Here is a 49227-nt window from a genome sequence, read left to right as displayed (position 1 = left end):
GCAGCGCCGCTACCGACAACCCGACGCCGGCGAGGTTGGTGCGCTCGTAGGTGAGCAGGTATTTGGCAATCGTCCAGCCTTGGTTTTCTGCTCCGACCAGTCGGTCGATCGCCACCCGCACATGGGTCAGGAACACCTCGTTGACTTCGTGCTCGCCATCCAGCGTGATGATGGGCCGCACCTCCACACCAGGGCTGTCCAAATCGATGAGCAAAAAGCTAATGCCTCCCTGGGGCTTGGCCTCGGGGTCGGTACGCACCAGCGCGAACATCCGGTTCGCGTAGTGGCCCAGCGTGGTCCAGGTCTTCTGGCCGTTGACGAGGTAGTGGTCACCGTCGCGCACCGCACGGGTCGTGAGCGACGCCAGGTCCGACCCTGCCCCAGGCTCCGAGTAGCCCTGACACCACCAGTCACTGCCGTCGAGAATGCGTGGCAAACCAGCGGCGCTTTTGCGCCTCGGTGCCAAAGCGAATCAGCACCGGGCCCAGCATATTGACACCGAACGGCACGATGCGCGGCGCGCCGGCCAGCGCGCATTCGTTCTCGAAGATGAACCGCTGCACCGGCCCCCAGCCCGGACCGCCCCACTCGCGCGGCCAGTGCGTGGCCAGCCAGCCGCGCTCGGCCAACGTCGCGTGCCAGCCCGCCATGTCCTCACGCGTCAGGCGCAACCCTTCGCGCACCTTGTGCGCCAGCGCGGGCGACAACCGTTCGCGCAAGAAGGCACGCACCTCATCCTGGAAGGCGGTTTCCTGGGGTGTCAGTCGCAAGTCCATCAGCATCCCCTCATCGTGAGCGCGATTGTGCGCAAGCCGCCGCCCGCGCGCCAGCGCGGCGTGTCGGGTCGGTGCCCCCGGACCCCGGAGCGCCCCGCACCACCCCGATGACGGCCACGTTGCAAGCCCTGCTCCCGCCAGTGTCACCCTTGGCCTGACAAGCCCCCGAGCCGTGGACCCTTCCATCCGGGTCAACAGAGGACCTTTTGATATGGGGTCGACACCCGGCAGCAAGGGGGCCGCCACCGGTATAATGTGCAAATTATGTTCCCCGATAGCTCAGTCGGTAGAGCGCCGGACTGTTAATCCGTAGGTCCCTGGTTCGAGCCCAGGTCGGGGAGCCAAATCAACAGATAGCCCGCCTCAGCGCGGGCTACACCTGTGTGATTTCAATAGGACGCACCATAAGCCCGAAAGGCCCGCCCGGCGACAACGACTGTCAGTCGATGCCCGCAGCCAATATCTGGTCGGCGCTCGGTAGGCCGATGGGCGTGGTTGGTTCGTACTGTTTCCGCTGTGTGCCTGTCGACTCCCGACCAGCGGCGCTTGCGCGAAGCGCCGAAAGCGGTTACGCTCGTAGGCATGAACGTTGGCTTATCTCTGAACTCGTCGCTGATTTCCCAGGCCGCCACTTCGGTGGCGGACTCGCCTGGCGCCGCCCAGATTCTGGCGCTGCGCAAGGCCCTGCAGTTGCAGCAGCACGGTGCGATGGCGTTGCTGCAGGCGCTGCCACAACCCGCGCCAACCCGCACGTCGACGGGCGAGCTGCCACTGGCCGGCGAAGGGCCGCTGGGCACTCGGCTCAACGTCATCGCGTAAACCCCGTCGCGGGCGCGTACCCACGCATCGACACACGTGTGCAAATCTTAACGGCACATCGCTTCGTGCGGTTCCGCACGTGCCGGCGGGCAGTTCACGCCAGATACTGGAATAGGGATAACCGCTGTACTTGCGCGTACGATGACAGCCCGGCTTGGTAGCCCAGTTGCAGGGTCTGAAAACGCGAGATGGCTTCCAGCATATCCAGATCCGTGAGCCGCGACTGCTGCTCAACGTGGTAGTTCTCCCGCTCGCGAAACGCCGCCTCCATCTGGTCGGCGCGGTTGAGCCAGTCGCCCAGCTGGCCGCGCGCGCGCAGCAACGCATCCATCCGTTCGCCTAGGTAGTCATGGGCGGTGCCCAGTTCAACGGCCAGGGCAGCGGGCGATGAGACGCCTCCCCTGAGCGCAATAATGGCGCGATCCAGGGTTTCCCAGATGCTTTCGTTGGCCTGGATACCGCTCGGTCCAAAGATCGCCTCGCCATCAAACACCATCGGCAGGCGCGTCTCGGTGGGTGCCACATGCCCCGATTGACCGAGCCAGTTGACGATTCTGCCGTCCGGACCGTAGGTCTGGGGTGGTGAGCTGTCGGGCTGTTCCACGAAGGGTTTGACTGCGGACGCGTTGAGGTTTAGTCCCATGAACAAGGGGCGGCCCGATGTGTCGGGCGTATTGGCCAGCGCCAGGATTCGCTCCCGGATGCCCTCCAACTCTTCGGCGATGGTGCGGCGATCGCTGTCGTTGAGCGCACCGTTGCCACCCTGCACCAGCAGTTCCTTGGCGCGGTGGTAGAGATCGTTGATGTTGGCCAGCGTGCTCTCTGCGAGCTCCAGATTGCGGCGCGCCGCTTCGAGTGCGCGCTGGTCGCTTTGCACGCGCTGCATGCGGGCCTGCTCGCGCTCGGCCAGCGCCGCAGCGGCCGGGTCGTCGCTGACTCGGCGCACGCGCTTGCCCGAGGACAGCTTGTCCTGCTGCTCGGCCAGTTCGGCCTGGCGCTGCTGCAGCCGGTCGATGGTGCGGTCGTAGCTGTAGGCGGTGGCGACGCGAAAGGTGCTCATAGCCGCTCCTCAGACTCAGCGGAAGGTCGCAATCAGGGTGTCGAAGATCGACTGCACGGTCTGCAGGTACTTTGCCGACGCCTGATACGCCTGCTGGAACTGCAGCAGCCGCGCCGCCTCCTCGTCCAGGTTGACGCCCGCCAGGTTCGCCCGGCGCTGCTCGGCGTCGTCGGCCTGTGCCTTGCTAAAGGTAGCGCGGGTCTGCGCCTCGTTGACACGCGAGGCCAGGTTCGAAAACACCGCCACGTACCCTTCGGACAGGCGGACGTTGCCGTCGAAAAGCATCTCGTCCCGCAACGCAAGCATGGCTTGCGCATTGCCCGCATCGAATCTCGGGTTGCTGGTGCCGGCGGCGGCTGCAGCCAACTGCCGCGGCTGTGTGATCACGACATCGAGACTGGCGGCGGCGTCGGCCGCCGTGCGGATCCAGAATTGGTCACCGACGGCGGCAGCGCCGCCGAGGGTGAGATTGATCCCCCCGAGCGTGGAGGGCAGTGCCCCCGCCGGCGTTTGCGACGGTCCCCAGGCCGAGCCGTTGTAGTAGTACCCATCGCTGGTTCGACGGATGAGAAATCCGGACGCAACGACTGTGATCTGGTAGTCGGTCGCCACTAGCTGGCCCAGAGTCGCGCTGCTGACTGACGCCGCCAACGTCGCAGTAGAGCTGTTGGTGAGGACTGCCGGCGGATCGAAGGCGAACAGCGCAACACCGGGGTTGCCGTCGAGATCGCGCCCGGCGACATGCTGCGCATTGACGCGGCTGCCGATCACGAGCGCCATCCGCCCCAGTTCGGCCTGGGTCTGGATCACGTCGCGGTTGACGAAATCGAACAGGCCCTTGAGCTTGCCTGCCCCCAGAAAATCGGTGGGCACGTCGTAGGCGCTGGAACCCTGCAGGAACTGCAGCTTGATCTGCCGGTCGCCGTCGATGTCGGCGCGCTCCACACGCAGCTCGGCAGCCATGTTGCCCAGCACCAGCGGCAGGCTGCCGGCTACGAATACCGTCAGCGTGCCGTCGTCCGCGCGCTGGGTCGTGACCTGCACTTGTTCGTTCAGGCGCGCCAGCAGCCGGTCACGCTGGTCGAGCAGATCGTTCGGGCTGGCTCCGGTCCCTTGGGTACGGGCAATTGCATCGTTGACCTGTGCGATGGCGCTGGCCAGACGGTTGATCTCCTTGGCCACTTCGCTGGCCTGCAGTCGGGCACCGACGGCGATATCGGTGATGCGCTGGCTGGTGTCGCGCAGGCGGGCGGCCAGCGCATCGAAGCGGTCGAGCACGACCTGCCGCGCGGCGCTATCACCCGGACTGTTGGCCACGTCTACCCAGCTGTTGAGCGCATCGTTGAGCAGGCGCCCGAGGCTGCCTTCGTCCAGCGGAAACAGCGATTCGACGCTTTTCAGATACCGCAGCCGTACCTCGTCGGCAGCGGCCATGGCCCGGCTGGCGTTGGCCTCGCGCGTCAGAAAGGCGTCGTAACCCACCCGGGCCACCGTCTCGATCTGCACCCCCTTGCCAAAGTAGGCGCTGCCCAGTTGCTGCCCCGGCACCGACTGCAGCTCGACGCGCTGGCGCGTGTAGCCCTCGGTGTTGGCGTTGGCGATGTTGTGGCCGATGACCTGCAGCGCCGCCTGGTTGGTGGTCAGCGCGCGGGTGGCGATATTGAGGGCACTCACGACACACCTCCCCTTACGCCAGCGCGCGCTGCAGCTGCAGCGTGGTGTTGATGACGCGGCTGAGCTTGGCCGCGTACTGCGGATCGGTGGCGTAGCCGGCTTGCTGCAGTTGCGCCGCAAATGCCTGTGGCGAATGCAGACTGCGCAGCACCGCCTGATAGCGCGGGCTGTTGGTGATGAGCCGCGCGTAGTCGCGAAACGCCTCGGCGTAGCTGTCGTAGGCGCGAAAGCGCTGCACCAGCTTGCGCGGCTGGCCGTCCACATATTCGGTGGTCACGGTTTCGGCCACCTTGCCCGTCCATCCCGGCCCCGCCTTAATGCCAAACAGGTTGTGCGCGTTGCGGCCATCGGCCAAGCGGATTTCGCTGCGGCCCCAGCCGGTCTCGTGCGCCGCCTGCCCGATGAGGTAGGCTGCCGGAATCCCGGTTTCGGCCGCCACCTGCTCGGCGGCGGCGCGGTGGCGCTCGATGAAGGCAATTTGCTGGGCCGTCGGACGCCCCGCAGCGGTGGTTGCCGGAACAGAAGCTGCCGCTGCAGTACCAGCGGCTGGCCCGATACCCGCCGGCACGCCTGTGGGCGCACCTGCGCGGTTCATCGACTGCTGCAGCTGCCGTTCGATCATCTCCGCCAGTCCCCCGGGCAGGCCGGTGAGCTTCATCGCCCATTGCTCATCCAGCAGGTCGTCACCCAGCGCCGTGCCCTCATTGTCCAGCATTCCACTTTTCATCGTCGCTTCGCGCATGGACTTGAGCAGCTCGCGCATGAACAGCGCCTCGAACTGACGAGCGGTTTCCTTCAGCGCCGCTTTCGGATCGCGTCCAGCCAGTGCGTTGAGCCCGTCGAGCGCTTTGACGTCCGCAGCCAACCCGCGCTGGGCAGCGGGTGGCAGCGCCGCAGCAGACAGAGCGGTGGCGGCACTCATCTCACAGCACCTCGATTTCGGCTTTCAGGGCGCCGGCCGCCTTCAACGCCTGCAGGATGGCCAGCAAGTCCTGCGGGGTAGCCCCCAGCTTGTTGAGGGCACGCACCACGTCCGCCAGCAGCGCCGACGATTCCACCTCGATGAGCCGCCCCCCCTCCTGCTGCACCTGGATGTCGGCCTTCTCGGTCACGACGGTCTGTGCGCCTGAGGGTGCCAGCGGCGGCGGCTGGCTAACCTGTGGCGTGGCAGTGATGCTGATCGACAGATTGCCGTGCGCGATCGCCGCCGGGCCCAGCCGCACCGCCTGGTTGAGCACAATCGAGCCGGTACGCGCGTTCAGAATCACCTTGGCCGCGGGCTGCGGCAGCTCCAGCGGCAGCTCTTCGATGCTGGCCAGGAACGCCACCCGCTCGTTCGGATCAACCGGCGCGCGCACGCGCACCAGCCGGCCGTCGAGCGCCTGCGCGGTGCCATCCCCCAGTGCCCGGTTGATGGTTTGCGCCACGCGCGTTGCGGTCTGAAAGTCCTGGCTGCGCAGCGCCAGCTCCACCGCGTCGCCCAGCAGCAGCGGGGTAGGCACGCTGCGCTCCACCAGCGCGCCGTTGGGGATGCGCCCGGCATTGAGGTGGTTGACGGTGACGCTGCTGCCCCCCGCCGAGGCGCCCGCCCCGGCCACCACGATATTGCCCTGTGCCAGCGCGTAGATCTGTCCGTCGGCACCGCGCAGCGGCGTCTGGATGAGGGTGCCACCGCGCAGCGACTTGGCACTGCCCACCGATGACACCGTCACGTCGATCGTCTGCCCCGGACGCGCAAACGGCGGCAGCTCGGCCGTCACCAACACCGCAGCGACATTCTTGGGTTGCACGGTGACGCCCGGCGGCAACGACACGCCCATCTGCTGCATGAAATTAGCCAAACTCTGATTGGTGTAGGCGTTGTTGCCGTCTCCCGTGCCATCCAGCCCCACCACGAGACCGTAGCCGGTGAGCTGGTTGGCCCGCACGCCTTGCACCGCCGCCACATCTTTGATGCGCTGCGACGGCGCCGGCGTCGGCACGGTGGTCGCCACCGCCACGGGTGCACGCGCAGCCGCGGTGGAGGGCGTCGTCACCCGCGTTTGCGCCCACCCGCTGGAAGTGGCCAGCAGCGCGGCCATCAGCCACAGCGCCGTCGTGCCTGTGCAACGGCGGCGGCAAGGGCGGGGTACCAGCGTCTTTCCAAACCATCGGTTCATCGTGCATCACCTCGTGAACCGATTGTGGAAAAACTTTAGAACGGCCAAAGCGACAAAAAGAAGCGCGCCAGCCAGCCAAATGTTTGCGCATCGGCCGGCGCACCGCGCCCGCGCGAGAGCACGCGCACATTGGCCACCTGGGTGGAGGGCACCACATTGCCCGGGCGGATGAAGCGCGGATCGACCGTGCCGCTGAACTGCAGCACGTCCACGGCCTGATTGACACCAAGCTGTTTTTCCCCGATGACCACCAGGTGCCCGTTGGGCAGCACCTCGGTGACGACGGCGGTGATCGAGCCGCTGAAGGCATTCTTGGCCTCGGTCTTGCCGTCCCCCTTGAAGGTATTGCTGCTCGATGTTTCCGCGCCCAGCTTGCCCAATACGCTGGCGCCTAGGAAGGGGAAGGCCGACACGCCCGTCTGCATGTCGCTGGTGCGCGACACATCGGTCTTGGCCATCTGCGACGCCGACAGCTGCTCGGTGATCTGGATGGTGATCACATCGCCCACCATGCGCGCGCGGTAGTCCTCGAATCCCGGGCGGTAGCTGGCCGGGGTGTAGAGCGACCCGGTGGGCACTTGTGGCGCACTGGCGCGCTGCTGCGGATAGACCAGTTCCTCCGGCGGCTTGGCCAGATCGACGTCGGGGATTTGCGACAGCGTGTTGCAGCCCGCCAGCACGGTGGCCGCCAGCACGACGGGCAAACGGTGGAACAACGACATGACACGCTCCTTGGAAACGGTGGCGCAACACCTTCTGCGCAATGCCGCGCCCTGGGGCCGAGGCTGACGGCTGCGCCCGTGGTCGCATCCGCACACGCCCGCGAACACGCCGCCTGCGGCGCACACAAGACGGCCCCCCAGACAGCAGTGGGCCGCGGCGTGCCCGTGAACCCGTTCGGCTCCCATGGGCACCGCTTGCCTCACAACTGCGTCAGCCGCTGCAGCATCTGGTCGGAGGTGGTCACCGCCTTGGAATTTAGCTCATAGGCGCGCTGGGTCTGGATCATGTTGACCAGCTCCTGCACCACGTTGACGTTGGAGCTCTCCAAAAAGCCCTGCAGCGTCTGACCAAACCCTTCCGCGCCCGGATTGCCCTCGTTGGGCGCGCCTGATGCCGCCGACTCCAGAAACAGGTTCTGACCCAACGGCTCCAACCCCGCCGGGTTGATGAAGTTGGCCAGCGTGATCTGCCCAATCACTTGCGGCTGGGCGGCGTTGCCCGTGATGACCGACACCGTGCCGTCTTTGCCAATCGTCAGGCTGCGCGCGTTCTCGGGTACGGTGATACCGTCCACCAGCAGATAACCCTGGTTGGTCACCACCTGCCCCTGCGCGTTGAGCTTGAAGCTGCCGTCGCGCGTGTAGCCAATGGTGCCGTCGGGCAGCTGGATGCGGAAAAAACCGTTGCCGTTGATGGCGATGTCGAGGTTGTTGTCGGTCTGCTGCAGGTTGCCTTGGCTGTAGGTGCGCGCGGTGGCCACGGTGCGCACCCCCAGGCCGATCTGCAACCCCGTCGGCAGCTCGGCGTTGTCGGCGGTGTTGCCGCCCACCTGCCGCAGGTTCTGGTAGATCAGATCCTCGAACAGCGCCGTGCCCCGTTTGAAACCCGCGGTGGCCACGTTGGCCAGGTTGTGCGCGATGACATCCAGCTGCGTTTGCTGGGCCTGCATGCCGGTCTTGGCGATTTGCAGCGAGTTGATCATGGCGTTTCTCCGGTGATAGGGGGTCAGGCGTTGATGCTGAGCAGTTGCGCTGCTGTCTGGTCGTTCTTTTCGGCGTTTTGCACCATGCGCATCTGCAGCTCGTATTGGCGAGTGGCGGCGATCAAATCCACCATCGCGCCGATCGGGTCCACATTGGAGCCTTCTAGCATGCCGTCCACCAAGGTGGCATTGGCATCCTGCGGCAGGGGCTGCCCGTCGGGGCTGCGAAAGAGGCCATCGTCGCCGCGGCGCAGCCGCTCACCCTCGGGCGGGGTCACCAACTTCAGCCGCCCCAACACCTGCGGCGGCTCCTGCCCCACGCGCGCGGTCACGGTGCCGTCGCGGCCAATCTGCACTGCGGCGCCAGCCGGCACCTGGATCGGCGCACCGCCGGCGTTCAGCATCGGCAGGCCGTTGAAGCCCACCAAGTTGCCCTGGGCATTGACCTGCAAGGCCCCCGCACGGGTGTACGCTTCGGTACCATCCAGCGCCTGGATGGCAAAAAATGCCCGCCCCACGGCCGCCACATCCAACGGACGGCCCGTGCTTTGCAGGTTTCCGGGTCGGTCTAGATAACCCGGTGTCGCCTCCAGCGCATGCACGCGCGTCGTTGCGCCCTCGCCCCGCAACGGCACGGCCCGAAACGTTGACAGCTCGGCCCGAAAACCGGTGGTATTGACGTTGGCCAAGTTGTGCGCAATGACCTGATGGCGGTGCATCGCGGCCTGCGCCCCCGTGGCGGCGGTGAAGACGACGCGGTCCATGGCTCAGTCCCTTGGCTTCAGCGCAGATTGACCAGAGTCTGCTGCACCTGATCCTGCGTCTTGATGGTTTGCGCGTTGGCCTGGTAATGCCGCTGCGCCACGATCATGTTGACCAGCTCCTGGGTCAGATCAACGTTGGATTCTTCCAGCGCGCCCGAGCGGATGAGGCCGAAACGTCCCGACAGCGGCTGGCCGATGATAGGATCCCCAGACGCCTGCGTTTTCTGCCAATAGCCCCCATTGATCGGTTGCAACCCCTGTACATTGCGAAAACGCGTCAGCATCACCATGCCATTGGCCTGACTGACGCCATTGGAGTAGCGGGCCGTGATCACACCATCTTCGCCGACCGTGATGGAGGTCAGCTCACCGGGCGGATAGCCATTCTGCGTGACTTCGTAGACCGCGAACTTAGAGCCAAACTGCGTCACGGTCGCCGAGGTGGGATCGAGGGGATCGCCGAAATTCAGTGCGACATTGATGGCTTGCGCCGGCAGACCCGCGGTGGTGTTGACTTCGTTGGCAGGAATATTGATGTTGGCCAGCGTCAACGGCAGAGTTGGCCGACCGGTGGCGGGATTGAAGGTGATTGCGCCCAGATTGGTTTCGTCCGGTGGGTCGCCGGGCGCATTGGTGGGTTGATAACTGGCTACGACATTCCACTGATTGGCGCCCGTCTTAATGAAGTACAGCTGCACCGGAATGCCGTTACCCAAGGTGTCGTACAGGTTGAACGCGGTGCCATACTGCTTGTTCTCCGCCGTCAAGGGCGTGCCCACCGTTTGGGCATCGACGCGCGAGTCGAGATTCAGGGTGAGCTTGAGCTCCGTCGAGGGCCTGGGATCGACGTTCTTGCCAGTCGGCAGGTTCAGCGGCACCGGATCGACGGAGATCGGTTTGCCGCTGGTGTCCGTCGCAAAGCCGAGCAGCTGTGCCCCGTTGTAGGTAACGATGTTGCCGTCCCGATCGAGCTTGAACTCGCCGTTACGGGTGTAGGCTGTCGAGCCGTCGCTGAGCCGAACGGTGAAGAAGCCCTCCCCGTTGATCGCCATGTCCAGGTTGTTGCCCGTCACCTTAATGTTGCCTTGCGTGAACATCTGCGCCACCGCCGCCACGCTCACCCCGATGCCGCCGTTACTGCCACCAGCGGCACCAAGCGAGGCGGCGTACATCTCGGCAAATTCGGCACGGCTGGCCTTCATGCCCGTGGTGTTGGCGTTGGCGATGTTGTGGCCGATGACATCCAGGTTCTTGCTGGCGGCATTCAGTCCCGACAGTCCCGTTCCAAAGCTCATGGTGTTCTCCTGCGTTCAAATGGGTGACTGGGAAAAGGGTGACTGGGGCAAAGGGGGAGTTCAGGGGCAACGACGGCCATACGGCAAGCGAGTGTCGATCGGTAAACCTCGGTGTCGCACTCACAAAAAGGCCAACACCTGCTCGTAGCCCAGCGTGCTGCCGTCGGTGCGCAGGCGCAAGGCGCCATCGACCAGGCCCACGGACTGCACACGCTGCACCGCCAGCGGCTGCGCCGCCACCGCCTGCCCGCCGCTGGTGGCGTTGACACGGATGGTCGCCACACGCACCGGGTCGACGCCGCCCAGCGGCCACTCGAAGGTCTGCAGGCCCGCGGCGCGGCGCCCCAAGCTGACGGTGCCTAGGGTTTCGCCGGCCGTCCCCACGATATCGACAGTGACCGCGTCGGCCGCAGCGGGCAAGCTGAAGGCACCGCGCGCCACCTCCCCGTCCACCACCAGCCCATTGCCCTCGCTGACGATGTCACGGCCCACCAGTGTCGTGCCCTGCAGCGTGCTGACCTGGTTGAACTGAGCGGCCAGCTTCTTCAGCGTCTCGTTGACCTGCTGCAAGCCCACCACCTGGTTGATTTGCGCCATCTGGGAGGTCATTTGCGCGTTGTCCAGCGGATTGAGCGGATCCTGGTTATTGAGCTGAGCCACGAACAGTTTGAGGAAGCGCTCCTGCGCGGCCTTGGGGTCGGCAGCATCGGCCTGGGCACCACCGCGCGCGTTGTAGGCCTCGATTTGGCTGGCGCTCAAGGGGGTCATAAACATCGTTGTTCTCCTGGCATGGGTCGGCGGTCACGCAACGCAGCGGCGGTCACTGCCCCATCTGCAGGGTTTTCAGCAGCAACGTCTTGGCGGTATTCATCACCTCGACATTGTTCTGATACGAACGCGCCGTGGCAATCATGTTGACCATCTCCTCGACCGGGTTGACGTTGGAGTAGGTCACGTAACCCTGTGCATCGGCGTTGGGATGGTGCGGATTGAAGACGCGCCGGTTGGGTGCGTTGCTCTCCACGATCGTGTGCACCTTGACGCCGGCCGAGGCCGGCTCGCCCATCGGCACGGTGCGAAATACCACCTGACGCGCCTTGTACGCCTGCCCGTCGGGACCGGCGACGGCGTCGGCGTTGGCCAGGTTGCTGGCCACGGTGTTGAGGCGCTGAGCTTGGGCGCTCACCGCGCTGCCCGAGACGTCGAAGATGCGCATCATAGACATGGCTCAGACTCCCGTCATTGCCCCTGGATGGCGGCCAGCATCGTCTTGACGTGGCCGTTGATAAAGCGCAGCGTGGATTCGTACTGCACCGCGTTGTCGACAAAGTTGGCGCGCTGCTGATCCAGATCGACACTGTTTTGGTCCAGTGCCGGCTGGGTTTGCACAGTGTAAGCGGGACGTACCCGTTCGGCCACACCGGCCACTGTGGAAACGGTGCGCAGATGGCGCGGATCGGTGCCGGCCAGCCCCTCGGCCGCCGAAGGCACGGTGGCCCGCGCCAACGCCGATTGGCCTGCGGGTGTGACCCCAGCCGTGGAACCACTGCCCGCGCTACCCAGACCCTGCACCCGCGCCAGGGCGCGCTGGAAGTCGAAGTCACGTGCCACATAGCCGGGCGTGTCGGCGTTGGCGATGTTGCTGGCAATGACCTGCTGGCGGTAGGCGCGCAGCTGCAGCACCTGCCCCAGCAGGTCCATGCGTTCGGTCAGGCGGTTCAACATGACGGGCCTCAGTGGACGTGGACGGTGTGCCGAGCGTGGCCGCAGACGAACGGCGGTGGGTGCGGTAACTGGCACGCTGCGGCCTTGCCTGCGACGTATTGTCAAAAAACTTGAGAGCCGACAAAGGGCGAAATAGCGGTCAGCGAGCAGCCGTTCTCGTGCTTTCGATGGGCGGCCTGCGTGCTACAGTGACCGGCGTGAAACGCACCGCCCCTGCCCCCGACCGCTTGCGCGCCCTGCGTGCGTGGGTACTGGTGTGTGCGCTGTTGCCGGGGATGGCGTCGGCACTAAACGGCGGGCCTGACGGCGTCGCCGATGGCCCCCTGGTCGGCTCCCCCGATTGGCAGGCACGTATCGCGGCATGGCTGGCGGGACTGGCCTCCGGGCAACTGGGCGACGCGCTGCCTGCTGCTGCGCCGGCCGTACCGCTGCGTCCCCAGATCACCGTCGGGCGCCTGGACAGCCGACTGCATCTGGCCCCGTGCGCCCGCGTGGAACCGTACCTGCCCAGTGGCACCCGGCTGTGGGGCCAGACCCGCATCGGCCTGCGCTGCACCCAGGGTCCGGTGGCATGGAATGTGTTTTTGCCGGTACACATCCAGGTGTGGGGGCCCGGCTGGGTGCTGAGGCGGCCGGTTGTGGCCGGGCAGACGCTGGAGGCGACGCATGCCGAACTGGCGGAAGTGGACTGGACAGTACACCGCGACGGGGTGCTGGTGCGTCCGCAGGACTGGCGCGGACTGCAGGCTGCGCGCTCCCTAGCGGCTGGGCAAGTTCTGCGCCCCAGTCTGGTGCGCCCCCCACAGGTGTTCGACGCTGGGCAGACGGTTCGTCTGCGCCTGAGCGGGCCCGGATTCGAGGTGACCGCCACCGGCGAGGCCCTGGGTGCCGGCCGCGTTGGTGAGACGGTGCGCGTGCGCCTGCCCAACCGGCGCGTGCTGCTGGGCACGGTGGTCGATGCCCAGACGGTGACGGCGGCGCTGTAGCGCCCAGGCCACCGCCGGTAACGCGGGCACGGCTGGCACACCGAATACCGTCTGTCAGCATAAACCGGAAAAAAGGGGTAAAGTCCGCACTCGACGTGCCGATAACGCTCTCAGACGGCCCCGGCTCGGGGTCTGGAGAGTGCCATGAAAGTCAACAACGCACCTGAATCCAAGCTAGGCCTGACGACTCCGGTGACCAAGCGCACCGCGGAGGGGGCGAGTACGGCTGTCGGTAACAGCACCCGCCTAGCCCCTGCAGAAGGCGCCAGCGTGCGTCTGTCACCCGTCACGCAGGTCATGACCAACGGCGTGGCGCGCTCGGGCACCGACAGCTTCGATGCCGCCAAGGTCCAAGCCATGCGCACGGCCATCCAAAACGGCAGCTTCTCGGTCAACGCCGAGGCTATTGCCGACAAAATGCTGAGCCAGGCGCGGGAATGGCTGGGCGTGGCGGCGGGGCCGCGCCGCTTCGGTTGACCCCACCCCGATGACCGCGTCCGCCGACTGGATCGACCGCCTGCACCAGCTGCGCGCGCGGCTTGACGAGGCGCTGGCCATCGCCACCCAGCATGCGGCCGGCGCAGTTGACGCCCAGGCCTGGTCGCGAACGTGTGCCGCGCTGGCCGAGGCGTTCGCGGCCGCACGTCCGTGCGGCAACCCCCCCGTCAGGGACGCGGTAACCGCGGCCGTGGTCGCCGATATTGGCGTGCGCATTCAGATGCTGATGGACATGAATACACGGCTGCAAGCCGCCAACCGCTTGGCGTTGACGCAGCTGCTGCCGCAGGATGCGCTGCAGACCTATGCACAGCTGGGTCGGCAGGCGCGCGGGCGCATGCCGTACCGCTAAGCCGCCACCTGCCCGCGTCAGTGGGCGCGCAGCTTGGCGCGCAACCGCGCCACGGCTTGCGAGTGCAGCTGGCTGACCCGCGACTCGGTCACCCCCAGCACGGCCGCGATCTCTTTCAGATTCATGTCGTGCTCGTAGTACATGCTCATCACGTACTGCTCGCGCTCGGGCAGCTTACCGATAGCCTCGATCAACGCGGCGCGCATACGCTGGTCGGCCAGCATGCGCTCTGGGTCGCTGGCGTCGTCGGCGGGCAGATGGCGGTCGAGAAAGGCGTCATCGTCGTCGCCGCGACCGCCCAGATCCTCCAGGTACACGAGCTGGATGCCACGCATGCGCGACAGCAGCTCCTGATACTCGGTCAGCGACAGGCCCAGCTCCTGGGCGATTTCGGACTCGCGCGGCGCGCGCTGCAGCCGCTGCTCCAGGCGCTGGATGGCCGCTTCGATGTCCTTGTGCAACTTGCGCTCGCCGCGACTCATCCAGTCGGCCCCGCGCAGCTCGTCGAGCATGGCGCCACGGATGCGCTGGCTGGCAAAGGTCTCGAACTGCACCCCCATCGACGGCTCGTAGCGGGCCAGGGCTTCATTCAGACCGATCATGCCCACCTGGATCAGATCGTCGAGCTCCACGCTGGCGGGCAGCCGCGCAATCATCAGATGTGCCAGACGGTGCACCAGCGGCGCGTACTGGCGCAACAGCGCATCACGATCGAGTGTGCCCTTGGGCGTGTACATCGAAAACTCCGGCGGGCGCAGCGGCCGTGGTCTGGCGGCGGCAGTGGTCAGCATGTCGGCCCTGCGCTCCCCGCCTCGCCGGCGACATCCATCATCCACGCTGCGTCCAGCAGCCGCGCCAGAACGTCATCGGTGCCTGGCTGACCCGCAACGGCCTCATGATACCCCAGCGTCCAGACCGTCGGCACCCAATTCAGGTGCACACGGCAGGTACGCTGCAGCGCCGTGCAGGTGGCCTGCACGGCCCCCTCGGGATATGCCCCCTCGCCACCGGCCAGGGCCACGACGATGGGCTGCAAACCCGCCGCATGCAGGCGCTTGAGGCTGCGGTATCCATCGACAAGGGCGGCGGGCTCAGCACGCAGGGCCACCAGCGGATGGTTGCCCCCACCAGGCCACCAGCGCACCAACGACTCCACCGGGGCATGCCACAGCCACACCTCGGCCGCATCAACGTCGTCCCCCCAGCTCTGTGGCGTGCCCTCGAGCACCCGGCAGTCCAGTCCCCAGTCCCGATACCCCTGGTGCAACCGCCACAGCAACTCCAGCGCCGCGTTCGTGCGCCCGCCGGCCACCACGGCCAGCACGCGCAGCGGAGCGCACAGCTGCCAGGCCAGCAAACCAGCCGCTTGGTCGCGGATCGGCTCAAGCATGAGCGCCCTCCGGCTGCCAGTTCGACACCACCGGATCGGTGAAGAAGAAGGGCAGTTCGGCCCGGCTGGGCTCGAATGCCGACTTGCCGTGTCCACCCATCGACAGGCGCACCAGCGTCGCGGCATCGGCGCGCTGCCAGTCTTCCGGCACGCGTTGCCCGGTGCTCAGTCCACGCACCACCGCCTGGTGGCGGATCAGCGTATCCACCGCGGGACCGAGCTTGGCCGCCTCGTCCACTTTGGACAGGATCACGCCGTGCAGCGGCGTGTCGCGGTAGGCGGCAAAAACGTCGTCGAGCGTGTCGCCGTGGCCGCCGGCATTGACCACCAGCAGCTTCTTGATTTGGGGCGCAGCCAGCTGCGCCAGCATGTCCTGAATGCGGGGATCCTTCTGGCCCAGGCCTGCCGTGTCGATGATGACCATGCGCTTGTTGGCCAGCAGCTGCAGCAGATCCTGCAGGGCGGCGCGGTCATGGGCGAGGTGGGCCACCACCCCCAGCATCCGTCCGTAGGCCCGCAGCTGTTCGAAGCCCGCGACGCGGTAGGTGTCGAGCGTGATCAAGCCGACGCTGTTGGCGCCATAAGCCTTGACGCACTGCGCCGCCAGCTTGGCGGCGGTCGTGGTCTTGCCGACACCGGTGGAGCCGATCAGGGCGAACACCCCCCCCTCATCGCACAGGTTCCCGGGCTCGCGCGCCACACGCAGATTGCGCGTCAGCACCTCCAGCGTCCAGCGCCAGGCGTCGGCCGCGCCCAGGTGTGCCGGCAGTCGCTCCAGCACGGCCCGCGCCACGGTGGGCGAGTAGCCCGCGCGCACAAACTTGTGCATCAGCTGTGACTGGATCGGATTGAGACGCGACTGCCCGAGCCACGCCAGCATCTGGAAACGCTCCTCCATGAGGGCCTTGAGCGTGTCGAGCTGCTGCGCCAGCGCCGCCGCCTCGGCCGCAGTGCCGGCCGGCGCGGCCGCCGCTGCCCGGGTGTCGGCACGCGGCGTGGCGGTGGCCGACTGCGCGGCGGCGGGGCGCGTCGGCCGTGCCGCTGCGCTGCGCGGCGTTGCCTCGGCGGCGAACGGCAGCGCCATGGCGTCGGCGCTTGGTGGCCGCGCCGGGTCGCTGCCGCGTGTCGGGGCCGCCGCTGCCGCGCCCCCCGCGCCCTGCAGCGCTTCACGGCGCTTGCGCAGCATGCGCTCGCGCACATACTCCTGAAACGACAGCGTGCTCATCGCCAGCGTTTCGGTATCCTGCGCCACGCTGCTGTCGGGCGACAGCGGGGGCAGCTGTGCCGCGGCGCGTTGCTGCAAGCCCAGCGTGGCCCGTCCCGACCGCCCTACCGATGCCTCGGGCAGCGCGCTGCGGGCCGCCGCGGCCGGCGCCGCCTGTGCGGCGATGCTCGACAGCTGGTCTTCCGAGGTGGCCACCACCTCGAATCCCTGCTCGGTGGAGCGCGACGACAGGATCACGGCTTGCTCGCCGAAAGCGGCGCGCGCCAGCGCCATGGCCTCGCGCGAATTAGGGGCGACGAATCGTTGCGCGTTCATGCGGGCTCTCCAATGATCGGGCCGATGCGGATGGTGTGGGTGTCAGGGATCTCGCTGTGCGCCAGCACCTGCAGCCGCGGTGCGGCCCGGCGCAGCAGGCGCGCCACGGCCTGGCGAATGGCATCGGGCACCAGCAGCACAGCGGGCACGCCGTGTTCTTCCTGGCGGGTGGCCACTTGCGCGGCCGACTGCGTCAGCATCTCGGCAATGCCGGGGTCGAGTGCCCCGCCACCCTGGCCGCCCAGCGCCTGGGTCAACAGCCGCTCCAGCCCGGGCTCGATGGCAATGACCTCCAACTCCTGCACCGGGCCGTAGATCTGCTGCACGATGGCGGGCGACAGCGCCTGGCGCACGCGGCGCGCCAGCTCCACCGGGTCCGTCGTCTGGCTGGCGTGTTCGGCCAGCGTCTCGACGATGGTGCGGATGTCGCGGATGTGCACGCCTTCCTCCAGCAGCAGTTGCAGCACTTTCTGGAACACGCCAATCGGCACCGGAGTCGGAATCACCTCGTCGATGAGCTTGGGCGCGATCTTGCGCACATGCTCGACGAGCTCCTGCACCTCGGTGCGGCTGAGCAGCCGCGCGGCGTGCACCTGCATCAAGTGTGACAAATGGGTGGCCAGCACGGTCTCGGCATCAACCACGGTATAGCCCGCCATTTGCGCGTTTTCGCGCTGGCGCTCGTCGATCCAGGTGGCCGGCAGGCCAAACGCCGGGTCTTGCGTTGCCTGCCCGATGAGCGGAGTGTGAATGTGCCCCGGGTTGATGGCCAGGTACTGCCCGGGCAGCACCTCGCCCTCGCCGACGACGACGCCACGCAGTGTGATGCGGTAGCTGGTGGGTTTGAGTTCGAGGTTGTCGCGCACATGCACCGGCGGCGGCAGGAACCCCACCTCCTGCGCGAACTTCTTGCGCACGCCTTTGATGCGAGTCAGCAGGTCGCCGCGGCGGGTGCGATCCACCAGCGTAATCAGGCGATAGCCCAGCTCCAGCCCGAGCAGATCGACCGGCTGCAGGTCGTCCCAAGTGGCTTCGGTGTCGGCCGGCGCCTGCGCCGCCTGCTGCGCCGCCAGCGCCTCGGGCGAGGGTTTGGCACGCTCGCGCGCCAGCCAGTAGGCCACCGAGCCGATCAGCGCCGCAAAGGTCAGGAACACCAGGTTCGGCATGCCGGGCATCACGCCCAGCAGCGTCAGCACACCGGCGGTCACCCCCAGCACCTTGGGCGAGTCGAACACTTGGGCCACGATCTGCTGGCCCAGATCCTCTTCCTTGCCCACGCGCGACACCACCATCGCCGCCGCCACCGAGATCAGCAGCCCCGGCACCTGGGCCACCAGCGCATCACCCACCGACAGCGTGATGTAGCTGTGTGCCGCCTGCTCCAGCGTCAGGTCGTGCTGCAGCAGGCCGATGGCAAAGCCGCCAATGATGTTGATCAGCAAAATCAAAATGCCAGCGATGGCGTCGCCACGCACGAACTTCGACGCACCGTCCATGTTGCCGAAGAAGTCCGCCTCCTCCGCGACCTCGGCGCGGCGGCGTTTGGCCTCGGCCTGATCGATCAGCCCGGCGTTGAGGTCGGCGTCGATCGCCATTTGCTTACCAGGCATCGCATCCAGCGTAAATCGCGCACCCACCTCGGCGATGCGCTCAGCGCCCTTGGTGATGACGACGAAGTTGATCACCACCAGAATCAGAAACACGATCAGGCCGACGGCGAAGTTGCCCCCGATGAGGAAGGTGCCAAACGCCTCGATGACCGCGCCGGCCGCGCCCGGGCCGGTGTGCCCCTCCATCAGCACCACGCGCGTGGAGGCGACGTTGAGCGACAGCCGCAGCAGCGTCGTCAGCAGCAGCACCGTCGGGAAGACCGCAAAGTCCAGCGCCCGCCGCATGTAGGCGGCCACCATCATCACCGTCAGCGCGATGGCGATATTGAGCGTGAAAAAGGTGTCGAGCAGCCACGGCGGCAGCGGCAGCACCAGCATGGCCAGCACCAGCATCACCAGCGCAGGGGCGGCCAGCGCCTGGCCGTGCCCGCGCCAGGGCATCAGGCGTTGCTGAAGGGATTGCAGGACGGCGTTCATGGCCGGTTCTTTCCAGTGGACTCAGACGGGGGATGGGTTGCCGCGGCGGCTCGCCCGTGCAGCGGATCGAGCTCGGGCGGCACAGCGGGTTGCGGCGGCGTGGGCATCGGGCCCTGCCCGCGCAGCGCGGCCCGCAGCCGGTACACATAGGCCAGCACCTGGGCGACTGCGGTGTACAGCGCCGCCGGCACTGGCTCATCCAGCTCGGTGTGCGCATACAGGGCGCGCGCCAGCATCGGCGCCTGCAGCACCGGCACCCGCGCGTCGCGCGCCACATCACGCATGCGCAGCGCCAGCAGATCGGTGCCCTTGGCAATCACGTGCGGCGCGGCCATCGTGCGCTCGTCGTAACGCAGCGCCACCGCGTAGTGGGTCGGGTTCATCACCACTACGTCGGCCTCGGGCACGCGCCGGATGCTGTGGCCGTACGCAATCTCGCGCGCACGCTGCCGCCGCTTGCTCTTGATAAGCGGATTGCCTTCGGTTTCCTTGTGCTCGTCTTTGACTTCTTGCAGCGTCATGCGCAGCTGGTGTCGATACAGGTACTGTTGCAGCGGCACATCGACCGCGGCCACCAGCAGCACCACGGCCAGCAGCGACGACACCCCCACAAAAAACCAGTCGCCGGCCTGCGCCAGCGCCGCTTCCAGCGGCCGCAGCAACAGCGTGGCAAACCCCTGCAGATGCGCCGTCACATACAGCCCCCCGATGACCGCCAGCAACGCCGTCAGCGCCAGCAGCTTCAGCACCTCGAACAGCTGCTGGCGCGAAAACAGGCGCTTGAGTCCGCTGAGCAGCCCGATCTTGGACAGCTCCGGGACCAGCGGCTTGGTGCTGAACGCGTACGAGCCGGCGGCCAGCAGCGCAAACACCACCGCGGCCGCCACCGCCAGGCCCAACGGCAGGTAGTAGCCCAACCCCAGCCACAGCCCCTCGCCCAGGCGCTCCAGCATGTGGCGCGGCTCCTGCACCGCCGGGTTGTCGAAGCGCAATCCGGCGCGCATCACGGCGCGCAGGCGCTCGTAAGCCAGCGGCAGCGTCACCCACAGCAGGGTCAGCCCACCACCCAGCACCGCCAGATGCGTCAGGTCGCGCGAGCGTGGCACCTGGCCCTGCTCGCGCGCCTTTTGCAAACGCCGCGGCGTGGCTGGCTGGTTCTTGTCTTGGGTAGATTCCATCGCGGCTGACGCTGTCCTGTCAGCCGCATTGTGGGGCGCCGCCCACCCGTTCTAAAGCGCAAATAGCCGGGGCCCGCCCCCGTTTTACCGCCGCCTCAAAAGCCCAGGCTGGCCAGCAGGTCGTCCACCTGCTGCTGATTAGTGACGACGTCGCTGCGCCCTTCCGGATTGACCACCGGACCGGACAGATCGCGCCCGGCGGCGGGCGACTCGGCCGGCGTTGCCGCCACCGGGGATGCCGCCGCCTCCACCGCATGCCCGCTGTATGGGGCCGTCTCGAGCAGCAGCTGCACCAGCTGCTGCTCCAGGGTACCCGCCAGCGCCACCACCTTCTTGATAACCTGACCGGTCAGATCATGAAAGTCCTGCGCCATCATGATCTCGGTGAGGTGGTGATCGGTGCGCTCGGCCGCCTGCTGGATCTGGCTCGACCACTCCAGCAGCTCCGGCATGGCCCACTTCAGCCCCGGCACGGCGCCGATCGTCTGCACCAGCTGACGGCTGCTGTCGATGACCTTTTGCTGCTCAGCCTTGGCCTCATCGACGCGGTTGAGCACCTTCTCGGCCGCTTCGCCGGTCAGCCGTGCGATGTACTCCAGCCGGCTGCGCGCGTCCGGCAGTTCGCCTACCGCGTCCTTGAGGGCCGGCATATACCCCAGCGCCTTCAGCGCCTCGTGCAGCTCGCGCGTGATCTCGCCCAGACGCTGGTAGATGTCTGCCCGGGGGTCCCCCCCTGCTGCTGGTGTCGCGTGCTCGGACATGCCCCTCCCCTTCGTCGCGCCCGAACGGACGCCTCACGCCCAACCCATCTTGCGAAAGATGTTGGTCAACTTCTCTTCCAGCGTCGCCTTCGTAAAGGGCTTGACGATGTAGCCGGCCGCTCCGCCCTGGGCGGCGGCGATGATGTCTTCCTTGCGCGCCTCGGCCGTGACCATCAGCACCGGAATGTGCTTGAGCTTGTCGTCGGATTTGATCTGGGTCAGCAGCTCGAACCCGTTCATGTTCGGCATGTTGATGTCGGTGATAACCATGTCGAACCTGCCGTTGCGCAGCTTGTGCAGCGCTGCCGCACCATCCTCGGCCTCGTCGGCATCGGCGTGCCCGAGTTCCTTGAGCAGGTTGCGCACGATGCGACGCATCGTGGAGAAATCGTCGACGATCAGAAATCGGATATCGGCCATGGAGTGCTCCAACCGCAATGCCCGTAGTTTACGGGTTCGGGCGCCCACCGGGACGTGCCAAGCCTTCAGCCGACGGCAGAGCAGGCACTGCCGGCGACACTGCAGGCGGAGCCGCCCCCCCACCCGCAGCCTGCGGATCGGCCTCCAGCGACTGCAGCATGCGCTCTTCGGCCTCACGCGTCAGCACCAGGATACTGATGCGGCGGTTGCGCGGGTCGTTCGGACTGTCGGGCAGCAGCAGCCGCTTGTCGGCCATGCCCACCACGCGTGCGAGTTTGCCCTCCGGCAGACCGGCGGCCACCAGCTCGCGCCGGGTCGCATTGGCCCGGTCGGCGGACAACTCCCAATTGCTGTAGGCGCGCTCGCCACTGCCGTAGGGGGAGGCGTCGGTGTGGCCCGCGAGCTCGACACGGTTGTCGACCTCGCGCAACACCTGGGCAATGGCACGCAAAATCTCCCGCATGTGGGGGCGCAGCAGGGCACTGCCGGCGTCGAACATCGGTCGGTTCTGCTCGTCCACGATTTGGATGTACAGACCATCCTGCACCATCTCCATGCGGATCTGGTTCTGCAGATCAGCCAGTTGCGGATTGGCCTTGAGGATACCTTCGAGCTTGTCGCGCAGGGTGGCGATACGCAGTTTGTCCTGGCGGATCATTTCGGCACGCGCCAGCTGCGCCCCGATCTCGCGCACCTTTTGCTCGATGTCGCCGCTGGCCACTTCGCCAACGCTCTTGGTCAGGTCGTCGCCGCCCCCTTGCAAAATGCTGGTCGCCCCCCCCGAGCCCGGCCCGCCAAACAACATCACTTTCAGCGGTTGGTTGAAATACTCGGCAATGCCTTTGCGGTCGCCCTCTGTCGTGGAGCCAAGCAACCACATCAGCAAGAAGAACGCCATCATCGCCGTCACGAAATCGGCGTAGGCAATCTTCCAGGCGCCCCCGTGCGCCCCGTGTCCGCCCTTCTTGACGCGCTTGACGATGATGGGCTGCAGGGACTTGCCGTTGGTGGCCATGGCGCGGTCTCGACGCTCAGACAGGGGCAGTGGGGCCGGTCACGGCGTCACTTCTTCTTGACGTGGGCTTCGAGCTCGTTGAACGCCGGCCGCTCGGTCGAAAACAGCACCTTGCGTCCGAATTCGATGGCGGTCATCGGCGCGTAGCCCTGCATGCTGGCCAGCAACACCGTCTTGATGCACTGCAACTCCTTACTCGCCTCCTCGAGTTTTTGCTCCAGCAAGCTGGCCAACGGTTCGGCAAACCCATAAGCCAGCAAAATACCGAGGAAGGTCCCCACCAGGGCGGAGCCGATCATGCCGCCGAGCACGGCCGGGGGTTGCCCCACCGAGCCCATGGTGTTGACCACCCCCAGCACCGCGGCCACGATGCCGAATGCGGGTAGTGCCCCGGCCAGGCGCTGCAGCGCGGCCACCGCCGCATGCTGCTCAGCGTGGTGCGTCTCCAGCTCGGCGTCCATGATCGATTCGATCTCGTGCGCGTTGAGGTTGCCCGACACCATCAGGCGCAGGTAGTCGGTGATGAACTCCACCGTGTGGTGGTCACTGGCAATGGTCGGGTACTTCTGAAACAGCGGCGACGCCTCGGGGTTCTCGACGTCACCTTCGATCGCCATCAGCCCCTCCTTGCGCGCTTTCTGCAAAATGTCATACAGGAGCGCCAGCAAGTCCATGAAGCGCTCTTTGGTGTACTTCGCCCCCTTGAAGCAGGCGCCCAGTCCACGCCCGACACCTTTGAGCACCTTCATCAAATTGCCTGCAATGAAAGCGCCGATGGCCGCTCCGAAGATGGTGACCATCTCAAACGGCAGCGCTTTCAGGATGACCCCGATATTGCCACCGTGGATGATGAAGACGCCGAAGATGCAGCCGATCGCGACGAGCCAGCCGACGATGACGAACATGGGACGGTCCTGTCAGGAGGAGTACACGGATTGTATCGGTACGCCTTGCCGTCTCATGCCAGCAGTGCGACGCCTCAACGCCCCGCCCCTTGCGCGCGCAGTAGGGCGAGCCAGCGCGCCAACGCCACGCCGTAGCGGCGCCACCAGCGCCAGCCCCGCCAACCCAGCAACGCGGCCGCCCATAGCCGCCGCGGACGCCGCACCAGCAGCCAGCCCGCCACCAGCGCCGGCACCCAGGGATGGGCGCGCACCCAGCGCCACCCGCGCCGGGCGCTGTCGGCCCCTTGCCACAGCGGGCCCAGCGCCTGCCCATGCCGCGCCAAACGCTCCCGCAGCACGGTGGACCGGTGCACCAGCACCGCCTGCCGCTGCCGCAGGCGCTCGCCCAGTGACGGCTGTGGCGCCGCTGCCGTCTCAGGGCTGGCCATGCAGGCGCTCCCGGTCACGCGCCAGTTCGGCCAGACTGGCCTCGAACCAGCGCACCCCGGCAACGATGCGACGCGCCGCCAAGGCGGCCGTCACCCCACCGGCCAGGAATAAAGTGGCCAACACCGCCAGCGCCAGCACGCGGTGGCTGTCCCACAGCACCACGGTCAACAGCGCCGCCAGAAAACCCAGCCCCAGCGCCAGCAGCACTGCGGCTGCCACCGTCCAGGCCAAGCCCCGCGCCACGTCGATTGCATGAGCGGCGGCCTCGACACCGAGCAGCGCCAAGCGCACACGCAGCAGCTCGAGCGCGTCGAGCACACCACCACGCACGCCCTCCCACACCGACTCGGCGCCACCGGGCACCGCCGCGTCTGCAGCGGGCCCGTCACGTGTTTGGCTGAAACGGCCCATGGGGGCGGTGACCACCGCAGTCGCGCCTCAGCGCCGACCGATCAGCAGCCCCACCAGCAGACCGACGCCGGCTGCCACCCCGATCGCCTTCCAGGGGTGTTCATGCACGTAGTCATCGGTGGCCCGCGCCACCTCACGGGTGCGCTCGCGCAGCGCCGCTTCGGCATCGGCTAGGCGGTAGCGTGCGTTGCGCAGGTTCTCCTGCAGACGCTCGCGCAGCTCCGCCACCTTTTCGCCGGTAGATTGGGCGGTGGCGGCCAGCAGTTCCTCGGCGTCGGCCACGACGACCTTCAAGTCGGCCACCAGCTTGTCTTTCGGTTGCAGGGTGTTGTCGGTCATGGCGCTCTCTCCTGTGACGATGCGTGATCTCTACGCGGTCACTATAGCACGGCACCTTACGCGGGTTGCGGATTGCGCAGCCGGATGTGCAGCTCGCGCAACTGCTTTTCGTCCACCGGGCTGGGCGCGTGCGTCAGCAGGCACTGGGCGCGCTGCGTCTTGGGGAACGCAATCACGTCGCGGATCGACTCGGCACCGGTCATCAACGTCACCAGCCGGTCCAGACCGAAGGCCAGCCCGCCGTGCGGCGGCGCACCATACTGCAGCGCATCGAGCAGGAAGCCGAACTTGGCACGCGCCTCCTCGGGGCCAATCTTCAGCGCCGCAAACACCTTGCTCTGCACGTCGGCGCGGTGGATGCGCACCGAGCCGCCGCCCAGCTCCCAACCGTTGAGCACCATGTCGTAGGCCTTGGCCAGACAGGCGCCGGGGTTGGTCTCCATCCAGTCCTCGTGGCCGTCCTTCGGCGCGGTGAAGGGGTGGTGCACCGCCACCCAGCGCTGCTCCTCCTCGTCGTATTCGAACATCGGGAAGTCCACCACCCACAGCGGGGCCCAGCGGTCCTCGAACAGCCCGTGGCTGCGGGCAAACTCGCCGTGCCCGATCTTGACGCGCAGCGCACCCATGGCGTCGTTGACGATCTTGGCTTTGTCGGCACCGAAGAAGATGAGGTCGCCGTTTTGCGCGCCGCTGCGCTGCACGATGGCCTGCAGCGCCGCGTCGTGCAGATTTTTGACGATGGGCGACTGCAAGCCATCGCGCCCGGCGGCCACGTCGTTGACCTTGATCCAGGCCAGGCCCTTGGCGCCGTAGATCTTGACGAATTCGGTGTAAGCGTCGATTTCGCTGCGCGAAAACACCCCGCCGCCCGGGATGCGCAGCGCCACCACGCGGCCGCCCGGCATGTTGGCCGGAGTGCTGAAGACCTTGAAGTCCACGTCCTTCATCACGTCGGTGAGCTCGGTCAACTCGAGCTTGACGCGCAGGTCGGGCTTGTCGGAACCAAAACGCGCCATCGCCTCGGCGTAGGGCATGATGGGGAAGTCGCCCAGATCGACGCCAATGGTGTTGGCAAACACCGTCTTGATCATGTCCTGGAACAGGTCACGGATCTCCTGCTCGGTCAGGAACGAGGTCTCGATGTCGATCTGCGTGAACTCCGGTTGACGGTCGGCGCGCAGGTCTTCGTCGCGGAAGCACTTGGTGATCTGGTAGTAGCGGTCGAAGCCCGCCACCATCAGCAGCTGCTTAAACAACTGCGGCGACTGCGGCAGCGCGTAGAACATGCCGTCGTGCACGCGGCTGGGCACCAGGTAGTCGCGCGCGCCCTCCGGCGTGCTCTTGGTCAGCATCGGCGTCTCGATGTCGATGAAGCCGTGCGCATCCAAAAACTTGCGCGCCTCCATCGCCACGCGGTAGCGCAGCATCAGGTTCTTCTGCATGTACGGGCGGCGCAGGTCGAGCACACGGTGGGTCAGGCGCGTGGTCTCGGACAGGTGTTCGTCGTCGAGCTGGAACGGCGGCGTCACCGACGGGTTGAGCACCGTAATGGCGTGACACAGCACCTCGACCCCACCGCTGCGGATGGCCGGATTGACGGTCCCTTCGGGACGGGCCCGCACCACCCCCTGCACCTGGATGCAGTACTCGTTGCGCAGGCTCTCGGCGGTGGCGAACATCTCGGGGCGGTCGGGGTCACACACCACTTGCACCGTGCCCTCGCGGTCGCGCAGGTCGATGAAGATGACGCCGCCGTGGTCGCGCCGGCGGTTGACCCAGCCGCACAGGGTGACGGATTGCCCGATCAGGACTTCGCTGACCAGGCCACAGTAGGTGGTGCGCATCTGCATAGATTGACCTTGTTGAATGTCCCAAACGGATCCGGGGGTCACGGCGTGTCCGGCAGCGGCACGCCGCGCCGCTGCCCGGGGACGATGACCCCCATCGAAATGACGTGGGTGAGCGCCTCGTCCACCGACATGGCCAGTGGTACGACGTCACGCCGGTGCACCATCACGAAGTAACCCCCGGTCGGGTTGGGCGTGGTGGGAACGTAGACGCTCAGATAGTCCTGCGGCGGCAGGTGGCGCGCGACGTCCCCGCCGGGGGCGCCGGTCAGAAACGCAATGGTCCACATGCCCTCGCGCGGCCACTGCACCAGCAGCGCCTGCCGGAATGCGTTGCCCTTTTCGGACAGCAGGGTGTCGGACACCTGCTTGACGCCGGAGTAAATGGAGCGCACCACCGGAATGCGCTGCAGCAGCGCGTGCCACCAGCCAATGAGCTGGTTGCCGACATAGTTGGACGCGAACGCCCCGATGCCCAGCACGATGGCCAAAGCCAGCAGCACACCCAGCCCCGGCGGGCGCACCCCCAGCCAGCGCTCGGGCTGCCAGGCTTCGGGCAGAATGTTCAGGGTCTGGTCCAGGGTGGACAGCACCCAGTCCAGCACCCAAAGGGTCACGATCAGCGGCGCCAGCACCAGCAACCCGGCGACGAACCAGCGTCGCAGGGCCGCCGCGAAGCGCGCGCGCTCAATGACAGGCACAGGAAGCCCCGCACGGGGTGCTCGCACCCGCGCTGTCGCTGTTGCTGGTCGCGCTGTCGCCGCCTTTGGCGCCGTCGTCGCTCTTGGAGGTGGCCGCACCAGCCGCCGCCCCGGCGCCGCCGCGGAAGTCGGTCACGTACCACCCCGTACCCTTGAGCTGAAAGCCCGCCGCAGTCACCTGTTTGCGGAATGTACCCGCGCCACAGGCCGGACACACGGTCAGCGGCTCATCCGACACTTTCTGCAGCACATCCTGGGCATAGCCGCAGGAATCACACTTGTATGCGTAGATAGGCATGGCAACACCTGCTTGGGAACGTCGAATAGGAAAACGCCAACGCTCTGAAAAACCGCTCATTATAGAGTGAGGGTGACGGCGAACGGATTCAAGCCCGGGCGTGCCGCAGCGCGCCTCGGCTCACCACAGCCGCAGGCGCAGCCACCACTGCATGGCCATCAGCCCGGCCACGAAGCCAAACAGCACATAGATCACCATCATCAGCAGGCGCTGGGTGCGGCGTTGCTCCTGCACCAGGCGGTCGATGTCGCGCCGCAGATCGGTGGGGCGCTGGCGCAGGTAGTCGTGCAGCAGGCGCGGCAGCTCGGGGATGAGCTTGGCGTAGTGAGGGGATTCGGCCTTGAGCTGGTTCCAGAAACGCTTCGGCCCCACCTGCTCCACCATCCAGCGCTCCAGAAATGGCTTGGCGGTGCTCCACAGGTCCAGATCGGGGTCAAGTTCGCGCCCCAGCCCCTCGATGTTGAGCAGGGTCTTTTGCAGCAGCACCAGCTGCGGCTGGATCTCGACGTTGAAGCGGCGCGAGGTCTGAAACAGTCGCATCAGCACCATGCCCAGCGAGATCTCTTTCAGCGGCCGGTCGAAGTAGGGTTCGCAGACCGCGCGGATGGCCGCCTCCAGCTCGTCCACCCGCGTTTGCGGCGGCACCCAACCCGACTCGATGTGCAGCTCGGCCACGCGCTTGTAGTCGCGGCGGAAAAACGCGGTGAAGTTCTGCGCCAGATATTCCTTGTCGTACTGGGTGAGGGTGCCGACAATGCCGAAGTCCAGCGAGATGTAGCGGCCGAAGGTCTGCGGCTCCAAGCTGACCTGGATGTTGCCGGGGTGCATGTCGGCGTGGAAAAACCCGTCGCGGAAGACTTGGGTGAAGAAAATCGTCACGCCGTCACGCGCCAGCTGCTTGATGTCCACACCGGCCTCGCGCAGGCGCTGCACCTGGCTGATGGGCACTCCGCGCATGCGCTCCATCACCAGCACGTCGGTGCGGCAGTACTCCCAGATCATCTCGGGGATCAGCACCAGGTCCAACCCGGCCATGTTGCGGCGCAGCTGGGCGGCGTTGGCCGCTTCGCGCATCAGGTCCAGCTCGTCGTGCAGGTACTTGTCGAACTCGGCCACCACCTCGCGCGGCTTCAGGCGTCGGCCATCGCGCGACAGCCGCTCCACCCACGCTGCCATGGTGCGCATCAGCGCCAGGTCCTTCTCGATGACGGGCAGCATGTAGGGGCGCAACACCTTCACCGCCACCTCACGCCCGTCGTTGAGCACCGCAAAATGCACCTGCGCGATGGAGGCGCTGGCCACCGGCTCGCGCTCGAAGTGGGCGAATATCGCGTTGAGCGGCTTGCCGAAAGCGCGCTCGATGGTGGCGATGGCCACGTCGGAGGGAAACGGCGGCACGCGGTCCTGCAGCCGCGCCAGCTCGTCGGCGATGTCGGGTGGCAGCAGGTCGCGCCGGGTGGACAGCACCTGCCCGAACTTGACGAAGATGGGCCCGAGCCGCTCCAGCGCCTGCCGCAGGCGTTGGCCGCGCGGCGCCGACAAGTCGCGCCCCCAGGTCAGCAAGCGGCGCAAACCCGCCAGCAGCGGGTGCTCGAAATGCGACAGCACCAGCTCGTCCAGGCCGTAGCGCAGCACGACCCAGGCGATCACCCAGCCGCGCAGCCACTGCCTCATGGCGCCGCCTCGCCGGCCGGGTCGGTACCGTTCGGGTCGGCAGCGGGACGCCAGCGCTGCGCCCACTGGGCGGAGCGCCGGCGCGCCGCCTGCGCGGCCGGACCGAGCCAGCGCCGCAGCGCAGCGGTCAGCGCACGCGCCTGCTGCACCAGCGTGTGCGCCGCCGCGTCACCCAGCAGCCGCGCCAGATCCTCTTCCACGTCCCAGCGCACGTGGTCCACCACCCACGCCACCTCGGCGGCCAGCTGCACGTCCCCTTCAATGGCCACTTGCGGCCGCTCGCCCGCAGCGATGCGCTGCAGCAGCGCCAGCGGCGCCGGTTCGTCGATGGTCAGGGTCAGATCGGCGGCGCGCTCCTGCCCAGCCGCGCTCTGCAGCAAGCCGGCGGGGCTAAGCCGCACCGGCCACTGCAGCGCCGGCCAGCCCAGCGGCCCCACACCGCCCGAGGCCACCTGCACGCGCACCACTTTGCCGGCATGGCGGCGCAGGCGCTCCATGGCGGCGGGCTCCTGCTGCAACACGTGGTTGAGCAACACCAGCACCCGGTTGCGCAGCTCATCCTGCAGCCACGGGGGAGGCTCCGGCAGCGTCCAGCGGCCTTGGGTATCACGACGCGCAAAGAAAGAGGGGCGATTCATGCCCCCGATTCTGCCGGAATCCGGTCGCCCGCCGCGCTCACGCGCGCCGATGGGCCCCAGCCGCCACGTGCCAACGGTATCGGCTCACTGCAGGGCCTGCACCCCGGCCACCAGCCAGCCCGAGCGGCCCTGCTTCGGCCGGGTGATATTCCAGACTTCGCGAAATGGCGCCGGGCCTTCGGCCGGGTTCTCGCGGATCAACCCCGAAAACTCGACGCTGGCCATGTACTCGTCACCCAGGTCTTCGATGCCCAACAGCTGGGCATCCAGCGACACCACCTCGGTGACGTTGGGCACCCCCGGCGCGCTGGCCTCACGCGCGGCCAACTGCTGCTCGATCTGGGCCAGCATCTCGTCGGTCATCAGCGCCCGCAGCACGGCCGTGTCGCCGCGGTCCCACGCGGCCTGCAGCCGGATAAAGTTGTCCTTGGAGGCGCGCACAAAGCCCTCGACGTCGAAATCGGCGGGAATGTGCCACGTCGGCGCGCCAGCCAGCGCGCTGCCAATCAGCGATCCGGTGGCAGCCCCGCCCGAGGCATCGGCAAACTGCGTGCGCTCCCACGGACGAGCGGAGGCGTCGTTGCCCACTTTGGTGGGTTGGTAGCTGGGTGGCACGACCGGCCCGGCCGCAGCGCCCGAACCCTGCAGCGCCAGTGGCGAGCGCGCCGCGCCAGTGCCACGCCCGCGCCGCAGCCAGGCAAGCGCCGCCAGCGCTACCCCCACCAACAGCAGAATCAGCAAAAACTGAGCAAAGGCCTCGCCGAACCCGAGAGCCGACGCCAGCCACGCCAAACCCAGCCCCGCGGCCAGACCGCCCAGCATCGCTCCCCACGGGCGTGCCCCAGCTGCCGACGGGCCGGGCTGCGCACCCGGCTGCGCCTGCTGGGCCGGTTGCGGCTGCCGCTGCGCCGGTGTCTGCGCGGGCGGCTGCGGAGCCGGCGCGCTGCGCTGCACCACGTTGCCCGATTGCTTGCCTATCGAGCCGCCACCGCCCAGGCGCTTGGCCCATACATCGGCGGAGCCCAGCGCCACCGCCGCCGCCAGCATCCACGTTCCCCAGGTCGTCGCTTTCATCGTCGTCTGCTCCTTGTGGGCCCGCCCTGGCGGGCCCGCGTCAGGTCTTGATGCCCACGTGCAACGCGACCACGCCAGCGGTCAGGTTGTGCACATCGACGTGACCGAAGCCCGCCTCGCGCACCATGGCCCGCAGGGTTTCCTGGTCGGGGTGCATGCGGATCGACTCGGCCAGATAGCGGTAGCTGGCTTCATCGTTCGCCACCCAGCGCCCCAGGCGCGGCAGCACGTGAAAGCTATACCAGTCGTAGGCTTTTTGCAGCGGGGGCGCGACGTGGGAGAACTCGAGCACCAGCAGCTTGCCGCCGACCTTGAGCACTCGATTCATTTCGCGCAGCGCAAGTTCCTTGTGCGTCATGTTGCGCAGACCAAACGCCACCGTCACCAGGTCGAAGTACCCGTCCGCAAACGGCAGTCGCTCGGCATCGCACACCACCGTCGGCAGCACCACGCCGTGGTCGAGCAGCCGATCTCGGCCCTCGCGCAGCATGGTCTCGTTGATGTCGGTGTGCACCACGATGCCGCCCGGCTGGACCTTCGGCGCCAGCGCCAGCGCCAGGTCACCGGTGCCGCCGGCCAGATCGAGCACACGCAGCCCCGGTTGCGGGTTGGCCACCATCACGGCGTACGCCTTCCACCAGCGGTGCAGCCCCGCCGACATCAGATCGTTCATCAGGTCGTAGCGCGGTGCCACCGAGTCGAACACCGCGCGCACACGGCGCGCCTTGTCCCGCTCGTCCACCGTCTGAAAGCCAAAATGGGTCTGGGTCATGCGCGGATGGTAACCCGTTCTCACACGCCACGCAGCGCAGCCGCCCGCAGCACTCAGTGGCGGCCACACCCGGCAGCCGCCGGGGGCGGCATCGGCGCGTCGCGGTCCAGCCCCGCTTCGGCCAGGCGCCGCTCGTAATCGGCCCACAGCGCGTCCTGCTGCGAACCCAGGAAATACAGATATTCCCAGGTGAAGATGCCGCTGTCGTGCCCGTCGGAGAAGGTGGGCTGAACCGCATAATGGCCCACCGGCTCCAGCGCCACGATGTCCACGTGGCGCTTGCCGGTTTGCAGCACGGCCTGGCCGGGGCCGTGCCCTTGCACCTCGGCCGAAGGCGAATACACGCGCATCAGCTCAAAGGGGATGCGAAAGTGCGCGCCGTCGCTGAAGCGCACCTCCAACACGCGCGAGGTGCCGTGCACGGTGATGGACTCGGGAACGGCAGTGAAGGCTGCAGCGGTCATAGTGGGTTCTCCGGAACACAAAGCGGTCACACGATGGGGTGTGGCGTGCGGATGGCCGCGCTCACGGCGGCGGCAGCGCGGCCACGATGGCGGCGTCGCACGCGGCCAACTGCGCGTGCAGGGCGGCCAGACGCTGCGCATCGGGGGGGCGCTGCGGCCCACCCCATACCGGGGACGGAAAATGGCTGTCCCAGTCGAAGCGCGCGATCACGTGCCAGTGCAGGTGCGGCACCACGTTGCCCAACGCCGCCAAATTGATTTTGGTCGGTGCCAACGTCTGGCGCAGGCAGCGTTCGACGGCGGTCACCAGCGCCATGGCGCGCGCCTGCGCCATGCCATCCAGATCGGACCACTCGGCCACATGCGCGCAGGCGATCACGCGGTACCACGCCGGGGCCACGGCCACCTCCGCCCCCAGCGCCCGCACCACGCGCCAGGTGCCATCGCGCCACAGCAGCAGGCCGCCGTCGTCGCGGCACAGCGGGCAGGCGCTGGCGTGGCTGCTCATACCAGTACGCGCTCGATGCCGCCCGCGTTGGCGCGCGCCACGTACTCGGGCAGCCAGTTCTCGCCCAGGATCTGGCGCGCGATCTCGACCACGATGTAGTCGGCCTCCAGCAGCCCGTTGTTGAGGTCTTCACCGTAGCGGCTCAGGCCCTGCAAGCAGCTCGGGCACGACGTCAGGATCTTGGTGCGGCCCGGCGTCAGCGCCACGCCGTGGCGCTCGGCCAGCGCCGCCAGCTGCTGCTCGTTGCGGCGCAGCTCCTGCTCCTTGCGAAAGCGCACTTGCGTCGAGATGTCGGGGCGCGTCACACCCAGCGTGCCCGACTCGCCGCAGCAGCGGTCGCTCAGCAGCACGGCCTCGCCCACCAACGCCTTGACGGTCTTCAGCGGCTCGCGTTGCTTCATCGGGCTGTGGCAGGGGTCGTGGTACAGGTACGCCCCTTGGCCGGGCAGCCGCACACCCTTCTCGAGCAAAAATTCGTGAATGTCGACGATGCGGCAGCCCGGGAAGATGTCCTCGAACCGGTAGCCCTGCAGCTGGTCGTAGCAGGTGCCGCAGCTCACCACCACGGTCTTGATGTCCAGGTAGTTGAGCGTGTTGGCCACGCGGTGAAACAGCACGCGGTTGTCGGTGATGATCTTGTCCGCCTTGTCGAACTGGCCACTGCCGCGCTGCGGGTAGCCACAGCACAGGTAACCCGGCGGCAGCACCGTCTGCACACCGACGTGCCACAACATGGCCTGGGTAGCCAGTCCGACTTGGCTGAACAGGCGCTCGGAGCCGCAGCCGGGAAAGTAAAACACCGCCTCGGTATCGACGCTGGTGCGCTGCGGATCGCGGATGATGGGCACGTACGCCTTGTCTTCGATGTCGAGCAGTGCGCGCGCGGTCTTCTTGGGCAGGCCACCCGGCATCTTCTTGTTGATGAAGTGGATGATCTGCTCGCGCACCGGCCCCGGGCCCACGGTCGACGGCGGCGCTGCCGTCTGGCGCCGCGCCGCACGCTTGAGCAGCTCGTGCGCCAGGCGCTGCGCCTTGAAACCCACATCCACCATCAACGCGCGCATGGCCTTGATGGTTTCGGGCTGCGTGGCGTTGAGGAAGGCCATGGCCAGCGCATTGCCCGGCCGCCACGACTTCTGCCCCATTTTGCGCAGCAGGTTGCGCATGTTCATCGACACGTCACCGAAGTCGATCTTCACCGGGCAGGGCGACAGGCACTTGTGGCAGACCGTGCAGTGGTCGGCCACGTCTTCGAACTCCTGCCAGTGCTGGATGGAGACGCCGCGGCGCGTCTGCTCCTCGTACAGGAACGCCTCGATCAGCAGGCTGGTGGCCAGGATTTTGTTGCGCGGGCTGTACAGCAGGTTGGCACGCGGCACGTGCGTGCTGCACACCGGCTTGCACTTGCCGCAGCGCAGGCAGTCCTTGACGCTGTCGGCAATCGCCCCAATGTCGCTTTGCTGCATGATGAGCGACTCGTGCGTCATCAGGCCAAAGCTGGGCGTGTACGCGTCGCGCAGGTCAGCCGCGCGCACGTCGGGCGCCCCCGACTCGCGCAGCAGCTTGCCGCGGTTGAAGTGGCCGTTGGGGTCCACCCGGCGCTTGTAGGCGGCAAACGGCGCCAGTTCCTCATCGGTGAGGTATTCAAGCTTGGTGATGCCAATGCCGTGCTCGCCCGAAATCACGCCACCCAGGCTGCGCGCCAGCGCCATGATGCGGTCCACCGCCTCGTGCGCGGTGCGCAGCATCTCGTAGTCGTCGCTGTTGACGGGGATGTTGGTGTGCACGTTACCGTCGCCCGCGTGCATGTGCAGCGCCACCCACACACGCCCCTTGAGCACCCGGCGGTGGATGGTCTCGCACTCGGCCAGCACCGGCGCAAACACAGCACCAGTGAACAACTCGCGCAGCGGCTGCCGGATCTGACGCTTCCAGCTCGCGCGCCAGGTATGGTCCTGCAGCAGCTCGAACACCGTGCGGCCGCTGTCGGGGTCGACGCGATCGAGCCCCTGCAGCCAGTCTTGCCACTGCGCACGCGCCGCACGCACCACCTCCAGCGCCTGTGCGCAGCGCTCGGCCACCCGCTCCGGGCCAGGCATGTCGGCGGCATCCTCGGCCTTGCCCAGCGGCAGCGCCGCGCGCGCAAAAAACGCGTCCAGCTCGTCGCACAGGCGGATCTTGTTGCGCAGGCTCAGCTCGATGTTGATGCGCTCGATGCCGAGCGTGTACTCGCCCATGCGCTGCAGCGGAATCACCACGTCTTCGTTGATCTTGAAGGCGTTGGTGTGGCGGCTGATGGCCGCGGTACGCTTGCGGTCGGCCCAGAACTGCTTGCGCGCCTCGGGGCTGACGGCAGTGAAGCCCTCGCCCGAGCGGGCGTTGGCCAGCCGCACCACCTCGCTGGCGGCGCGCGCCACGGCATCCGGGTCGTCACCCACGATGTCGCCGATCAGCACCATCTTGGGCAGCGTGCCGCGCTTGCTCTTGGTGCTGTAGCCCACCGCCTTGAGGTAGCGGTCGTCCAGGTGCTCCAGGCCAGCCAGCAGCGTGCCGCTGCGTTGCTGCTCGGCAAACAGGTAGTCTTTGATTTCGACGATGGCCGGCACCGCGTCCTTCGGATTGCCGAAAAACTCCAGGCACACGGTGCGCGTGTGCGCCGGCATGCGGTGCACCACCCAGCGCGCGCTGGTGATGATGCCGTCGCAGCCTTCCTTCTGCACGCCGGGCAGACCGCTGAGAAACTTGTCGGTGACGTCCTTGCCCAGGCCCGCCTTGCGAAAAGCCCGCCCCGGAATGTCGAGCCGCTCGGTGCGCTGCAGCGTCTTGCCGTCGCCCGCGAAGTAGCGCAGCTCGAAACTGGCCAGTTCGACATCGTGGATCTTGCCCAGGTTGTGGCCAATGCGGTGCACCTCCAGCCACTGGCCGGCCGGGGTGACCATGCGCCAGCTGGCCAGGTTGTCCAGCGCCGTGCCCCACAGCACCGCCTTCTTGCCCCCGGCATTCATCGCGATATTGCCACCGATGCACGAGGCCTCGGCTGACGTCGGGTCCACCGCGAACACGAACCCGGCGCGCTCGGCGGCGTCGGCCACACGCTGGGTGACGACGCCAGCCTCGGTCCAGATCGTGGGCACGGGCGTCTCCAGCCCGGGCAGGCGCACGTGCTCGACCTCGGTCATCGCCTCCAGCTTTTCGGTGTTGATGACGGCGCTCTTCCACGTCAGCGGCACCGCGCCGCCGGTGTAGCCGGTGCCGCCGCCGCGCGGGATGATCGTCAGCCCCAGCTCGATGCAGCCTTGCACCAGGCCGGCGACTTCAGCCTCGGTGTCCGGTGTCAGGACCACGAACGGGTACTCGACGCGCCAGTCGGTGGCGTCGGTGACGTGGCTGACGCGGCTGAGGCCGTCGAAGCGGATGTTGTCCTTGTGCGTGTGGCGGCGCAGCACCTTCAGCGTGCGCTGGCGCAAAGCCGCCATGTCATCAAAGCTTTGGGCAAACGCCTGCACCGCGCCCCAAGCGCTGGCCAGCAGCTCGCCCACCAGCGCGTCGCGTTGCGCGTCCTCGTGCGGACGGCGGCGCTTTTCGATTTCGCGCAGCCGGTGCTGCAGCGCCTCGATGAGGGCCGCGCGGCGCTTGGGGTTGGCCAGCAGGTCGTCTTGCAGGTAAGGGTTGCGCTGTACCACCCAGATGTCACCCAGCACCTCGTATAGCATGCGGGCCGAGCGCCCGGTGGCGCGTTCGGAGCGCAGCTGCTGCAGCACATCCCAGGCCCGCCGCCCGAGCAGGCGCAGCACGATCTCACGGTCGGAAAACGACGTGTAGTTGTACGGGATTTCGCGCAGACGCGCCGCCGGGGCCGCTTCGAGCAGGTGCTGGACGGAAGTGGGAGCGTTCATGAAACGGGCACGAAGGGTCGCCGCAGCGACCAAAATACCGGGCCGCCGATGTTAGCGCAGCGGCGGTGTCCGCCCCGCCATCAGGGTCGCCCGCGCCGGGCCCGCCACCAGCCGGCCAGCGCACCCACCGTGGCAACCAGCAGTGCGTAGGTGAGCATGCGCCCGTCGCGCCCGCCCCACAGCAGCCCCCCCAGCAGCACCAACGATCCAACCACGCCCAGCCCGAGCAGGGTGCGCCAGAACGCCGCCGCACGTATGCCCCACAGCGCCAGCCCGCGCCAGCCCACCACCCACGGCGTCAGCAGCAGCGCCACACCCCACGCCGGCAGCAGCAGGTACACCAGGTGCAGTGGCAGAGTAAAAGCATCCACAAAAACACCAATTCTATAATTTTGGCCCATGGCAGTCTGGGCGTTGGGCCTCAATCACCACACCGCTCCGCTCGATGTGCGGGGGCGGTTTGCCTTCACGCTCGACCAAATCCCGCCGGCGCTGCGGCGGCTGCGCGCCGCACTGACCCGTCAGCCCGAAGCGGCCCTGCTGTCCACCTGCAACCGCACCGAACTGTACTGCGCCAGCGACGAGCCGCTGATCGAGCCCAGCGCCCGCTGGCTGGCCGACACCGCGGGCGTGGCACCGGAGGTGCTGCTGCGCCACGCCTACGTGCTGCGCGAGGACGAGGCAGCGCGCCACGCCTTCCGCGTCGCCAGCGGCCTGGACAGCATGGTGCTGGGTGAGGCCCAGATTCTGGGGCAGATGAAAGACGCGGTGCGCGCCGCCGACGAAGCCGGCGCATTGGGCACCACACTGCATCAGCTGTTCCAACGCTCATTTGCCATCGCCAAGCAAGTGCGCAGCAGCACCGATATTGGTGCCCACTCCATCAGCATGGCGGCGGCAGCCGTGCGCTTGGCTGCGCAGCTGTTCGAAGACCTGCGCACCATCCGCATCCTGTTCATCGGCGCCGGCGAAATGATCGAGCTGGCCGCCACCCACTTCGCCGCCCAGCAGCCGCGCCACATGGCGGTTGCCAACCGCACGCTGGAGCGCGGCGAAAAGCTGGCCGCGCGCTTCTGTGCCGAGGTGATGCGTCTGGCCGACGTACCCGAGCGGCTGCACGAATTCGACGCCGTGGTCAGTTGCACGGCCAGTACGTTGCCACTCATCGGTCTGGGCATGGTGGAGAGTGCACTGCGCCAGCGCCGCCATCGGCCGATGTTCATGGTCGATCTGGCGGTGCCGCGCGACATCGAGGCCGAAGTCAAGGCGCTGGAGGATGTGTACCTGTACACGGTGGACGACCTGGCAGCGGTGGTGCAAGCCGGCAAGGACAGCCGCTTGGCTGCGGTCGCGCAAGCCGAGGCGATCATCGACGCCGGGGTGCAGAGCTTCATGCACTGGCTGCGCCAGCGCGATCCGCAGGCGGGTGTGGTGGCGCTGATCCGCGACCTGCAGGCGCAAGCCGACGTCTGGCGCGCCGGTGAGATCGCGCGCGCGCGCCGCCTGCTGGCGCGTGGCGAAAGCGTCGATGCCGCACTGGAGGCGTTGGCGCGCGGCCTGACGCAGAAAATGCTGCACGGCGCGCTGGCCGAGCTGCACAGCGGCGACGAGGCCAGCCGGCGCCACACGGCCGAGATGGTGGCGCGCTTGTTCCTGCGCGGGCGTGCTCCTGCGCGCAGCAGCGACGCTGCATCGCGCAGCGGAACGCACGCATGAAGCCGTTCATTCGCGAGGCGCTAGAGCGCCTGCGCCTGCGCCTGCTCGAGCTCGACGCCCAGCTGGGCGCACCCGACGCCACCGCCGATCTGGAGCGTTTCCGTGCGCTGACGCGCGAGCACGCCGAAACCGACGCCATCGTTCAGCCCTACCTGCAGTACTTGCGCTGTGAGGCCGACGGCGCCGCGGCGCACACGCTGGCCGACGAGGCCGAGCGCGCCGGCGACGCGGCACTGGCCGCGCTGGCGCGCGAGGAAGCCGCGGCGCTGCAGGCCGAACGCGAGGCTCTGGAAGCCGAGCTGCAAACGCTGCTGCTGCCGCGCGACCCGGACGACGTGCGCAATGCCTTCGTCGAGATCCGCGCCGGCACCGGTGGCGAGGAAGCGGCGCTGTTCGCCGCCGAGCTGGCCCGCATGTACACCCGCTACGCCGAATCTCAGAGCTGGCGGGTAGAGCGTATCAGTGAGTCGCCCAGCGACCTTGGCGGCTTGCGCGAGGTGGTGCTGCGCATCGTCGGCGACGGCGTCTACGGACGGTTGCGTTTCGAATCGGGTGGCCACCGCGTGCAGCGCGTCCCGGCCACCGAATCGCAGGGTCGCATCCACACCAGCGCCTGCACGGTGGCGGTGCTGCCAGAGCCCGATGAGGCGCAGGCGGTGCAACTCAATCCCGCCGAGCTGCGCATCGACACCTTTCGCGCCAGTGGCGCCGGGGGCCAGCACGTCAACCGCACCGACTCGGCGGTGCGCATCACCCACCTGCCCACCGGGCTGGTGGCCGAGTGCCAGGATGACCGCAGCCAGCACCGCAACAAGGCCAAGGCGCTGCAGGTGCTGCTGGCACGCCTGCAGGAGCGCGAGCGGCGCGAGCGCGAAGCCCGCGAAGCCGCCACGCGCCGGGACCTGATCGGCAGCGGCGACCGCAGCGACCGCATCCGCACCTACAACTTTCCGCAGGGGCGTGTCACCGACCATCGCCTCAACCTGACGCTGTACCGACTGCCGGCGGTGCTCGAAGGCGATCTCGACGAACTGATCCACGCGCTGCAGCTGGCGCGCGGCGCCGAGCTGATGGCCGAGCTGGAGGCGCGAGCTAGCCAGGCGTTGACCGGTTAATCGGCGGCGCCCGCGCATCGCCCCTCGCATCGGGGACGACGCGGCCCCCGATGTGACGGATCAGGAGTAACATCGCGCCCATGGGGCACAGTCGCACCGAAGCCCTTCCCGCCACCGTAGCGGCGGCGTTGCGCTGGGCCACCGATCTGGGCCTGGAGCGTTTGAGCGCTCAGTGGCTTCTGCTGCACGCGCTGGGCCGCCCGCTGGATGCGCGCGCCTGGCTGCTGGCCCACGACGATGCGGTGCTGGACGATGGGGTGTGGACGCGTTACCGCGCGCTGTGCCTGTGCCACCGCGACGGCGAGCCGCTGGCGTACCTGACCGGCGAGCGTGGCTTCTATGGCCTGACGCTGCGGGTGGATGCGCGCGTGCTCGATCCGCGCCCGGACACCGAAACGCTGGTGGACTGGGCGCTAGAGCTGTTGCAGGCCATACACGCCCCCACCGTGCTCGACATGGGCACCGGCAGCGGTGCCATCGCGCTGGCGCTGGCACACCAGCGCCCTGATGCCTCGGTCTGGGCGCTGGACGCCAGCACCGATGCACTGGCGGTAGCTGCCGCCAACGGCCAACGCCTAGGGCTTCCCGTCCACTGGATACACGGTCATTGGTGGGACGGTTGGTGCCCATGGACGCCAACAGACCCAGCCATCGACCAGGGTACCAACGCGCAGCGATGCGGTACATCGATAGCCAACGGCGACCACACCGGTGCCTGCCTTGATTCACCCACCACCGACGGGTCAAGCGTTCTCACCCCGACACACTTCGACCTCATTGTCAGCAACCCCCCGTACCTGCGCGAGAGCGATCCGCACTTGACCGCCTTGCGTCACGAACCGCGCAGTGCGCTGGTGGCGGGCCCGGACGGCCTGCGCGACCTGCGCACCCTGGTGGCCCGGGCCCCGCAGCGCCTGCGTGCCGACGGGTGGCTGTTGCTGGAACACGGCTGGGACCAGGCCGATGCGGTGGCGGCCTTGCTGCGGGCGCGCGGTTTTGTCGATGTCGCACACCGCTGCGATTTGGGTGGACACCGCCGCTGCACCGGCGGGCGCTGGCCCGCGGCCCACGCCGCGCTGCCGTCAGGGCCACCGCAGCCCGTGCCAGGCACGCTCGCCGGGGGCGCGCGATAATTCCCCCCGTCCTCCCCTATCAGGTCCCCACTCCCATGAGCGACGTTCAGCAACGCATCGACCAACTCGTCAAGTCGCACGACATCGTGCTGTTCATGAAGGGCACGGCCAGCTTTCCCATGTGTGGTTTCTCCGGCCGCGCGGTGCAGATCCTGAAGGCCTGCGGTGTCGATCCCAAACAAGTCGTCACCGTCAACGTGCTCGACGACCCCGAAATCCGCCAAGGCATCAAGGAATACAGCAACTGGCCCACCATCCCGCAGCTGTACATCCGCGGCGAATTCATCGGTGGCTCGGACATCATGATGGAGATGTACGAGTCTGGTGAACTGCAGCAGCTGCTGGCGACTCCAACCGAGTGACCCGGCGCCCGGCGCGGTGTGGTGCGGGCGCATCATCCGGGCAAGTCCGGATGGGGTCGCTGGCACGCGGTGTGCTTCAATGCAAGCGACACCGCTGGCTGTCATACCGCAAGGAGGTGTGTCATGGACGCCCACGCCGTTCCCGCCATCGCACCGGCACGCGGATTGCCGATCGCGCGCGTGCGCCCCGTCTTCAACCCCGAGGACGTCGAACAGCGGCTGCGCCGCCTGAAGGCGCAGGGCAACGAGCGCGAACAGGGCGCGCTGGCCCAAACCTACGAGCGCATGCTCGACCGCGGCCCGGAGCGTTTTGCGGTCAAACCCTCCGGCATCCCCGACATGGAGCCGCTGTACGACCAGCTGCCCAATTTCCATGACGTGCTCGACGAGGTCAAGCGCCACGTGGCGCTGGCGCAGGCCGGCAGCGACAGTGTGGAAATCACGCCGCTGCTGCTGCTGGGCCCGCCCGGCGTGGGCAAGACCCACTTCGCACAACAACTGGCCGAGCTGCTGGCCACCGAAATGACGCTGGTGCCCATGAGCTCGATGACGGCAGGCTGGCTGCTGTCGGGCTCGTCGTCGCAATGGAAGGGGGCCAAACCCGGCAAGGTGTTCGAGGCGCTGGTCGAGGGCAACTACGCCAACCCGGTCATCGTCGTCGACGAGATCGACAAGGCCAGCGACGCGCAGTACGACCCGCTGGGCGCGCTGTACGGCCTGCTGGAGCCGCAAACGGCGCAGCGCTTCGTCGATGAGTTTGCCGAGGTACCGATCGACGCCAGTCAGGTCATCTGGATCACCACCGCCAACGACGAACGCGGCATTCCCGAGCCGATCCTCAACCGCATGAACGTGTTCGAGATCGCGCCGCCGACGCCGGAGCAGGCGCGTCGCATTGCGCTGCGCCTGTACCAGCGCCTGCGCGACGGACACGACTGGGGACGGCTGTTTGCAGAACAGCCGGGTGATGACGTACTCGACCGGCTGGCCACGCTGGCGCCACGCCAGATGCGCCGTGCGCTGATGACGGCGTTTGGCAACGCGCGGCTGGCCGGTCGCGACACGCTCAGCGTCGAGGATCTGCCGGCGAGCACCAGTGGCCGCACCCGTATCGGGTTTATCCCGTAGCGGCTGCGCTGGCTTTGCTGGTCGTCGTAGCCCCCGATCCGGTGCGCCCACATCGGATCGATCCCACAGCGGCCGCGTCACCCCAGGCCGCCGCGGGTCGGGGCATAGCGGCCGGAGTCATTCAGCGGGCGCATCGCTCCACTGCCAGCGGCGCCGCGCCGCAAACACCGCGTTCGGGTATTCGGCGCGGCCGCGGCTGCCGTTGTAGCGTCCCAGCGCCAGAAACAGGTCTCCGCGCTCGCGGTCCAGGTAGTGGCGCAGGATCACACAGCCGTAGCGCAGGTTGGTCTGCAGATGAAACAGCTTGTCCGGGTCACCGTCGCCGATCAGCCGCGTCCAAAACGGCATCACCTGCATGTAGCCCCTCGCTCCGGCGCGCGAGATGGCGTACTTGCGAAACGCACTCTCGACTTCGATCAGCCCCAGCACCAACGCCGTATCCAGCCCGGCACGCTTGCTCTCGTACCAGACGGTTTGCAGAAAATCGACGCGCGCCTGCGGTTCCGGCTTGCGGCGCCGCAGCTGCCAGCTGGCGCGCGTGAGCCAGCGCAGGTACGCCAGCCGCGCTTCTGCAGTCGGAAATTCGGGCTCGGGCGGGCCGAGCTGTTCGACCGCCGCCCGCAGCGCATGGCGCACCGCGTCCGACAACGGCTCCTCGATCTGCGCACCCGCCCGGGCGGGCTGGGCGCACCATGTCAGTGCGCCCAACAGCGCGGCGCGCAGCAGCGGCCTCGGCGTGCGCGCCGCAACCCCCAGCGCGGCAGCCGCGCCCAACGCCAGCGCACGCGGCACCGCCTGGCCCAACCACTGGCGACGCGCGGGGTCGGGACGGCCAGCGCTGCCCGGCCGCCCTGGCTGAGAAGGCGGCAACCAGATCAGGCCCGTATCCGTTCGCGCAACCACGCCACGATGTCACCGGTGGGCACCGGCGTCGCCGCGGCATCGCGCCGGTGCTGATATTCGACCATCCCGTCCTTGAGGCCGCGTTCGCCGATGGTGACGCGATGCGGCACACCGATCAGCTCCCAGTCGGCGAACATCACGCCCGGGCGCTCGCCGCGGTCGTCCAGGATCACGTCCACCCCCTGCGCCGCCAGTTCGTCATGCAGCCGCTCAGCCGCTTCACGCACCGCGGCACTGCGGTCCATGCCGATCGGGCAAATCACCACCGTAAACGGGGCAATGGCGTCGGGCCAGATGATGCCGCGCTCGTCGTGGTTTTGCTCGATGGCCGCCGCCGGCAGCCGGGTGATGCCGATGCCGTAGCAACCCATCTCGAACGGCTTGGGCTTGCCGTCCTCGTCCAAGAAGGTGGCATTCATCGCGCGGCTGTACTTGGTACCCAGGTAGAACACGTGGCCCACTTCGATGCCGCGCTCGATGGCCAGCACGCCCTTGCCGTCGGGCGACAGGTCCCCGGCCACCACGTTGCGGATATCGGCCACCAAGTCCGGCTCGGGCAGGTCGCGCCCCCAGTTGACACCGGTGAGGTGGTAGTCCACCGCGTTGGCGCCGCAGATGAAATCGGCCATCACCGCCACCTCGCGGTCGGCCACCACGGTCACCGGCTTGCGCGTGCCCACCGGCCCCAGGTAGCCGGGGCGGCAGCCAAAGTGCTCGACGATCTCGGCTTCGGTGGCGAAGCGAAAGCCCAGCTCCAGGCCCGGCAGCTTGCCCACCTTGACCTCGTTCATGTCGTGATCGCCGCGCAGCAGCAGCAGCCAGATGCGGGTGGCCACGATCTCGTCGCGCTCGTTGATCTCGTCGGTGGCCAGCACGATGGACTTGACCGTCGTCGACAGCGGCACACCCAGCAGCTCGGCCACCTGGGCGCAGGTGCTTTTACCCGGGGTAGGCGTGCGGGTCAGCGGCTGGGTGGGCGCCGGGCGCGGACCCTGGGGCGCCAGCGCCTCGGCCTTTTCCAGATTGGCCGCATAGTCGCTGCTGGGACAGTAGACGATGGCGTCCTCGCCGGTGGCGGCAATCACCTGAAACTCCTCGCTCAGGTCGCCGCCGATGGCGCCGCTGTCGGCCGCCACCGCGCGGTAGCGCAACCCGAAGCGATCGAAGATGCGCCGGTACGCCTGCGCCATGATCTGGTAGCTGCGCTGGGCGCCCGCAGCGTCGCGGTCGAAGCTGTAAGCGTCCTTCATGATGAATTCGCGCCCGCGCATCAGGCCAAAGCGGGGCCGCCGCTCGTCGCGGAACTTGGTCTGGATCTGGTAGAAGTTTTTCGGCAGTTGCTTGTAGCTGCGCAGCTCCTGACGCGCGATGTCCGTGACGACCTCCTCGCTGGTGGGCTGGATGACGAAGTCACGTTCGTGGCGGTCCTTGATGCGCAGCAGCTCCGGGCCCATTTTGGCAAAGCGCCCCGTCTCCTGCCACAGCTCGGCCGGCTGCACGATGGGCATGGTCAGCTCAATGGCGCCGGCGCGGTCCATCTCCTCGCGCACGATGCGCTCGACCTTGCGGATGACGCGCAGGCCCATCGGCATGTAGGTGTAGATACCGGCGCTGAGCTTTTTGATCATGCCGGCGCGCAGCATGAGCCGGTGGCTGATGACCTCGGCGTCGGCCGGGGCTTCCTTGAGGGTGGCAATGTGGAACTGGGAGGCTTTCATGAGAACGAAGATTGAGCGCAGGCGCCAGCGCCCTGACGAAGGCGCCCGAACACACCCGGGACACCCTACCCAAGCGCGGGCTGGCGTTGCATAATCGACGCAGTTTTTTGAATTTGGGGTTGATTATGCTTGACAGAGACGGCTTCCGGCCGAATGTCGGCATCATCCTGCTCAACCACAAGAACCAGGTGTTTTGGGGCAAGCGCATCCGCACCCACTCCTGGCAGTTTCCGCAAGGGGGCATCGACCGCGGTGAAACCCCTGAGCAAGCGATGTACCGGGAGCTGCACGAGGAAATCGGCTTGCGCCCCGAGCACGTGGAGATCATCGCCCGCACGCGAAACTGGTTGCGCTACGAGGTGCCTGACCGCTACATCCGCCGTGAGTCGCGTGGCCACTACCGCGGCCAAAAACAGATCTGGTTTTTGCTGCGCCTCATCGGTGGCGACTGGAACCTGAATCTGCGCGCCACCGACCATCCGGAATTCGACGCTTGGCGCTGGAACGACTACTGGGTGCCGCTGGACCTGGTGATCGAGTTCAAGCGCGACGTCTATCTGCGCGCGCTGCGCGAGCTGGCGCGCTACCTGCCTCCGCTGCCCGGCGAGGAGCGTCGGCGCGGCGAGGCGCGCAACCGTTTTCTGCGCGGTGAGCGGCGCGAGCGTGTCCCGGACCCATCGCCGCCGGGGCCGCAGCGGACACCGACCGCGGCAACAACCGCTCAGCCGCGGCCCGCCACGGGCGGCCCCGCTCACCCGGCGTCGAGCACGCCCAACGGCACCCGTGGCCCGCGCTGGCGCGCGCTGCCCGCCCATCTGGCGGCACCACACCATCTGGAACTGCCACCTGGTGGCAGTTTCGACCCCCAACCCGGTGGCGGCTCCCGGGCCGTTGGCACGGAGCCGGTCGCCGCGGGCCCGGCGTCGTCAGCGGTGCCCCCCTCCTCTTCCTGAAGGACGCCGCATGCGATGGCGTAACCTGCTTGCTGGCCTGACGGCGTGTCTGACGCTGGCGGCCCACGCCCAGCTGCTCACCGACCCCAACCGCGACTGGCGCGAAGCCGAAGCCCCACCGCCGCCAGCGCTGCGCACCGAGGGTCTGGTGCCCTTCACACCGTCGGTAGCCAGCGAACTGCGCTTCGGCCTCGACCCCGACTCCCTCACTCTGGGGCCGGATGGCGTGATCCGCTACGTGATCGTGGCGCGCAGCGCCAGCGGCGCCATCAACGCCTGGTACGAGGGGCTGCGCTGCGCCACCGCCCAGGTCAAGACCTACGCGCACTGGAACCCCGGGCCGCCGGGCCAGTGGCGCCCCAACCCGAACCCGGCGTGGCGCAATCTGGGCGGTGAATTTGCCTCGCGCCCGGCAGTGGCGCTGGCACGCGGCGGGCTGTGTGATGGCGCAACGCCCAATGGGCAGCCGCGCGACATGCTGCGCGCCCTGCGTGCGCCACGCATCTCACCGTAGCCAGGGCGGTCACCCGCCGCCAACGGTCAACCCCGCTCAGGCCGCGGTCACCACCAGATTGTCGCGGTGGATCATCTCCGGCTCGGCCGCGTAGCCCAGCAGGCGTTCGATGTCGGCCGACGGCCGACGGCACAGCAGGCGCGCCTCGGCCGCCGCGTAATTGGCCAGGCCGCGCGCCACTTCGCGCCCATCGGCAGCCAGTACGGCGATCACATCCCCACGATGGAAGTCGCCCTCCACCGCCACCATGCCAACGGGCAGCAGGCTCTTGCCCTCGCGCACCAGCTTGTCCACCGCCCCGTCGTCCACCGTCACGGCGCCGCGCAGCTGCAGCTGGCTGGTCATCCAGCGCTTGCGGGCCTGCAGCTTGGGGGCATCGGCCACCAAACAGGTGCCGATCGGCTCACCGCCAGCCAGGCGCAGCAGCACGTCGGGTTCACGGCCCCAGGCGATGACGGTGGAGGCACCCGAGCCCGCCGCACGGCGTGCGGCCAGCACCTTGGTGATCATGCCGCCGGTACCGACGCGGCTGCCTGCGCCGCCGGCCATCGCCTCCAGCCGCGGGTCGCCCGCGCGTGCCACGTGCACGAAAGCGGCGGCAGGGTCCTTGCGCGGGTCGGCGGTGTACAGGCCACGCTGGTCGGTCAAGATGACCAACACATCGGCTTCCACCAGATTCGCGACCAGCGCACCCAGCGTGTCGTTGTCGCCAAACTTGATTTCGTCGTTGACGACGGTGTCGTTTTCATTGATCACCGGCACCACGCCTAGCGACAGCAAGGTCAGCAGCGTCGAGCGCGCGTTCAGGTAGCGCTCCCGGTCGGCCAGATCGGCGTGGGTGAGTAGAACCTGCGCGCTGCCCACACCTTGCGCGCGCAGCTGGGTCTCATACATCTGCGCCAGCCCCATCTGCCCGACGGCGGCGGCGGCCTGCAGTTCGTGCAGCTCCTTCGGACGGGTGGCCCAGCCCAGGCGCTTCATGCCTTCGGCAATGGCCCCGCTGCTGACCATGATCACCTCGCGTCCGTCGCGCACCAGCGCCGCCAGTTGCCGGCTCCACTGCCCGATAGCTTCGGCATCCAGCCCGCGCCCCTCGTTCGTCACCAGACTGGAGCCGACTTTGACGACGATGCGCCGCGCCGCACGCAGCACCTGCGCCGGGTCGCGGGCCGGACGCAGCAAGCCGGTGGCGGCGTCCCGCGCTTCGCCATTGGTGACAGCGGTCGTATCTGTAGCGCTCGAGGAAGCAGCAGCGTTCATGATGGGAGAGGAAACACCTGCTAACGGGTATCGGCATCGGCGCGACGATCCGCGGTGACGGTTTTGGTCACGACGCGGCACGGCGAACCGCGCGTGGCCGCGACACGGTCGGTGAAGCCGACGAGGCGTCCGACGGTGTCGCGATCTGCGGATCGGCTGGGGGCCCCGCATCGAAGCGCGGATCGGTGGGCGCGGGAAGGGCGGCGGTGCGCTCCTGCGCCAGATGCTCGTAAACCTGCTGCATCAGCCGCTCGCAACCCTCGCGCGTCAGCGCCGAGATTTCGAACACCGGCCCCTTGAAGCGCAAGCGCCGCACGATGTCGCGCACGCGGCGCTCGCGCTCCTCGGGCGGCAGCATATCCACCTTGTTGAGTACCAGCCAGCGCGGCTTAGCCGCCAGTGCCGGGTCATACTTTTTGAGTTCTGCCACGACGGTGCGCACCTGCGCCACCGGATCGACCGTGTCGTCGAACGGCGCCACGTCCACCAGATGCAGCAGCAGCCGCGTGCGCTGCAGGTGGCGCAAAAACTGGTGCCCCAGACCGGCCCCTTCGGCCGCGCCCTCGATCAGGCCGGGCACATCGGCCATGACGAAGCTCTTTTCGGGCCCGACGCGCACCACACCCAGGTTGGGGTGCAAGGTGGTAAAGGGGTAGTCGGCAATTTTGGGGCGGGCGTTGGACACCGCCGCAATCAGCGTGGACTTGCCGGCGTTGGGCATGCCCAGCAGGCCGACATCGGCCAATAGCTTGAGCTCTAGCTTCAGCCGCCGACGCTCGCCGGGCTGCCCGAGCGTGCGCTGGCGCGGCGCGCGGTTGGTGGAACTTTTGAAGTGCAGGTTGCCGCGCCCACCCTCGCCACCGCGCGCGATAAGCTCCTTTTGCCCCGGTTGCAGCAGCTCGCACAGCACCTCGCCGGTGTCAGCGTCGCTGATGACGGTACCCACCGGCATACGCAGCACGATATCCTGCCCCTTGGCCCCGTACTGGTCGGAGCCGCGGCCGTGCTCGCCGCGCTGCGCCTCGAAGCGGCGTGTGTAGCGGTAGTCCACCAGGGTATTGAGGTTGTCGTCGGCCAACGCCCACACATGACCGCCCCGACCTCCATCCCCCCCGTCCGGGCCGCCAAATTCCTTAAATTTCTCGTGCCGGAACGACGCGCAGCCATTGCCGCCGTCGCCGGCGGCAACGTCGATCCAGGCTTCATCGACGAATTTCATGAGGCGGCTCCCCTCTTCAAGCGCTAAAAGCCCATGGGCCCGCGCAAGCGGGCCCATGGGCATTGGGGGCGTGCGCGCCAACCACAGGCCCAGGGCCGCTGCCCCGGCCAGTGATGAACGTTACGCCGGAATGACGTTGACCACGTGACGGTTGAGCGGACCTTTGACGGCGAACTCGACCTTGCCCGCCACGGTGGCGTAGATGGTGTGGTCCTTACCGATACCGGTGCCGGTGCCCGGGTGGAACTGGGTGCCGCGCTGGCGCACGATGATGGAGCCGGCGCTGACCTCCTGGCCGCCAAACACCTTCACGCCCAGCATCTTGGGCTTGGAGTCGCGGCCGTTACGGGTGGAGCCGCCGCCTTTTTTCTGTGCCATGGTGGGTCACCTCGTCAGACGTTGATCGAGCCGATCTGCAGCTCGGTGTAGTTTTGCCGGTGGCCTTGGCGCTTTTGGTAGTGCTTGCGGCGACGCAACTTGAAGATGCGCACCTTCTCGCCCCGACCATGCGCCACGACGGTGGCCGTGACCGTTGCGCCGCTGACCAAGGGGGTGCCCACCCGGATGTCGGCGCCGTTGCCCACGGCCAACACCTGGTCGATCACGATCTCTTGGCCTACGTCCGCAGCGATCTGTTCTACCTTGATTTTTTCGCCGGCTGCCACGCGATACTGCTTGCCGCCGGTTTTTATGACCGCGTACATAGGTTTCCTCATCGAAAAGAGACTGCTGCCCGCAACGCCGCACACCACCGTGCGCGGCGCACCCCGCACGGTGCGCGATTTTGCGGAATCTGTAATTATACAACCAAAATCCCGGGCGTGCATCCGCGATACAGCTATCATTCATGGACACCCGGACCGCCCCGCCTGCGGGGCCGATGACCCCGCCGGGTGGGCATCACCACCCGGCGACACAGGCAAGCGCGCCGACGGGCGCCGGCACGCTATGCTGTCATCCCCGATGCCCACAGTCACCGCCTCCTTGGCCCCGCGGGGCCTGCTGGCCATTTTCGGCGCCACCTTCTTCGAGCTGGTCGGCTATTT

General features: G+C 67.6%; 51 protein-coding genes, 1 tRNA gene and 1 pseudogene. 12 read left to right on the top strand and 41 right to left on the bottom strand.

Annotation, left to right across the window (positions count from 1 at the left end; all coding sequences use genetic code 11):
• A pseudogene (locus V7Z54_RS01520) lies at nt 1-776 on the bottom strand (acyl-CoA dehydrogenase family protein); the annotation flags it as partial.
• A gap of 268 nt (nt 777-1044) precedes the next feature.
• On the opposite strand from V7Z54_RS01520, the gene V7Z54_RS01515 reads away from it, so the two are divergent.
• Nucleotides 1045-1120: transfer RNA gene (locus V7Z54_RS01515), tRNA-Asn, on the top strand.
• Between the two features lie 238 nt (nt 1121-1358).
• A complete protein-coding gene (locus tag V7Z54_RS01510) occupies nt 1359-1595 on the top strand; it encodes a hypothetical protein (RefSeq protein WP_334133828.1) in 237 nt (78 codons plus the stop codon).
• A 94-nt stretch (nt 1596-1689) separates the two neighbouring features.
• On the opposite strand, the gene flgL is transcribed toward V7Z54_RS01510, so the two are convergent.
• The 11 genes from flgL to V7Z54_RS01455 all read right to left on the bottom strand — a co-directional run bounded on the left by flgL (nt 1690) and on the right by V7Z54_RS01455 (nt 11977).
• Entirely contained in the window at nt 1690-2655 is a 966-nt protein-coding gene (gene flgL / locus V7Z54_RS01505) for a flagellar hook-associated protein FlgL (RefSeq protein WP_334133826.1), read from the bottom strand.
• Between the two features lie 15 nt (nt 2656-2670).
• Nucleotides 2671-4329 carry a flagellar hook-associated protein FlgK gene (flgK, locus tag V7Z54_RS01500; RefSeq protein ID WP_334133825.1) on the bottom strand — a complete coding sequence of 553 codons (1659 nt, stop codon included), beginning with the start codon at nt 4327-4329 and terminating at the stop codon, nt 2671-2673.
• 13 nt (nt 4330-4342) lie between these two features.
• Nucleotides 4343-5251 carry a flagellar assembly peptidoglycan hydrolase FlgJ gene (gene flgJ / locus V7Z54_RS01495; RefSeq protein ID WP_334133824.1) on the bottom strand — a complete coding sequence of 303 codons (909 nt, stop codon included), beginning with the start codon at nt 5249-5251 and terminating at the stop codon, nt 4343-4345.
• Between the two features lies 1 nt (nt 5252).
• Nucleotides 5253-6410, bottom strand: a complete 1158-nt coding sequence (locus V7Z54_RS01490; RefSeq protein ID WP_443082401.1) for a flagellar basal body P-ring protein FlgI — start codon at nt 6408-6410, stop codon at nt 5253-5255.
• Nucleotides 6411-6523: 113 nt separating this feature from the next.
• Complete coding sequence (locus V7Z54_RS01485; RefSeq protein WP_334133821.1) at nt 6524-7210, bottom strand: flagellar basal body L-ring protein FlgH; 687 nt, start codon at nt 7208-7210, stop codon at nt 6524-6526.
• 200 nt (nt 7211-7410) lie between these two features.
• A complete protein-coding gene (gene flgG / locus V7Z54_RS01480; protein ID WP_334133820.1) occupies nt 7411-8193 on the bottom strand; it encodes a flagellar basal-body rod protein FlgG in 783 nt (260 codons plus the stop codon).
• 23 nt (nt 8194-8216) lie between these two features.
• Entirely contained in the window at nt 8217-8957 is a 741-nt protein-coding gene (gene flgF, locus V7Z54_RS01475) for a flagellar basal-body rod protein FlgF (RefSeq protein WP_334133819.1), read from the bottom strand.
• Between the two features lie 17 nt (nt 8958-8974).
• The gene (gene flgE, locus V7Z54_RS01470) at nt 8975-10252 is read right to left on the bottom strand and encodes a flagellar hook protein FlgE (protein ID WP_334133818.1); all 1278 of its coding nucleotides are present in this window, start codon (nt 10250-10252) and stop codon (nt 8975-8977) included.
• Nucleotides 10253-10372: 120 nt separating this feature from the next.
• On the bottom strand, nt 10373-11026 hold the full coding sequence (locus tag V7Z54_RS01465; protein ID WP_334133816.1) for a flagellar hook assembly protein FlgD: 654 nt from the start codon (nt 11024-11026) through the stop codon (nt 10373-10375).
• Between the two features lie 46 nt (nt 11027-11072).
• Nucleotides 11073-11477: a flagellar basal body rod protein FlgC gene (gene flgC / locus V7Z54_RS01460; protein ID WP_334133815.1), complete on the bottom strand. Its 405-nt coding sequence runs from the start codon at nt 11475-11477 to the stop codon at nt 11073-11075.
• A 14-nt stretch (nt 11478-11491) separates the two neighbouring features.
• Nucleotides 11492-11977, bottom strand: coding sequence for a flagellar basal body rod protein FlgB (locus V7Z54_RS01455; RefSeq protein ID WP_334133814.1), 486 nt, complete (start codon nt 11975-11977; stop codon nt 11492-11494).
• 197 nt (nt 11978-12174) lie between these two features.
• On the opposite strand from V7Z54_RS01455, the gene flgA reads away from it, so the two are divergent.
• The 3 genes from flgA (at nt 12175) to V7Z54_RS01440 (ending at nt 13813) form a co-directional block, all read left to right on the top strand.
• Complete coding sequence (flgA, locus tag V7Z54_RS01450; RefSeq protein WP_334133812.1) at nt 12175-12963, top strand: flagellar basal body P-ring formation chaperone FlgA; 789 nt, start codon at nt 12175-12177, stop codon at nt 12961-12963.
• A 144-nt stretch (nt 12964-13107) separates the two neighbouring features.
• Entirely contained in the window at nt 13108-13440 is a 333-nt protein-coding gene (gene flgM, locus V7Z54_RS01445; protein WP_334133811.1) for a flagellar biosynthesis anti-sigma factor FlgM, read from the top strand.
• Between the two features lie 10 nt (nt 13441-13450).
• Complete coding sequence (locus tag V7Z54_RS01440) at nt 13451-13813, top strand: hypothetical protein (protein WP_334133810.1); 363 nt, start codon at nt 13451-13453, stop codon at nt 13811-13813.
• Between the two features lie 17 nt (nt 13814-13830).
• Here the strand turns inward: V7Z54_RS01440 and V7Z54_RS01435 are convergent, their stop codons facing one another.
• From V7Z54_RS01435 to V7Z54_RS01325, 23 genes are all read right to left on the bottom strand, one after another.
• The gene (locus tag V7Z54_RS01435; protein WP_334133836.1) at nt 13831-14550 is read right to left on the bottom strand and encodes an RNA polymerase sigma factor FliA; all 720 of its coding nucleotides are present in this window, start codon (nt 14548-14550) and stop codon (nt 13831-13833) included.
• Nucleotides 14551-14597: 47 nt separating this feature from the next.
• On the bottom strand, nt 14598-15203 hold the full coding sequence (locus V7Z54_RS01430; protein ID WP_334133806.1) for a hypothetical protein: 606 nt from the start codon (nt 15201-15203) through the stop codon (nt 14598-14600).
• Entirely contained in the window at nt 15196-16743 is a 1548-nt protein-coding gene (gene flhF, locus V7Z54_RS01425; protein ID WP_334133804.1) for a flagellar biosynthesis protein FlhF, read from the bottom strand. Before flhF ends, V7Z54_RS01430 begins: the two co-directional genes overlap by 8 nt.
• Nucleotides 16740-18830: a flagellar biosynthesis protein FlhA gene (gene flhA, locus V7Z54_RS01420; RefSeq protein ID WP_443082399.1), complete on the bottom strand. Its 2091-nt coding sequence runs from the start codon at nt 18828-18830 to the stop codon at nt 16740-16742. The genes flhF and flhA overlap by 4 nt, the downstream gene beginning before the upstream one ends.
• A complete protein-coding gene (locus V7Z54_RS01415; RefSeq protein WP_334133802.1) occupies nt 18827-20008 on the bottom strand; it encodes an EscU/YscU/HrcU family type III secretion system export apparatus switch protein in 1182 nt (393 codons plus the stop codon). Before V7Z54_RS01415 ends, flhA begins: the two co-directional genes overlap by 4 nt.
• Before the next feature lie 95 nt (nt 20009-20103).
• Nucleotides 20104-20769 (bottom strand): protein phosphatase CheZ, encoded by a 666-nt coding sequence (locus V7Z54_RS01410; RefSeq protein WP_334133801.1) that lies wholly within the window; start codon nt 20767-20769, stop codon nt 20104-20106.
• Nucleotides 20770-20802: 33 nt separating this feature from the next.
• Entirely contained in the window at nt 20803-21189 is a 387-nt protein-coding gene (gene cheY / locus V7Z54_RS01405) for a chemotaxis response regulator CheY (protein ID WP_334133799.1), read from the bottom strand.
• Between the two features lie 28 nt (nt 21190-21217).
• The gene (gene motB, locus V7Z54_RS01400; protein WP_334133797.1) at nt 21218-22204 is read right to left on the bottom strand and encodes a flagellar motor protein MotB; all 987 of its coding nucleotides are present in this window, start codon (nt 22202-22204) and stop codon (nt 21218-21220) included.
• Nucleotides 22205-22251: 47 nt separating this feature from the next.
• A complete protein-coding gene (gene motA / locus V7Z54_RS01395) occupies nt 22252-23109 on the bottom strand; it encodes a flagellar motor stator protein MotA (RefSeq protein ID WP_334133796.1) in 858 nt (285 codons plus the stop codon).
• A 74-nt stretch (nt 23110-23183) separates the two neighbouring features.
• Complete coding sequence (locus tag V7Z54_RS01390) at nt 23184-23537, bottom strand: hypothetical protein (RefSeq protein WP_334133795.1); 354 nt, start codon at nt 23535-23537, stop codon at nt 23184-23186.
• Entirely contained in the window at nt 23524-23964 is a 441-nt protein-coding gene (locus tag V7Z54_RS01385) for a phage holin family protein (protein WP_334133794.1), read from the bottom strand. The genes V7Z54_RS01390 and V7Z54_RS01385 overlap by 14 nt, the downstream gene beginning before the upstream one ends.
• Before the next feature lie 12 nt (nt 23965-23976).
• On the bottom strand, nt 23977-24288 hold the full coding sequence (locus V7Z54_RS01380) for a DUF883 family protein (RefSeq protein WP_334133793.1): 312 nt from the start codon (nt 24286-24288) through the stop codon (nt 23977-23979).
• Between the two features lie 56 nt (nt 24289-24344).
• Nucleotides 24345-26138: an aspartate--tRNA ligase gene (gene aspS / locus V7Z54_RS01375; protein WP_334133792.1), complete on the bottom strand. Its 1794-nt coding sequence runs from the start codon at nt 26136-26138 to the stop codon at nt 24345-24347.
• A gap of 38 nt (nt 26139-26176) precedes the next feature.
• The gene (locus tag V7Z54_RS01370) at nt 26177-26836 is read right to left on the bottom strand and encodes a DUF502 domain-containing protein (RefSeq protein WP_334133790.1); all 660 of its coding nucleotides are present in this window, start codon (nt 26834-26836) and stop codon (nt 26177-26179) included.
• On the bottom strand, nt 26823-27134 hold the full coding sequence (locus V7Z54_RS01365; RefSeq protein WP_334133789.1) for an FmdB family zinc ribbon protein: 312 nt from the start codon (nt 27132-27134) through the stop codon (nt 26823-26825). The genes V7Z54_RS01370 and V7Z54_RS01365 overlap by 14 nt, the downstream gene beginning before the upstream one ends.
• A 120-nt stretch (nt 27135-27254) precedes the next feature.
• Nucleotides 27255-28808, bottom strand: coding sequence for a ubiquinone biosynthesis regulatory protein kinase UbiB (gene ubiB / locus V7Z54_RS01360; protein WP_334133787.1), 1554 nt, complete (start codon nt 28806-28808; stop codon nt 27255-27257).
• Complete coding sequence (locus V7Z54_RS01355) at nt 28805-29446, bottom strand: ubiquinone biosynthesis accessory factor UbiJ (RefSeq protein ID WP_334133786.1); 642 nt, start codon at nt 29444-29446, stop codon at nt 28805-28807. Before V7Z54_RS01355 ends, ubiB begins: the two co-directional genes overlap by 4 nt.
• 84 nt (nt 29447-29530) lie before the next feature.
• The gene (locus tag V7Z54_RS01350; protein WP_334133785.1) at nt 29531-30520 is read right to left on the bottom strand and encodes a Tim44 domain-containing protein; all 990 of its coding nucleotides are present in this window, start codon (nt 30518-30520) and stop codon (nt 29531-29533) included.
• Nucleotides 30521-30560: 40 nt separating this feature from the next.
• Entirely contained in the window at nt 30561-31292 is a 732-nt protein-coding gene (gene ubiE, locus V7Z54_RS01345) for a bifunctional demethylmenaquinone methyltransferase/2-methoxy-6-polyprenyl-1,4-benzoquinol methylase UbiE (RefSeq protein WP_334133783.1), read from the bottom strand.
• Between the two features lie 53 nt (nt 31293-31345).
• Nucleotides 31346-31756, bottom strand: coding sequence for a DUF971 domain-containing protein (locus V7Z54_RS01340; protein ID WP_334133782.1), 411 nt, complete (start codon nt 31754-31756; stop codon nt 31346-31348).
• 61 nt (nt 31757-31817) lie between these two features.
• On the bottom strand, nt 31818-32264 hold the full coding sequence (locus V7Z54_RS01335; protein WP_334133780.1) for an HIT family protein: 447 nt from the start codon (nt 32262-32264) through the stop codon (nt 31818-31820).
• Nucleotides 32261-36160: an FAD/FMN-binding oxidoreductase gene (locus V7Z54_RS01330; protein WP_334133778.1), complete on the bottom strand. Its 3900-nt coding sequence runs from the start codon at nt 36158-36160 to the stop codon at nt 32261-32263. Before V7Z54_RS01330 ends, V7Z54_RS01335 begins: the two co-directional genes overlap by 4 nt.
• Nucleotides 36161-36240: 80 nt before the next feature.
• Nucleotides 36241-36531 (bottom strand): hypothetical protein, encoded by a 291-nt coding sequence (locus tag V7Z54_RS01325; RefSeq protein WP_334133777.1) that lies wholly within the window; start codon nt 36529-36531, stop codon nt 36241-36243.
• A gap of 28 nt (nt 36532-36559) precedes the next feature.
• On the opposite strand from V7Z54_RS01325, the gene hemA reads away from it, so the two are divergent.
• The 5 genes from hemA (at nt 36560) to V7Z54_RS01300 (ending at nt 41614) form a co-directional block, all read left to right on the top strand.
• Entirely contained in the window at nt 36560-37876 is a 1317-nt protein-coding gene (gene hemA, locus V7Z54_RS01320) for a glutamyl-tRNA reductase (protein WP_334133776.1), read from the top strand.
• A complete protein-coding gene (gene prfA, locus V7Z54_RS01315; RefSeq protein WP_334133774.1) occupies nt 37873-38991 on the top strand; it encodes a peptide chain release factor 1 in 1119 nt (372 codons plus the stop codon). Before hemA ends, prfA begins: the two co-directional genes overlap by 4 nt.
• An 80-nt stretch (nt 38992-39071) precedes the next feature.
• Nucleotides 39072-40124: a HemK/PrmC family methyltransferase gene (locus V7Z54_RS01310; RefSeq protein ID WP_334133773.1), complete on the top strand. Its 1053-nt coding sequence runs from the start codon at nt 39072-39074 to the stop codon at nt 40122-40124.
• Nucleotides 40125-40159: 35 nt separating this feature from the next.
• Nucleotides 40160-40486, top strand: a complete 327-nt coding sequence (gene grxD, locus V7Z54_RS01305) for a Grx4 family monothiol glutaredoxin (RefSeq protein WP_334133772.1) — start codon at nt 40160-40162, stop codon at nt 40484-40486.
• Nucleotides 40487-40609: 123 nt separating this feature from the next.
• On the top strand, nt 40610-41614 hold the full coding sequence (locus V7Z54_RS01300) for an AAA family ATPase (RefSeq protein ID WP_334133771.1): 1005 nt from the start codon (nt 40610-40612) through the stop codon (nt 41612-41614).
• Between the two features lie 117 nt (nt 41615-41731).
• Here V7Z54_RS01300 and V7Z54_RS01295 read toward each other — a convergent pair whose 3' ends face one another.
• Both V7Z54_RS01295 and V7Z54_RS01290 read right to left on the bottom strand, forming a co-directional pair.
• The gene (locus tag V7Z54_RS01295; protein WP_443082400.1) at nt 41732-42418 is read right to left on the bottom strand and encodes a lytic transglycosylase domain-containing protein; all 687 of its coding nucleotides are present in this window, start codon (nt 42416-42418) and stop codon (nt 41732-41734) included.
• A 71-nt stretch (nt 42419-42489) separates the two neighbouring features.
• Nucleotides 42490-44235, bottom strand: a complete 1746-nt coding sequence (locus tag V7Z54_RS01290) for a proline--tRNA ligase (RefSeq protein ID WP_334133770.1) — start codon at nt 44233-44235, stop codon at nt 42490-42492.
• 125 nt (nt 44236-44360) lie between these two features.
• Here V7Z54_RS01290 and V7Z54_RS01285 point away from each other — a divergent pair, with 125 nt between their 5' ends.
• Together V7Z54_RS01285 and V7Z54_RS01280 are read left to right on the top strand one after the other, a co-directional pair.
• A complete protein-coding gene (locus V7Z54_RS01285; protein WP_334133831.1) occupies nt 44361-45188 on the top strand; it encodes an RNA pyrophosphohydrolase in 828 nt (275 codons plus the stop codon).
• A gap of 10 nt (nt 45189-45198) precedes the next feature.
• Nucleotides 45199-45702, top strand: a complete 504-nt coding sequence (locus tag V7Z54_RS01280; RefSeq protein ID WP_334133768.1) for a CNP1-like family protein — start codon at nt 45199-45201, stop codon at nt 45700-45702.
• Between the two features lie 36 nt (nt 45703-45738).
• Here the strand turns inward: V7Z54_RS01280 and proB are convergent, their stop codons facing one another.
• The 4 genes from proB to rplU all read right to left on the bottom strand — a co-directional run bounded on the left by proB (nt 45739) and on the right by rplU (nt 48885).
• The gene (gene proB / locus V7Z54_RS01275) at nt 45739-46962 is read right to left on the bottom strand and encodes a glutamate 5-kinase (protein ID WP_334133767.1); all 1224 of its coding nucleotides are present in this window, start codon (nt 46960-46962) and stop codon (nt 45739-45741) included.
• Nucleotides 46963-47029: 67 nt separating this feature from the next.
• Nucleotides 47030-48181, bottom strand: a complete 1152-nt coding sequence (gene cgtA / locus V7Z54_RS01270) for an Obg family GTPase CgtA (protein WP_334133764.1) — start codon at nt 48179-48181, stop codon at nt 47030-47032.
• Nucleotides 48182-48301: 120 nt separating this feature from the next.
• On the bottom strand, nt 48302-48559 hold the full coding sequence (gene rpmA, locus V7Z54_RS01265; RefSeq protein WP_334133762.1) for a 50S ribosomal protein L27: 258 nt from the start codon (nt 48557-48559) through the stop codon (nt 48302-48304).
• Nucleotides 48560-48573: 14 nt separating this feature from the next.
• Nucleotides 48574-48885, bottom strand: coding sequence for a 50S ribosomal protein L21 (rplU, locus tag V7Z54_RS01260; protein ID WP_144328152.1), 312 nt, complete (start codon nt 48883-48885; stop codon nt 48574-48576).
• Between the last annotated feature and the right edge of the window lie 342 nt (nt 48886-49227).

Origin of the sequence: Tepidimonas sp., from assembly GCF_036824975.1 — a bacterium.
In the GTDB taxonomy this organism is placed as follows: domain Bacteria; phylum Pseudomonadota; class Gammaproteobacteria; order Burkholderiales; family Burkholderiaceae_C; genus Tepidimonas.
This window is presented reverse-complemented; position numbering and strand designations above follow the sequence as displayed.

Bases quoted from the DNA above. Each gene is read 5' to 3' on its own strand.
- flgC (WP_334133815.1), bottom strand. From the start codon at position 11,477: ATGTCTATGATGCGCATCTTCGACGTCTCGGGCAGCGCGGTGAGCGCC.
- flgJ (WP_334133824.1), bottom strand. From the start codon at position 5,251: ATGAGTGCCGCCACCGCTCTGTCTGCTGCGGCGCTGCCACCCGCTGCC.
- V7Z54_RS01340 (WP_334133782.1), bottom strand. From the start codon at position 31,756: ATGACCGCTGCAGCCTTCACTGCCGTTCCCGAGTCCATCACCGTGCAC.
- grxD (WP_334133772.1), top strand. From the start codon at position 40,160: ATGAGCGACGTTCAGCAACGCATCGACCAACTCGTCAAGTCGCACGAC.
- rpmA (WP_334133762.1), bottom strand. From the start codon at position 48,559: ATGGCACAGAAAAAAGGCGGCGGCTCCACCCGTAACGGCCGCGACTCC.
- aspS (WP_334133792.1), bottom strand. From the start codon at position 26,138: ATGCAGATGCGCACCACCTACTGTGGCCTGGTCAGCGAAGTCCTGATC.
- V7Z54_RS01455 (WP_334133814.1), bottom strand. From the start codon at position 11,977: ATGTTGAACCGCCTGACCGAACGCATGGACCTGCTGGGGCAGGTGCTG.
- V7Z54_RS01285 (WP_334133831.1), top strand. From the start codon at position 44,361: ATGCTTGACAGAGACGGCTTCCGGCCGAATGTCGGCATCATCCTGCTC.
- flhA (WP_443082399.1), bottom strand. From the start codon at position 18,830: ATGAACGCCGTCCTGCAATCCCTTCAGCAACGCCTGATGCCCTGGCGC.
- V7Z54_RS01410 (WP_334133801.1), bottom strand. From the start codon at position 20,769: ATGTCCGAGCACGCGACACCAGCAGCAGGGGGGGACCCCCGGGCAGAC.
- V7Z54_RS01490 (WP_443082401.1), bottom strand. From the start codon at position 6,410: ATGGCCGCGCTGCTGGCCACTTCCAGCGGGTGGGCGCAAACGCGGGTG.
- flgG (WP_334133820.1), bottom strand. From the start codon at position 8,193: ATGATCAACTCGCTGCAAATCGCCAAGACCGGCATGCAGGCCCAGCAA.
- V7Z54_RS01510 (WP_334133828.1), top strand. From the start codon at position 1,359: ATGAACGTTGGCTTATCTCTGAACTCGTCGCTGATTTCCCAGGCCGCC.
- V7Z54_RS01440 (WP_334133810.1), top strand. From the start codon at position 13,451: ATGACCGCGTCCGCCGACTGGATCGACCGCCTGCACCAGCTGCGCGCG.
- V7Z54_RS01355 (WP_334133786.1), bottom strand. From the start codon at position 29,446: ATGAATCGCCCCTCTTTCTTTGCGCGTCGTGATACCCAAGGCCGCTGG.
- V7Z54_RS01390 (WP_334133795.1), bottom strand. From the start codon at position 23,537: ATGGCCAGCCCTGAGACGGCAGCGGCGCCACAGCCGTCACTGGGCGAG.
- motA (WP_334133796.1), bottom strand. From the start codon at position 23,109: ATGTTCGTCATCGTCGGCTGGCTCGTCGCGATCGGCTGCATCTTCGGC.
- V7Z54_RS01280 (WP_334133768.1), top strand. From the start codon at position 45,199: ATGCGATGGCGTAACCTGCTTGCTGGCCTGACGGCGTGTCTGACGCTG.
- V7Z54_RS01290 (WP_334133770.1), bottom strand. From the start codon at position 44,235: ATGAAAGCCTCCCAGTTCCACATTGCCACCCTCAAGGAAGCCCCGGCC.
- flgE (WP_334133818.1), bottom strand. From the start codon at position 10,252: ATGAGCTTTGGAACGGGACTGTCGGGACTGAATGCCGCCAGCAAGAAC.
- V7Z54_RS01350 (WP_334133785.1), bottom strand. From the start codon at position 30,520: ATGAAAGCGACGACCTGGGGAACGTGGATGCTGGCGGCGGCGGTGGCG.
- V7Z54_RS01335 (WP_334133780.1), bottom strand. From the start codon at position 32,264: ATGAGCAGCCACGCCAGCGCCTGCCCGCTGTGCCGCGACGACGGCGGC.
- V7Z54_RS01365 (WP_334133789.1), bottom strand. From the start codon at position 27,134: ATGCCTATCTACGCATACAAGTGTGATTCCTGCGGCTATGCCCAGGAT.
- prfA (WP_334133774.1), top strand. From the start codon at position 37,873: ATGAAGCCGTTCATTCGCGAGGCGCTAGAGCGCCTGCGCCTGCGCCTG.
- proB (WP_334133767.1), bottom strand. From the start codon at position 46,962: ATGAACGCTGCTGCTTCCTCGAGCGCTACAGATACGACCGCTGTCACC.
- ubiB (WP_334133787.1), bottom strand. From the start codon at position 28,808: ATGAGGCAGTGGCTGCGCGGCTGGGTGATCGCCTGGGTCGTGCTGCGC.
- V7Z54_RS01380 (WP_334133793.1), bottom strand. From the start codon at position 24,288: ATGACCGACAACACCCTGCAACCGAAAGACAAGCTGGTGGCCGACTTG.
- V7Z54_RS01415 (WP_334133802.1), bottom strand. From the start codon at position 20,008: ATGGAATCTACCCAAGACAAGAACCAGCCAGCCACGCCGCGGCGTTTG.
- flgL (WP_334133826.1), bottom strand. From the start codon at position 2,655: ATGAGCACCTTTCGCGTCGCCACCGCCTACAGCTACGACCGCACCATC.
- cheY (WP_334133799.1), bottom strand. From the start codon at position 21,189: ATGGCCGATATCCGATTTCTGATCGTCGACGATTTCTCCACGATGCGT.
- cgtA (WP_334133764.1), bottom strand. From the start codon at position 48,181: ATGAAATTCGTCGATGAAGCCTGGATCGACGTTGCCGCCGGCGACGGC.
- V7Z54_RS01465 (WP_334133816.1), bottom strand. From the start codon at position 11,026: ATGTTTATGACCCCCTTGAGCGCCAGCCAAATCGAGGCCTACAACGCG.
- V7Z54_RS01300 (WP_334133771.1), top strand. From the start codon at position 40,610: ATGGACGCCCACGCCGTTCCCGCCATCGCACCGGCACGCGGATTGCCG.
- flhF (WP_334133804.1), bottom strand. From the start codon at position 16,743: ATGAACGCGCAACGATTCGTCGCCCCTAATTCGCGCGAGGCCATGGCG.
- V7Z54_RS01485 (WP_334133821.1), bottom strand. From the start codon at position 7,210: ATGTCGTTGTTCCACCGTTTGCCCGTCGTGCTGGCGGCCACCGTGCTG.
- flgF (WP_334133819.1), bottom strand. From the start codon at position 8,957: ATGGACCGCGTCGTCTTCACCGCCGCCACGGGGGCGCAGGCCGCGATG.
- V7Z54_RS01435 (WP_334133836.1), bottom strand. From the start codon at position 14,550: ATGTACACGCCCAAGGGCACACTCGATCGTGATGCGCTGTTGCGCCAG.
- V7Z54_RS01430 (WP_334133806.1), bottom strand. From the start codon at position 15,203: ATGCTTGAGCCGATCCGCGACCAAGCGGCTGGTTTGCTGGCCTGGCAG.
- rplU (WP_144328152.1), bottom strand. From the start codon at position 48,885: ATGTACGCGGTCATAAAAACCGGCGGCAAGCAGTATCGCGTGGCAGCC.
- flgM (WP_334133811.1), top strand. From the start codon at position 13,108: ATGAAAGTCAACAACGCACCTGAATCCAAGCTAGGCCTGACGACTCCG.
- motB (WP_334133797.1), bottom strand. From the start codon at position 22,204: ATGGCCACCAACGGCAAGTCCCTGCAGCCCATCATCGTCAAGCGCGTC.
- V7Z54_RS01330 (WP_334133778.1), bottom strand. From the start codon at position 36,160: ATGAACGCTCCCACTTCCGTCCAGCACCTGCTCGAAGCGGCCCCGGCG.
- hemA (WP_334133776.1), top strand. From the start codon at position 36,560: ATGGCAGTCTGGGCGTTGGGCCTCAATCACCACACCGCTCCGCTCGAT.
- ubiE (WP_334133783.1), bottom strand. From the start codon at position 31,292: ATGACCCAGACCCATTTTGGCTTTCAGACGGTGGACGAGCGGGACAAG.
- V7Z54_RS01310 (WP_334133773.1), top strand. From the start codon at position 39,072: ATGGGGCACAGTCGCACCGAAGCCCTTCCCGCCACCGTAGCGGCGGCG.